The organism is Oceaniovalibus guishaninsula JLT2003 (genome assembly GCF_000299575.1).
Classification (GTDB): domain Bacteria; phylum Pseudomonadota; class Alphaproteobacteria; order Rhodobacterales; family Rhodobacteraceae; genus Palleronia; species Palleronia guishaninsula.
Map to the genome: position 1 here is coordinate 164,572 of NZ_AMGO01000036.1, position 54,856 is coordinate 219,427.

Here is a 54,856-nt window from a genome sequence, read left to right on the forward strand (position 1 = left end):
ACTTCTCCTCGATCTTCCATTCGATGGGCAGGCCGTGGCAATCCCAGCCGGGAATATAGCGCGCGTCGCGGCCCATCATCTGCTGGGACCGCACCACCATGTCCTTGAGGATCTTGTTGAGCGCGTGGCCGATATGCAGGTGCCCGTTGGCGTAGGGCGGGCCGTCATGCAGCGTGAAGGGGGTGCGCCCCGTCTTGTCGCGCAGGCGGTCGTAGATGCCGATGCGGTTCCAGCGGTCCAGCCATTCGGGTTCGCGCCTGGGCAGGCCGGCGCGCATGGGAAAGCCGGTTTGCGGCAGGTTCAGCGTGTCGCGGTAATCGGGGGCGGTGTGGTCAGGCGTGTCGGCGCACATCGGGGCGGTCCTGCGATGGGTTCGGTCGGGGCAAGGCGGTGCGCGGTCGCGGCACCTGGATCCGGCGCGGTCAGGGCGCCGGGGCGGTAATTCGGGCGATGGCGGCGGGCCGTATCGTCATGTCCCGGCGTATAGGACGCGCACGGCGCAGGGTAAAGGCAAGCGAAAGGGGCCCGCGGCGATGCCGGGGCCCCTGTCGGTGACTTGCGATGGCGCCCGGCGGCCGGGCGCCGCGAATCAGGCGCGCGCGCGGCGGCGCAGGACGCCGAAGACCGCGATGCCGCCCATCAGCAGCGGCAGACCGGCCGGCAGCGGCACGGCGGGAACCGGCGGCAGTTCTTCCGGCGGCGTCGCGACGAACAGGCTGAACGTGCCCGAGCTGGACGTGTTCTGCTGCGCGCCCGCGATGGTCAGGCGATAGCTGGAGGGGCTGGGATCGAACCCGCCGCCGGTGACGGTGCCGAGGCCGAAGATTTCATAGGCCACGTTGTCGAGCGTGGAAACTTCGGTCGAGTCGATCTCGAACGTGAAGGCGCCGAAGGTGAAGGTCGTGCCGTCGTTCAGCGTGTTCGGCGCGGCAGCCGTCTGCAACGAGAACGAGGACGTGCCCATCATGATGCCGGCATAGTCGTCGGTGCCGGTCGAGAAGGACGGCGCGCCGATCGTGATGGTGTCGCCGATGTTGAACCGGGTGCCGTCATCGACCGTGTAGAGGCCAGCGGCGCTGAGCTGGCCGATCGTCGTGGCGGCCGAAGCGATCCCGGTGGTCGCCAGCAGCGCAACAGCCGCGATCTTGAGGTTCTGCAACATGTTCAAACTATCCCTTTTTTTCCGTTTAGCCAAACGAGACGCCCAGCCTGTTGGTGATGATCTACACGACGCCTGTCGACCGATCAACCGCTAACGAATGATTTTCCAAAAAGTTTCAAAGCTTTGCGTTGACAATACCTTAGCAGGGCGCTTATTGTCTTCAGGGCGTTGCAGCGGCCTTGCCTTCCGGCTCCTCTGCGGGGCCGGTATCGACCTCGATCCGCGACGACCCCAGGAAGTTCCCGAGCGTCTGCCAGCCTTCGACGTTGTCGCAGATGACCTTGACGATGACGAGGAACGGCACCGCCATCAGCGCGCCGGCGATGCCCCACATCCAGCCCCAGAAGACAACGGTGATGAAGACCGACACCGTGTTCATCTCCAGCCGCCGGCCGAGGATGGTGGGCGTGACGATCTGCCCCTCGACCGCGGTCGCGGTCAGATAGAGCGCGGGCGCCAGCGCCGCCTGCGACAATTGGTCGAAGCTGAGGATGGCATAGGCGCCCACCAGCAGGGTGCCCGCGACGGCGCCGAGAAACGGCAGGAAGTTCAGGATGAAGGCGACGAAGCCCCAGATATAGCCGTTGGGCAGGCCGATCAGCGTCATCAGCGTTCCGATGACGATGCCGAGGCCCGCATTGATGGCGGTGATCGTCAGCAGATAGCGCGAGATCGCCTTTTCCACACCGTAGACGATGCGCAGCGCGCGCTTCTTCTCGCTCATCTTCGGGAACGTCTCGACCAGCTTGACATAGAACATCTCGCCCGAGGCCAGAAGGAACAGCGCCAGCACCAGCGCCACGGCGACGGTGGTGCCGATGCTGGCGGCGTTGCTGACGGCCGAGCTGAGGATGCCGGGCTGCTGGATGGCGACCTTCTGGACGCCACCACCCGTCTGCTCGGCGATCTCGCCCACCTCCTCGGACGCTTCGCGGACCTTTTCGACCGACCGGAAGATGCCCTCGAGCTTTTGCCGCAGAACGTCGCCCATTTCGGGGGCCTCGGCGATCCAGTTGCTGACCGGGCCGCTCATGGCGTAGCCGCCGAAGGCCAGCGCGGTGGCCAGCGACACGATGAGGCCCGCGGCGGTCAGCGGGGCGGGGATGCCGATGCGGCCCGCGCCGCGCACCACGGGGCTGAGCGTCAGCGCAAGCATGGTGCCGAGGATGATGGGAAGAAGAACGTCCTTGGCGAAGAAGCATGTGATGACGAGGCCCAGAAGCAGCGTCGCCACCAGCAGGCGACGGACGCGCCGCACCTCGCGCGCGATGTCGGCGGCGGGCCGAAGCTGGGGGGTGCCGGTCGCCGCTTCGCCTGCCTCAGCCTTCATGTCCCGTATGCCCCCAGGCGGCCCCCGGCGACCGCGATCTGCCGTAACGCGGCAGCGGCGCGGCGGTTCCGGTCGGGGTGCCGTCAGGTCAGGCCCAGCACGTCGGTCATCGCGTAGTGGCCGGGCGCGCGGCCTGCGGTCCAATGCGCGGCCCGGAGCGCGCCGCGCGCGAACAGCGCGCGGTCGGTGGCGACGTGGCGCAGGGTCAGAACCTCGCCCGGACCGGCGAAGATCACGTCGTGTTCGCCGACGATGTCGCCGCCGCGAACGCTGGCGAAGCCGATATGGCCGGGGGCGCGCGCGCCGGTGATGCCGTCGCGGCCCCGGTCGGAATGGCCGGCCAGATCGACGCCGCGCCCGTCGGCGGCCGCCTGCCCCAGCATCAGCGCGGTGCCCGAGGGCGCATCGACCTTGCGGCGGTGATGCGCCTCGACCACCTCGATGTCGTAATCGTCGCCCAGGGTGGCCGCGACCCGGCGCACCAGCGCCGTCAGCAGGTTGACCCCGAGGCTCATGTTGCCGGCGCGCACGACGGGGATGCGCCGGGCGGCGGCGTCGATGACGGCGATGTCGTCGTCCGACAGACCGGTGGTGCCGACGATATGCGCCGCGCCGGCCTGCGCCGCGGCGGCGGAAAGGGTCAGCGTGGCGGCGGGGGCGGTGAAGTCGATGACGGCATCGGCGTCGCGCAGGGCGGCGGCCAGATCGTCGGTCACGGGAATGCCCCGAGGCGCGCCGCCCAGCGCCGCGCCCAGATCGCGGCCGATCCAGTCATGGCCTTCGCGTTCGGTGGCCGCGACGATGCGCGCGGACGGATCGTCCGACGCGGCGGCGACCAGCATCCGGCCCATTCGCCCCGAAACGCCGGCGATGACGAGTTTCATGGCCCCTCCTGCCCCTTGCCGGACGCTGCTAGCGCCCCGGCCCGGCTCACGCAACGGTGCGGTTGCGTCGGGCGGGCCTGCGGCCTATCCCGTCGCCATGGCAAGATCGCGCTTTTCCGAAGGGTCCGGCCCGTCGCAGCGGCAGTTGCGCGTGGGCGAACTGATCCGCCGCACGCTGTCGGACGTGCTGAACCGGGGCGACATTCACGACCCCGAACTGAACGCGCTGTCGATCACCGTCAGCGAGGTGCGCGCGTCGCCCGACCTGAAGATCGCCACGGCCTATGTGCTGCCGCTGGGCGGCGGCCACCGGACCGAGGCCATCGCCGCGCTGAAGCGGAACAAGCACGAATTGCGGCGCGCGGTCTCCAGGGAGATGACGCTGAAATACGCGCCCGACCTGCGGTTCCTGATCGACGACACGTTCGACCGGATGGACCGCACGCGCGAATTGTTCGCCCGCGACGAGGTGCGGCGCGACTTGAATACCGGCGACGCGGAGGAATGATGCGCGGGCTGCTTGCGCTTGTGCTGGGCGCTTGGGTCGCGCTGCCCGCCGCCGCCGATCCTTGCGAGAGCGTCGCGTTCGACGGGGCGGATTTCACGGTGTGCCGCATCGACGTCGCGCGGGACGATCTGCGGCTGTTCCGGGCGGATGCGGACGGCAACCCCTATGGCAGCTTCCGCGCCCTGGACCGGGCGCTGGCGCAGCGCGGCGAAAGGCTGGGCGTGGCGATGAACGGGGGGATGTATCACCCCGACCGCGCGCCGGTGGGGCTGTATGTCGAGGATCACGTCGAGGGGGCGGGCATCGTCACCCGCGAGGGGCCGGGCAATTTCGGGCTGCTGCCCAACGGCGTCTTCTGCGTGCAGCAGGGCCGCGCGGCGGTGATCGAAAGCCGCGCCTTCGCCGCCGATCCGCCTGACTGCGCCTATGCGACGCAATCGGGACCGATGCTGGTGCTGGGGGGCGCGCTGCATCCCCGGTTCCTGGAGGACGGCACGTCGCTTTACCGTCGCAACGGGGTGGGGGTCAGCGCGGATGGCAGCACGGTCTATCTGGCGATCTCGGACGAGCCGGTGAATTTCCACCATTTCGCGCGGCTGTTCCGCGACGCGCTGGACGTGCCCGACGCGCTGTTTCTGGACGGCAATATCTCGCGCCTCTATTCGCGGGGGGACGGGCGGCATGACGGCGGCTGGCCGATGGGGCCGATCCTGGGCACGGTCGAGCCGCTGGACGGCGCGGGCTGATGGGGCGGCGCAAGGGGCGCGATCTGTCGGGCTGGCTGATCGTGGACAAGCCCGCGGGGCCGACATCGACCGACGTGGTGAACAAGGTGCGCTGGGCGCTGGAGGCGCGCAAGGCGGGCCATGCGGGCACGCTGGACCCGGCGGCGACGGGGCTGCTGGCGGTGGCCCTGGGCGAGGCGACGAAGGTGATCCCTTACGTCACCGATGCGCTGAAATGCTATGAGTTCACGGTGCGCTGGGGGGCGGCGACCGATACCGACGACGCCGAGGGCGCGGTGATCGAGACATCCGGGCGACGGCCCGACGCGCCGGGGATCGCCGCCGCGCTGCCGGCGCTGACGGGCGACATCCGGCAGGTGCCGCCGCAATATTCCGCCGTCAGGATCGCGGGCGAGCGGGCCTATGACATGGCGCGCGAGGGGCGCGCGGCCGACATCGCGGCGCGCGATCTGCATGTGGCCGAACTGGCGCTTCTGGGCTGCGACGGGCCGGATCTGGCGCGGCTGCGGATGGTCTGCGGCAAAGGCGGCTATGTGCGGGCCATCGCGCGCGATCTGGGGCGGATGATGGGATGCCTCGGCCATGTGCAAAGCCTGCGGCGGGTCTGGTCGGGGCCGTTCGACCTGGACCGCGCGGTGACGCTGGATACGGTGCAGGCCGAGGCGCGGACGGACGCGCTGGACGCGCGGCTGCTGCCGGTCGAGGCGGGGCTGGCGAAGCTGGGGCGCGTCACCGTCACCGCGCCGGCCGCCGAGCGGCTGCGCAACGGCAACCCCGCCGAGGTGCTGACCAGCGAGGTCGATTACGGCGACACGGCCTGGGCGTCGGCGCAGGGCCGCGCCGTCGCCATCGGCGCCTATCGCGCGGGCGTGCTGCACCCCGCCCGCGTGCTGCTGCACCGATGATCGAGCGGCACGCGCTGAAGGGCGACGCGGAAAGCCGCGCGGTCTATTCCCCCTGCGAGCGGTATCGCTATGAGCTGACGCGGGTCTGGGACGCGGATGGTGGGCGGGTGCTGTTCGTGATGCTGAACCCCTCGACCGCGACCGAAGCGCAGAACGATCCGTCGGTCGAACGGTGCGAAAGGCGGGCGCGGGCGCTGGGCTTCGGCGCGTTCCGGGTCTGCAACATATTCGCCTGGCGCGACACCGATCCGCGCGCTTTGCGCCGCACGCCCGATCCGGTCGGCCCTGGTAACGACGCGGCCATCGTCGCGGGGTGCGGCTGGGCGGATGCGGCGATCTGCGCCTGGGGCACGCATGGCGCCTATCTGGATCGCGGTCGGGACGTGCTGGCGCTGATGCGGGGCACCGGCCAGCCGCTGTCGCATCTGGGACTGACGCAAGGCGGTCATCCGCGCCACCCGCTTTACATCCCCTACGCCCAGCAGCCCGAGCCGTGGGTCTGACGGTTCCGGCGGGGGCTTTTCATCGTCCGCACGATCCCCTATAGGCGCGCATCCGGCCCGGTGCCGGAAAACGGGCCTGCGCTGGACGACATCCCGGCCTGCGCCGTCATCGCAACCCTGACCACAAGGAGATCCCCGATGTCGATCACCGCCGAAGAAAAGACCCGTTTGATGAAGGAATTCGCCACCAAGGAAGGCGATACCGGATCCCCCGAGGTGCAGGTCGCGATCCTGACCAGCCGCATCTCGACCCTGACCGAGCACTTCAAGACGCACAAGAAGGACAACCATTCGCGCCGCGGCCTGCTGAAGCTGGTGGCGCTGCGCCGCAAGCTGCTGGACTACACCAAGGCCCGCGACGAGGCGCGCTATCAGGATCTGATCAAGCGGCTGGGCATCCGGCGCTGAACCGACGGCACCCTGCGACCGCATGACGCCCGCCATCGCGCGGGCGTTTTCGTGCCGGCCTTCCCACATGGACACAAACCGTGTAAGGCGCGGCAATCTGCGACGTGACGCTTCGCCCCGGCGTCGTGCGATAGGACCAGGGGCCGGCGGCAATGGGGCCGCCATGAAACGGGACTGCCGGACCGCCGGACAGATCCCAGATGGGATACGACAATGTTCAACGAAACCAGGAAATCGATCCAGTGGGGCGAGGAAACGCTGACGCTGGAAACGGGCAAGGTCGCCCGCCAGGCCGATGGCAGCGTCATCGCCACCCTGGGCGAGACCAGCGTGATGGCCAACGTCACCTTCGCCAAGACGCAGAAGCCGGGGCAGGACTTCTTCCCGCTGACCGTGCATTACAACGAGAAATACTATGCCGCGGGCAAGGTGCCGGGCGGCTTTTTCAAGCGCGAGGCGCGTCCGACCGAGAAGGAGACGCTGACCTCGCGGCTGATCGACCGGCCGATCCGTCCGTTGTTCGTGCCCGGCTTCAAGAACGAGGTTCTGGTCATCTGCACGGTGCTGAGCCACGATCTGGTCAACGATCCCGACATCGTGGCGATGATCGCCGCGTCGGCGGCGCTGACGCTGTCGGGCGCGCCGTTCATGGGACCGATCGCCGGCTGCCGCGTGGGTTACGAGGGCGGCGAATACGTCCTGAATCCCGACCTGGAGGACATGCACAACCTCAAGACCAAGCCCGAGCAGCGGCTGGACCTTGTGGTCGCGGGCACCAAGGACGCGGTGATGATGGTCGAATCGGAAGCCTATGAGCTGTCCGAGGCCGAGATGCTGGGCGCGGTGAACTTCGCGCACCAGCAGATTCAGCCGGTGATCGACCTGATCATCGACCTGGCCGAGGAAGCCGCGAAAGAACCGTTCGATTTCGAGCCGGCCGATTATTCCGCGCTTTACGACGCGGTGAAGCAGGCGGGCGAGCAGAAGATGCGCGCGGCCTTCGCCATCACCGACAAGCAGGAGCGCACGACCGCCATTTCCGACGCGCGCCAGGCCATTATCGACGGCCTGACGGACGAGCAGAAGGCGGACGAGAACCTGGGTTCGGCGCTGAAGAAGCTGGAATCGTCGGTTCTGCGCGGCGATGTGGTGAAGTCGGGCAAGCGCATCGACGGACGCCGCACCGACGAGGTGCGTCCGATCGTGGCCGAGACCGGGCTGCTGCCGCGCACGCACGGATCGGCCCTGTTCACGCGCGGCGAGACGCAGGCGTTGGCCGTGACCACGCTGGGCACCGGCGACGACGAGCAGATGATCGACGCGTTGCAGGGCACCTACAAGTCCAACTTCCTGCTGCACTACAACTTCCCCCCCTATTCGGTGGGCGAGGTCGGACGCTTCGGCCCTCCGGGCCGGCGCGAGATCGGGCACGGCAAGCTGGCCTGGCGGGCCTTGCAGGCGGTGCTGCCGGCGGCGACGGATTTCCCCTATACGATCCGCGTCGTGTCCGAGATCACGGAATCGAACGGATCGTCGTCGATGGCGTCGGTCTGCGGCGGATCGCTGTCGATGATGGATGCGGGCGTGCCGCTGAAGGCCCCCGTGGCCGGCGTCGCGATGGGCCTGATCCTTGAGGATGACGGCGAATACGCCATCCTGACGGACATCCTGGGCGACGAGGATCATCTGGGCGACATGGACTTCAAGGTGGCTGGCACCGAGAAGGGCATCACGTCGCTGCAAATGGACATCAAGGTGGCGGGCATCACGTCCGAGATCATGGAAAAGGCGCTGGATCAGGCCAAGGCCGGGCGTCTGCACATCCTGGGCGAGATGAACAAGGCGCTGTCCGAAGCCGGATCGTTCAGCCAGCACGCGCCCAAGATCGAAACGATGCAGATCCCCACCGACAAGATCCGCGAAGTCATCGGATCGGGCGGCAAGGTCATCCGCGAGATCGTCGAGACATCGGGCGCCAAGGTGGACATCAACGACGACGGGGTCATCAAGATCGCTTCGTCCTCGGCCGATGCGATCCAGCGGGCCCATGACATGATCCATTCCATCGTGGCCGAGCCGGAGGCCGGCAAGGTCTATAAGGGCACGGTGGTGAAGATCGTCGATTTCGGCGCCTTCGTGAACTTCTTCGGCAAGCGCGACGGTCTGGTCCATGTCAGCCAGATCGACGAGAAGCGCCTGAACCATCCGTCGGATGCGCTGAAGGAAGGCCAAGAAGTCTGGGTCAAGCTGCTGGGCTTCGACGATCGCGGCAAGGTGCGGCTGGCCATGAAGATGGTCGATCAGGAGACCGGACAGGAAAAGACCGCCGAGGAAGCGGCCGAATAAGGCCCCTGCCCTTCGGCGCGAATGACGAACCCCGGCAGCGATGCCGGGGTTTTTTCGTATGCGCGGTCAGGGGACGAAGTCGCCCAGCCAGTTGCCATGCGCCCAGCCAAGCCGGTTGCCCGGACCGAAGCTGATCGCGTACCAGGCGCCGCGCTTGTCGTAGATGCCGACGCGGTCGCCGTTATGGACCGCGCCGATCTGGGGATAGTCGGATCCCGGCCCGGTCCTGACGGCCAGAAACCCGTCGCCCTGCGGGTCCAGACCCATCACCCGCGCCACGCCGAAACACGCGGCTTCGGCATCGGGCGGGCAGTAGGTATCGAAGGGAACGGCAGGCTGCTGGGCGGCGGCGGCCCCCGGCAGGGCCAGAAATGCGATGGGGACGATGCGCGACAGGAACGGGTGCATGGGAAACCTCGCTTGGTAGGAATGTGCCCCACGATACGACGGTTCCCTAGCGTCAACAACATCGCGATGCGGGCGGCAAATGGGTTTGGCGCAGGCGTCTTTATCGGGCAGGATGGGACAGGTTCATTCGGGGGGAGCGAACGTGCGGAACTTCATCACGGTGCTGGCGGTCGCGGGGACGGTCGCGGGACAGGCGGGGGCGGCGACGCTGGCCGATGTCTATTCCAGCTATTTCGCCTTTGGCGACAGCCTCAGCGACAACGGCAATCTGGGGGTTGCGCCCGCGCCGCCCTATTACCTGAACCCCGAAAAGGGCCGCAGCGAGTTTTCCAACGACAAGGTGTTCGCCGACGTTCTGGATGACGGGTTCGTCGTGGGATCGACGACGCAGAATTACGCCTTCGGCGGCGCGCGGGCGACGGGCGCATCGGCGGTGCCCGGAGTTTCGGGGCAGATCGGCCTCTTTTCGCTGGATATTGGGGGGTTCGACGCGCCGGGCGCCCCTTTCCCCGGCACGCCGTCGCCGGGCGCGCGGCCGCTGGCATCGGTCTGGTTCGGCGGCAACGACGTGATCGCCGCGACCCAAAGCCTGGCGGCGGGCGCGGATTTCGATGCCGCCCAGGCGTCTGTCGAGGCGGCGGCGGGCATTGTGGTGGTGGGCGTGGCCGAGTTGTGGAGCATCGGGTTCACCGACATCGCGGTTCTCAACGTGCCGGATCTGGGGGCGGTGCCGCTGTTCAACGCGACGCCGCTGGCCCCGCAGGCGACGCGGCTTGCGCGGGCCTTCAACGCGGCGCTGGGGACGGGGCTGGACGCGTTCGGCCTGCCGGGCGCGACCGTGACGCAGATCGACGTCTTCTCGATCCTGGACGGGGTGCGGACGGGGGCGGACACGCTGGGTCTGTCGCTGGACAACGTCACGGATGCGTGTCTGACGCCGCTATCGGTTTGCGACCCCGACCGCTATCTGTTCTGGGACGCGGTGCACCCGACGGGGATCGTCCACGCGACGCTGGCGGGCGCGGTCGAGGATCGGCTGCTGGCGGATGTGACGCCCGTTCCGCTGCCGGCGGGATTGCCGCTGCTGGGCGGCACGCTGGCATTGCTGGCCGGGCTGGGGGCTGCGCGCGGACGGCGGATGCGATAACGGGCGTGTTACGAAACACATCTGTCTTGCCGGTGTTGGACGACCGACAGGACGGCGAAAGGGGACGGAACATGGACAGACGCGACTTCATCTCGGCGGGTTTTGCCGCCTTCGGCGCGGCGCTGGCCGCGGGAAGCGCCGCGGCGCAGGCCACGGCGGGCGCAGTGCCTTCGGATACGGTGCTGCCCGCGCGGCTTCAGCCCGCTTTGGTGCGGCTGCGCGCGCCGCTTCCGCCGGGCGAGGTGCATGTCTTTCCCAACCATTTCCAGCTTTACTGGACGCTGCCCGATGGGCAGGCATGGCGTTACGGCATCCGCGTGGGCCGGGACCGGCTCTACGAATCGGGCACCTATTATGTCGGCGCCAAGAAGGAATGGCCGTCCTGGACGCCGACGCCCGACATGATCGCGCGCGAACCCGAGCGTTACAAGAAGTGGGAAGACGGGATGCCGGGCGGGCCGAACAACCCGCTGGGCGCGCGCGCGCTTTATCTGTTCGAGCCGGGGCGCGGCGACACCTATCTGCGCATCCACGGCACCGCCGATACCTGGACCATCGGCCGGGCGGTGTCGAACGGCTGCGCCGGGCTGACGAACGAGCATATCAAGCTGCTTTACGCCCAGGTGCCGATGAACGCGCGCGTCGTTCTTTATCCCAAGATGGGGCCCGAGCCGGTTCCGCTGCAAAGCTAGGTCTGCACTTCCTGCATGGCCGATCTTCCGGCGGGTGACATCCCGCCGGAAGCGCCTACATCCCCCACGTCTGGATGGAGGACGCGGAAGATGGACACGTTCCTCGGGCTCGACGCGCTTATGCTGGCGCGGATTCAGTTCGGCTTCACCATCGCGTTCCATTTCATCTTTCCGGCCTTCACCATCGGTCTGGCCAGCTATCTGGCCGTTCTGAACGGCATCTATCTGTGGACCAAGGACAGCCGGTATCTCGATCTGTTCTCTTATTGGGTGAAGATCTTCGCCATCACGTTCGCCATGGGCGTCGTGTCGGGCATCGTGATGTCCTATCAGTTCGGCACCAACTGGTCGGTCTTTTCCGACCGGGCGGGGCCGATCATCGGGCCGCTGATGGCCTATGAGGTTCTGACGGCCTTCTTCCTGGAAGCGGGGTTTCTGGGCATCATGCTGTTCGGGCGCGACCGGGTCGGCCCGGCCCTGCACATGACGGCCTGTCTGATGGTGGCGGCGGGCACGGCCATTTCGGCCACCTGGATCCTGAGCGTGAACAGCTGGATGCACACGCCCGTGGGCTTTGCCATGGGCGATAACGGGCAGTTCCTGCCGCAGGACTGGTGGGCCATCGTGTTCAACCCGTCCTTCCCCTATCGGCTGGCGCACACGCTGATCGCCGCCTATCTGGCCACCGCCTTCATCGTCGGCGGGGTCGGCGCATGGCATCTGCTGCGCCGGCGGGCCGACGCGCACGGGGTGCGCAAGATGTATTCGATGGCGATGTGGATGGCGCTGCTGGTCGCGCCCCTGCAAATCGTCGCGGGGCATGAGCAGGGGTTGAACACGCTGGAATACCAGCCGCCCAAGATCATGGCGATGGAAGGGCATTTCGAAAGCCACGAGAACGGCATTCCGCTAGTGCTGCTGGGCCTGCCCAATCAGGAGGAAGGGCGCGTCGATTACAAGATCGAGATCCCGCGAGTGGGCGGGCTGATACTGGGACAGGGATGGAACGGCAGCATGGCGGGGCTGGACACGGTGCCCGACGCGCTGGAGCCGCCGGTCGCCGTCGTCTTCTGGTCCTTTCGGGTGATGGTGGGTCTGGGCCTGCTGATGCTGGCGGTCGGCCTGTGGTCGGGCTGGGCGCGCTGGCGCGGCACGCTTTACACCGATCGCTGGCTGCACCGCGCATCGGTGCTGATGGCGCCGGCGGGGCTGGTGGCGATCATCGCCGGCTGGATCACAACCGAAGTGGGCCGCCAGCCCTTCACCGTCTACGGCGAGATGATGACGGCCGATTCCGCGTCACCCATCGCCGCGTCGGCCGTCGGCGCGTCGCTGATGGCGTTCATCGTGATCTATTTCGCGGTGTTCGGGGCGGGCATCCTCTATATCCTGCGGCTGATGTGGTATCCCCCGCACCGCCGCGAACCGGATGCCAAGTCCGAACCCGGACCGATCCGAACGGCGGGCAGCACGCCCGCGCAGCAGGTCGAGGAATCCACCTCGCAACCGGCGGAGTAGGGCCATGGATATCAGCTTCGATCTGACGATCGCCTGGGCGCTGCTGCTGGCCTTCGCCGTCTATGTCTATGTGGCGCTGGACGGGTTCGATCTGGGCATCGGCATCCTTTATCCGTTCTTTCCCGAAAAGCGCGACCGCGACCTGCTGATGAATTCGGTCGCCCCCGTCTGGGACGGCAACGAGACATGGCTGGTGCTGGGCGGCGGCGGGTTGTTCGCCGCATTCCCGCTGGCCTATGCGATCATCATGCCGGCGGTCTATCCGCTGATCATCGCCATGCTGCTGGCGCTGATCTTCCGCGGCGTGGCGTTCGAGTTCCGCTTTCGGGCCGAGCATCGCTGGGCGCAGAAACTCTGGGACGGCGCGTTCATCGGCGGATCGGTCCTGGCGGCTTTCGTGCAGGGCGTGATCCTTGGCGCGCTGTTGCAGGGGATCGAGGTGGACGGGCGCGCCTATGGCGGCGGCTGGTGGGACTGGCTGACGCCGTTCACGCAAGTCTGTGGGCTGGCCGTGGTGTGCGGCTATGCGCTGCTGGGGGCGTGCTGGCTGAACATCAAGGTCGAGGGCGCGATCCAGGCGCGTGTGCGGCGGCTGGCGCGGATCGCGGCGCTGCTGACGGTGGGATTCATCGTCGCGGTCAGCCTTTGGACGCCGTTCCTCGACCCGGCCTATTTCGAGCGGTGGCTGGGCTGGCCCGATATCCTGAAGGTCGCGGCGGTGCCGATCGTGGTGGCGGTGCTGATCCTGGCGCTGGGCCGCGCGTTGCTGCGCGAAGGGCGCGACTGGCTGCCGCTGGGTCTGGCGCTGGCGCTGTTCCTGTTGTGCTTCATCGGCCTTGGTGTCAGCATGTGGCCCTATGTCATCCCGCCCTCGGTCACGATCTGGGACGCGGCGAGCCCGTTCAAGTCGCAGCTTTTCATGTTCGTGGGCGCGGTCGTGCTGGTGCCGATCATCCTAGCCTATACCGGCTATGCCTATTGGGTGTTCCGCGGCAAGCTGGACCCCGAGCAAGGCTATCATTGATGCGAACCCTGCGGCGGCTGGCCTGGTTCGTCGCCCTCTGGGTGCTGAGCGTGGCCGCGCTGGGGATCGTCGCCTGGGGCATCCGGCTGATGATCCTGTAAGGGGGCCGCGCGGGGCGGCCCCCGGCCGGGTCAGCCCGGCTGCTTGACGGTGCGAAGATAGGGCAGTTTCTTGTCGAAGCTGCCGAACTTCTCGGTCGCTTCCTCGTCGCTGACGGCACCCGTGACGATCACGTCGCCGCCCTGCACCCAGCCCGCGGGCGTGGCGACCTTATGCTCGGCCGTCAGGCGGATGCTGTCGAGCGCGCGCAGGATCTCGTCGAAGTTGCGGCCCGTCGTCATCGGATAGGTGAGCGACAGCTTGACCTTCTTGTCCGGCCCGATGACGAAGACGGTTCGGACGGTCTGATTGTCCGCAGGGGTGCGGTTGGCGGGATCGCCCGACGCCTCGGCCGGCAGCATGTCGTAAAGCTTGGCCACCTTCATGTCGGGATCGCCGATCATGGGATAGGACACCTCGTTCCCGGTATAGGACGCGATGTCGGACTTCCATTTCATGTGATCCTCGACCGGATCGACGCTGATGCCGATGATCTTGGCGTTCCGCTTGGCGAATTCGTCCATCATTCCGGCCATCATCCCCAGCTCGGTCGTGCAGACCGGGGTAAAATCCTTGGGGTGGCTGAACAGGATGGCATAACCGTCGCCGATCCATTCGTGAAAGCGGATTTCGCCTTCGGTCGTGTCGGCGGTGAAATCGGGGGCGGTGTCGCCCAGTCGCAATGCCATGTCGGCCTCCGTCGTTGGTGATGGGTGTCACATAGGCGATGCGGCCCCTTTACCAAAGCCCCCGCTGTCAGAAGGGCGCCGGCGCGCGAAACCGCATGCCGCGCCCGCCATCGGGATGGCGCAGTTGCAGAACCTCGGAATGCAGCATCAGGCGGGGATGATCGCGCGCCGCCCCCGTCGCATAGAAGGGATCGCCCAAGATCGGGTGGCCCAGCGACAGCATGTGCACGCGCAACTGGTGGGACCGGCCCGTGCGCGGGCTGAGACGCACGCGGCTTTCGGTGTCGGACGCCTTCAGCACGCGCCAGGCGGTCTGCGCGGGCCGTCCATCGGGGTGGATCATCTGGCGGGGGCGGTTTTCCCAATCGACCATGATCGGGGCATCAACCTCGCCCGTCGCGGGGGTCAGGCGGCCGGCGACGCGCGCGACATAGGTTTTCCTGACCTGCCGGTTCTCGAATTGCAGGCCAAGATGGCGCTGGGCATGGGGGGTCAGCGCGAAGACCATGACGCCGCTGGTGTCGCGGTCCAGCCGATGCACCAGCAGCGCGGTCGGATAGGCGGAGAGGATCCGCGTCATCAGGCAATCGGCCAGATGCGCCCCCTTCCCCGGCACCGACAGAAGGCCCGCGGGCTTGGCCACGGCGAGGATCTGGTGATCCTCGTGCAGGACATCCAGCGGGGTGTCGGGGGGCGCATAGGCCCCGGCATCCGCCATGGCGGTCATCGGTGCGCGAAGGTCATGTGCAGGATCGCGCCCAGCGCCTCGGCATCGGCTTGGGTGAAGGCGGCGGGGCGGTCGCTGTCGATGTCGAGCACGGCGATCAGCGTCCCCGCCGCGTCGCGGACCGGCAGCACGATTTCCGACCGGGTGGAGGCCGCGCAGGCGATATGGCCCGGAAAGGCGTCCACATCGTCCACGATCTGCACCTCGCCCGTGCGGGCGGCCGCCCCGCAGACCCCGCGCGAGAACGGGATCGTCAGGCAGCCATGCCCGCCCTGATACGGTCCGATCTTCAGCAGCTCCGGCCCGACCACGCGATAGAACCCCGTCCAGTCGAAGCGCGGGTCGGAATGGTGCAGTTCGCAGGCCAGCGTCGCCATCAGCGCGATGGCGTCGGTTTCGCCTTCGGTCAGGCTGGCGATGCGGGCGGCAGTGGCGGGCCAGTGGGATTGGGTCACGGACGTTCCAGAGCGATGGCCGTGCCTTCGCCCCCGCCGATGCAGATGGCCGCGATGCCGCGCCGGACGTCGCGCGCCTCCATCGCGTTCAGCAGCGTAGCGATGATGCGCGCGCCCGACGCGCCGATGGGATGGCCCAGCGCGCAGGCCCCGCCATTGACGTTCATGCGGTCGTGGGAAACGCCCATTTCGTGCATGAAGGCCATCGGAACGACGGCGAAAGCCTCGTTCACCTCCCACAGATCGACATCGGCGACCGTCCAGCCCAGCCGGTCCAGCAACTTCTGCGCGGCGGGAACGGGGGCGGTGGTGAACCAGCCCGGCGCCTGCGCGTGGCTGGCATGGCCGCGGATATAGGCGCGGACCTTGCCCGACGCGCCATCGGCCGCCGCGATCACCAGCGCCGCCGCCCCGTCCGAGATGCTGGAGGCGTTGGCCGCCGTGACCGTCCCGCCGTCGCGGAAGGCGGGCTTGAGCGCGGGGATGCGGTCGGCGCGGGCAAGGGCGGGCTGCTCGTCGTGCGCGACCTCGGTGCTGCCCTTGCGGCCCGTCACCGTCACCGCCGCGATTTCGGCGTTGAAGGCGCCCGACGACTGCGCGGCCAGCGCGCGTTCCAGCGACGCCACGGCATAGTCGTCCTGCGCCTGGCGGGTGAACTGGAAGCGTTCGGCGCAATCCTCGGCGAAGGTGCCCATCAGGCGGCCCTTGTCATAGGCATCCTCCAGCCCGTCGAGGAACATCGAATCAACCACGCGGCCATGGCCCAGTCGCGCGCCGCCGCGCATCTTTTCAAGCAGATACGGGGCGTTGGTCATGCTTTCCATGCCGCCCGCGACGATGCAGCGCGCATCGCCCAGCGCGATGCGGTCATGCGCCATCATCACCGCCTGCATCCCCGAGCCGCACATCTTGTTCAGCGTCAATGCCGGCACGCTGTCGTCCAGACCGCCGGCAAAGGCCGCCTGCCGCGCGGGCGCCTGGCCCAGACCGGCGGGCAGGACGCAGCCCATCAGAACCTCGTCCACGTTCGGATCGTCGGCATCGGCCAGGGCGGCGGCGATGGCGCGTCCCCCCAATTCGGGCGCCGAGGCGGCGGCAAGCGCGCCCTGCAACGCCCCCATCGGGGTGCGGCGGGCGGAAAGAATGGCGATATCGGTCATGACTGGCCTTTCGAGCGCGGATCTTAAGGCTTCGGTAGCGTTTTGCCGCCTAAGGTGGCGAAAGACGAACGGAAGGACAAGACGATGCAGCTTGCCACGAGGGAAGAAGGCGGCGTTCGGATCATCACGGTTCTGGCGGACCGGGTGGATGCGGCCATCGCCGTGCAGTTCAAGGATGCCGTGCGCGACGCCGCGGCCGACCATGCCGGGCGCGTCATCCTGGACATGGGACAGGTGGAGTTTCTGGACAGCAGCGGCCTGGGCGCGGTGATCGGCGCGCGCAAGCATCTGGCGGCCGGGGCGGTGCTGGAACTGGCGGCGCTGACGCCGGCGGTGCTGAAGGTGTTCCGCCTGACCCGGATGGACACGATCTTTGTCATCCATGACGGCCCGGCGGAAGGCTGGGTTCGTGCCGATGCGGAGGCTGTCCGTGCATCCTGACCGCGACCGGGGGACCGAACGCATGGCAACCGCGCGCCGGACCGACCGCACGACCGTCACGGCGGGGCATCGCGAATTGCGGGTGATCTTCCCCAGCGACAGCCTGTCGGTGCGCGATGCCCTGGCCTCGACCCTGCGCGGCCTGCGGCATCTGGAGCTGAGCGACGACGAAGCGTCCACCGTGGAACTGGTGCTGGCCGAGGTTCTGAACAATATCGTCGAACATGCCTATTCGGGCCGGTCGGAACGCATGATCGAATTGCAGGTCCGCCACGATGCCGACGGGCTGAGCTGCGCGACCTTCGACGACGGCGATCCGCTGCCCGGATTGCAGGTGCCGCCCGGTCCGACCCCGCGCCCCGATGCCCCGACCGACCTGTTGCAGGAAGGCGGATTCGGCTGGTTCCTGATCCGCGAACTGTCCAGCGACCTGTCCTATCACCGCGAGGAGGGGCGCAACCATCTTTCGTTCCGGCTGGACGTGGCGCGGCAGATCCGGACGATGTGACGGGACGGCGGCGCTTGCCTTGGGGCGCAATCCGGGCAAGCGTCGCAATCCAAGCGTTATGTCAGGCGGAGCGTCTCCATGCCGATCACACCCGTCAGCGACCTTGTGGCGCGCGCCAAGGAGCGGATTGTCACCCTGCCCGTGGACGAGGTGCGCCGCCGCCACGAGGCGGGCAGCATCCTGCTGGTTGATATCCGCGATGTCCGCGAACTGGCGCGGACGGGCCGCATTCCGGGCGCGATCCATGCGCCCCGCGGGATGCTTGAATTCTGGGTCGACCCGGCCAGCCCCTATCACCGGCCGGATTTCGATACCGACCGGACGATCGTGCTGTTCTGCGCCGCGGCCCAGCGTTCGGCCCTGGCCGTGCTGACCTTGCAGGAGATGGGCGTCGCCGACATCGCCGAGATGGAAGGCGGGTTCGCCGGATGGCAGGCGGCGGGCGGCGCGGTGGAACAGCCGGACGGATCGCGCTGACGGCGAACCGTCAGTTGAGGCTGAACTGAAGCGGATAGGCGCCGTTCTCGAAATCGCCGAACATGTCGGGCAGATCGGGATGCCCGACCGGCATCCCCGATTCGTCGGGCACCAGGTTCTGTTCGGACACATAGGCGACATAGAAGCTGTCGTCGTTCTCGGCCAGAAGGTGATAGAAGGGCTGGTCGCGACGCGGGCGGCTGTCTTCGGGGATGGCGGCATACCATTCCTCGGTGTTGGAAAAGGTCGCATCGACATCGAAGATCACGCCGCGAAACGGGTGCTTGCGATGGCGGACGATCTGCCCGAGATGAAAGCGCGCGTGCTGTTTCAGCATCCCATCCTCCTGTCGGGCAGTGCTTAGACGGTCGGGCGGCCTTTTGTCCATGCGGCGGCGCGCCTGCCCTCGGGACAGGGCCGAACGGGGGATTTTCGTTTCACCGCAGGCCCGTTTTCGCTAGGATAGGGCAAAACGACAAAAACAATCGAGCAGCAGTATGAACAAGACACTTCGGGCCCTGATTCTGTTGGTGTTCGTCGCCGGCTGCGGCAGCAGCGACCATACGGCGCCCAGGAATCTCGACAATGCGTGCGACATCGTTTCGCAAAGACCCGCATACCTGAAGGCGATGAAACGGGCGGAACGGCGCTGGGGCATCCCGGTGCCGGTGCAGATGGCGACGATCCATCAGGAATCGAAATTCATCGGCAATGCCCGGACGCCCTATCGGTTCGCGCTGGGGGTGATTCCCATGGGGCGGCAATCGTCCGCCTACGGCTATAGCCAGGCGCTGGACGGGACATGGGACGAATATGTGCGCGCCACCGGCAATCGCCGCGCCAAGCGCGACCGGATCGAGGACGCGACCGATTTCATGGGGTGGTACATGAACGCCACCGCGCGCAGCCTGAACATCCCCCATTCGGACGCGACGAACCAGTATCTCGCCTATCACGAGGGCCGCAGCGGCTATGCCCGCGGCAGCCACAACGGCAAGGCGTGGTTGATCACCGTATCGCAGAACGTGGGCGCGCGCGCCGTGCTTTACGACGCGCAGTTGCGGGCCTGCCGCAAACGCTGAGGCGTCAGCCCCGGCGGCGCGCAACCTCGGTCGGGATCGAGAAATAGCGCGACGGGAAGCTGCCGCCGGCCTCAAGCCCGCCCAGAACGACCGTCGTGCGGCTGCCCGACCCGTCGGTGATGACCCACTGGCGCAGCTCGACCGGATTGCCGGTGAAGACCAGCTCGATCGTGCCGTATTCGGGGTTGGCGGGGTCCTGCGCGGTGACGATCGTCTTGACCCCGTCCTGCCGGTGGCCGACCACCATGCCGCGCCGCGCCAGATCGACGTTGCGTTCGAGGATGATAGACAGCGGCGTGCGCGACAGCGGGTATTGTTCGGGCGTCACGCTGTTGGACTTGCCGTCGAAGATCGCGACCTGTCCGCCGCCCGCCATGACCAGCGTCCGTTCGGGCGGATTGTAGACGAACCGCACCCGGCCCGGACGCTGGATGTAGATCGTCCCGGTCGAGATCGTGCCGTCGTCGTTGATCTGGGTGAAGTCCGACCGGGCGCTTTGCAGGGCGTTGAGATAGCGCGACAGATCGGCCAGCGGGATCGGCGCGGCGCGCGCCGGACCGGCAACGAGCGTCGCGGCAAGGCCCGTGGCGACAAGGGTTCGGCGGGTCAGCATGGCGGTCCTTTCGGCGTGGTCTGCATCCCCGATATAGGGCCTTGCGCCCGGCGGTGCCATCGTTCGCCGATGACAGGCCGGTGAGGCGCGCGGCGGTGGAACTTCGCCCCGGTCCGCCGATTGACAGGGCGCAGACCAAAAGGAGAGTAACCATGCCCGAAGTTTTCGTTTCCGGCCTCGACGATCAGTCCCGCCACAAGATGATCGACCTGTTGAATGCGCGGCTGTCCGACATGATCGCGCTGACGCTGGCGGTGAAGCAGGCTCACTGGAACCTGAAGGGGGCGGGATTCATCGGTGTGCATGAATTGCTGGACGATGTCGCCGACCGCCTGCGCGACAGTTCCGACCTGATCGCCGAACGCGCGGTGATCCTGGGCGGTTTCGCCAAGGGCACGGCCGAGGTCGTGGCCGAAAAGTCCGACATGGACGCCTATCCGGTCGAGCTGTCCGATCTTCAGGATCACGTCGCCGCGCTGAAGGAACGGTTCATGTCCGTGGGCGAGGCGCTGCGCGAGGCAATCGAGGAATCCGACGATGCAGACGACGAAGACACGTCCGACCTGTTCACCGAGGTCAGCCGTCAGGTGGACAAGGACGCCTGGTTCATCGGTGCGAACGAACGGGTCTGAGGACGCTACCGCAACAGCATCCACAGGCCGAAGCCGACTGCCCCCGCGGTGGCGGCAAAACCCACCAGCATCAACAGCCCGTCGCGGGCCGTGATGGCCAGACCGATGGCGGCGATGGCCGCCGTCGGCGCGGTACTGGCGAACGGCACGATTTCCAGCGGCGGAACGGTGAGGCACAGCAGCAGGCAGGCCCCCGCCGCCAGCCGCTGCATGCCCGGCCCCGTCAACCGCGTCAGCCGGTGCGAGAAGTGGCGATCCATCCATGCGCCGATCGGGCGCAGCTTGTCGGCCGCCGTCCTCAGCTTGCCGCCCTCGACGGAGCGTCGTTCGATCACGCCCGGCAGCCAGACGTGATCGCGCCCGACGATCATCTGAATGGCGACAAGCGCGATGATGGCGGCCAGAAAGGTCGGCACGCCCGGAATGCCGCCGATGGGCGAGATTTCGATCAGCGCGGGCGTGAACAGCAGCGGGCCGAAGCCCCGGCTGCCGATCGCCCCCAGCACGTCGCCGATGGAGGCCCTGTCGCTGTCGTCGCCCAGTTCCTGCAACCGGTCGAGGATATCCTCGACCGCCGTCACGTCATCGCTCATCGCCGCGTCCCCTGCCGTCGCTCCATGTGGATTCAGTCGCGGCAGGGCGCATGGTTCCAGGGTTACTGCGGTTCGGGCACCAGAATGTCGCGCTTGCCGACATGGTTGGCGGCGCTGACGATGCCCGCATCCTCCATCTGCTCGACCAGACGGGCGGCCTTGTTATAGCCGATGGCCAGCTTGCGCTGGATATAGCTGGTCGAGCATTTGCGGTCCTTGATGGCGATGGCGACGGCCTGATCGTAAAGCGCATCGTCGCCGCCTTCGCCGCCAAGGCCCAGAACGGCATCGATGTCGCTTTCCTTGTCCTCGTCGGGGCCTTCGACCACGCCGGACAGATAATCGGGCGGACCGTAGGATTTCAGGTGATTGACGATCTCCTCGACTTCCTCGTCGGAACAGAAGGGGCCGTGGACGCGGGTGATTTTGGACCCGCCCGCCATGTAAAGCATGTCGCCCATCCCCAGAAGCTGTTCGGCCCCCTGTTCGCCCAGGATGGTGCGGCTGTCGATCTTGGACGTGACCGAAAAGCTGATCCGGGTGGGGAAGTTGGCCTTGATCGTGCCGGTGATGACATCGACCGAAGGCCGCTGCGTCGCCATGATGAGGTGGATGCCGCTGGCCCGCGCCATCTGTGCCAGGCGCTGGATGCAGGCCTCGATCTCCTTGCCGGCGACCATCATCAGGTCGGCCATCTCGTCCACGACGACGACGATGAAGGGCAGCAGTTCCGGCGTGATCTCCTCGGTCTCGAAGACGGGATCGCCGGTTTCGTCGTCAAATCCGGTCTGCACGGTGCGCGAGAACAGTTCGCCCCGGCCAAGCGCGTCGCGCACCCGGCCGTTATAACCCTCGATGTTGCGCACGCCCATCTTCGACATCTTGCGATAGCGATCCTCCATCTCGCCCACCACCCATTTCAGGGCAACGACGGCCTTTTTCGGGTCGGTGACGACAGGGGACAGAAGATGCGGGATGCCGTCATAGACGCTGAGTTCCAGCATCTTGGGGTCGATCATGATCAGCCGGCATTCCTGCGGCGACAGGCGATAGAGCAACGACAGGATCATCGTGTTGATCGCCACCGACTTGCCCGATCCGGTCGTGCCCGCGATCAGCAGATGCGGCATCCGCGCCAGGTTGGCGACCACCGGATCGCCGCCGATATCCTTGCCCAGCGCCAGCGGCAGGGCGTGCTTGCCGTCGCCATATTCGCGCGCCGACAGGATTTCGCGCAGAACGCACATCTCGCGGTGTTCGTTCGGAAGTTCGATCCCGATGACGCTGCGGCCGGGCACGGTCGAGACGCGCGCCGACAGCGCCGACATGCTACGGGCGATGTCGTCGGCCAGGCCGATCACGCGGCTGGCCTTGAGGCCGGGCGCCGGTTCCAGTTCGTACATCGTGACGACCGGGCCGGGGCGGACGCTGACGATTTCGCCCTTCACCCCGTAATCGTCCAGCACGCTTTCAAGCTGGCGGGCATTCTCCTCCAGCGCGTCGGCATCCAGAACCTGCCGCCGGACGGTGTCGGGGCTTGTCAGCAGCTCCAGCGGCGGCGGGGTGTAGTCCCCGGACGGCGCGGCGGATGCGGAGCGGGGCGGTGTCGCGGCGGCTGGCGGTTTCGGCGCGGGACGTGCGGCCGGGGCCGCATCTCGGCGCGAGTTGAACGAGGGCGGGCGCACCGGACCGGGCTCGACAAGCTCGGGCTCGGGCATGGGACGGGACGCATCGTCGTCGTCCTCCTGCGGGATGCGGACGCGGCTGGCGACCAGCGGCGGTTCGTCCCGGCGCGGATTGGGGACGATCGACGGCTGGCGCATCCGCGGCGCGCGCGCCGGCGGCGCCGGTTCTTCCGGCGCGGTTTCGGGAAGGGCGTCGGCGGCCGGTTCGGCGTTGCGGCGGATGGACGGAAGGGGAGCGGACAGGCGCTGCCAGATCGTCGGGCGCGTGTCGTCCCCGTCCGGTTCGACGACATCGAAATCCGGCTCGGCCCGGCGGCGCGCGCGGGCTTCGGCCAGATCGCCGGCGGCGCGCACGGAACGGTTCGCGCCCTTGGCCAGGCCCCGCCCCCCGACCGAGGCTGTTCGCATCAGCGCGTCATAGACCGTGACCGTGCCGCGCAGCAGCCAGCCGCCGATGGCGCGCAATTCGGCCAGCGAAAAGCCCAGCACGAACAGCAGCATCGCCAGCGTCGCCAACGCGACCACCAGCGCGGCCAGTTTGAGCCCCGTCGCGCCATCGACCGACAGCAGACCCAGCATCGCACCCAGAGCGGTGTCGCCGAACAGTCCGCCCAGCCCGAAGCTTTGACCCCAATCCGGGCCGGGCGCATGGGTCGAGGCGTAGATCGACATAAGCGCCACGGCGATGGGGCCAAACACGGCGCGCGCCATGGCGCGGTCGGCGCCGCGATGGGTGACGAAGCGCACGCCCCAGACCGTGAACAGCAGCGCCAGCCCCCAGGCCCCCTGCCCCACCACCATGTAAAGCGGGGCTGCGATCGACGCCCCCGTCCGGCCCAGAAGGTTCCGCGCGGGTTCGGACGTGGCGCTGAGCCAGCTTGGATCGTCGGCGGCGTAGCTGCCCAGCATCAGCGCGACGGCGACGCCCAGACCGATCAGCACCAGCCCCAGCAGTTCCTTACCGCGCCGTTCCAGCGCGGCCTGCGTGTTGCTGTCAAAGAGCGGATCGCGCCCCCGCGTCTGGTAAGCCATGCCGTTCCCCGATCCTTAATTGTAAAGACAATTGCGCAGCCGGGTCAGGCCGCGCTCGGTCTCGTCCTCGTCCGTGACGAGGGCCACCCTGATATAGCCTGCGCCCGGATTGCCGCCCCCGGCCTCGCGCGAAAGATAGGCACCGGGCAGAACCCGCACCCCTGTCTCACGCCACAGGCGCAGCGCCGCGGCCTCGCCATCCTCGACCGGCAGCCACAGGAAGAACCCGCCTTCGGGCGCGCCGCAGCCGGGAATGCCGGCGAAGATGCGGTCGGCCATGGCGAATTTTGCGGCATAGCGCGCGCGGCTCGCCTCGACATGCGCCTCGTCGCGCCAGCAGGCTTCGGCCACGGCCTGAAGCGGCAGGGGAATGGGCGCGCCGGCATAGGCGCGAAGCTGTTTCATCGCGGCGATGGTGCGCGGCCCGCCGGCGGCGAACCCGACGCGCAGGCCGGGCAGGTTCGACCGCTTGCTGAGGGAATGAAAGACGGTGACGCGTTCGGGATCGGCGCCCATGTCGCGCGCGACCTGCAACGCGCCGGGCGGCGGGGCATCGCGCCAGATCTCGGAATAGCATTCGTCGGCCAGAATGCGGAAATCGTGCCGTTCGGCCAGTTCGATCAGATCGCGCCAGTATTCCGCCGACGCGACCGCGCCCTGCGGGTTGGCGGGCGAGCAGATATAGGCCGCGACGCAGGCATCCAGCACGTCGCGCGGCAAAGCGGCGTAATCGGGCAGGAACCCCGTCCCGGCGGTCGCCGGAACGTAGACAGGGTACGCGGCGACGGCGAGCGCCGCGACGGCATAGACCTGATAGAACGGATTGGGCGTCAGGACGACCGGCGGCGGGCCGCCGCCCGCCTCGGGGCACAGGGCGATGGCGGCGTTGAACAGCCCCTCGCGCGTGCCGTTGAGGGGCAGGATCGCGGTGGCCGGATCGACCGTCACGCCATAGCGGCGGTGCAGCCAGCCGGCGATGGCGTCGCGCAGCCCGTCGGTGCCGTCATTGGGGGGATAGACGCCGAAGCCCGGCAGGTTGGCGGCAAGGACGTCGCCGATGAAGGGCGGCGGATCGTGGCGCGGTTCGCCGATGGTCATGTGGATGACCTCGCCGCCCGGCGCATGCGCGTCCAGAAGCGCCCGCAGACGCGGAAACGCATAGGGCGGCAGGTTCGAGAACCGAACGGGATACTGCATGACGTGCCTCGGCTGGGGTCTGACGCCCCGTTTGGGCCAACCTAGCCTGTCAAGGCGTCCGGGGTCCAGTAAAAGGCCACGTAATCCGGGCGCTGGACCGCGTTGTTGCAATCAGGACAGGGCGATTTCGGCGGCGCGGCCGAGGCGCAGAAGCCGCCTTTCGCTGCGGGGCGGCGTCTGGATCAGCAGACCGGCCGACGGCACGCCTGTCGGAAGGGTCAGGCCGGGCAGCCCCATCAGATTGCCGATCCGGGTATTGCGCAGCGTCAGCAGGTTGCGGTCGGCGAAATAATCCACGTCGCGTTCCAGACGCGCGCGGTCGGGCGGCAGGATCGGACTGGTCGGCAGGATCACCGCATCGAAACCGCCCGTCGCCGCCAGATAGCCGCGCCGCAGATCGTCCAGCAACCGCCACGCGGCGACGTAATCGGGCGCCGAGACGCTGCGCCCGCCGCGAAAGCGTTCGCGCACGGGGGCGAACATGAGATCCGGCTGCGCCTCGATCCGATCGGCCCAGACGCCATAGGCTTCGGCGGCAAAAACGGTCGCGGCCAACGGCAACGCGCGTTCGACCGCATCGACCCCGCCGCGTTCCACAGTGGCGCCGGCGGCGCGCAGACATTCCACCGCCCGTTCGAACCCGCAGGCAACCGGCGCCGCGAGATCGGTCATCGCGGTTCCATCCAGCCATAGCAGCCGCGCGCCTTGCAGGGTCGCGCCGGTCAGGTCGGGGGCGGGCCAGCCACCCATCGCCGCCCAGACCAGCGCCGCATCCTCGACATTGCGAGCGAGCGGCCCCAGCGTGTCGAAACGCGGGCAAAGCGGCACCACGCCGCCCATCGGCAGGGTGCCGGCGGTGGTCTTCAGCCCGACCAGATCGTTCCAGGCGGCGGGCACGCGGACCGATCCGCCGGTATCGCTGCCGATGCCGCAGGGCGCCAGACCGAACGCGACCGACGCGGCGGCCCCCGACGACGACCCGCCCGAGACCGCATCTTCGTCGTGGATGCAAGGCGGCGAGGCGGTGACGGGGTTCAGGCCGAGGCCGGAGAATGCCAGCTCGGTCATGTGGGTCTTGCCGAGGCAGACCATCCCCGCCGCCGATGCGTTGCGAAGGACATCGGCGTCGCGCGTGGGAACCCGGCCCTTCAACAGCGCGCTGCCAGCCTCGGTCGCGGTGCCGGCGGTATCGAACAGATCCTTCCAGCCGACCGGCACCCCGTCGAGCAGGGAAAGGCGCGTGCCTGCCCTGGCCCGCCCATGCGCGGCTTTGGCCCCGGCGCAGGCGCGGGCCGGGGTCAGGCGCGCCCAGACGCGGGGGGAGAGCGGATGCGCGTCGATGGCGGCAAGAAACGCCCCTGTCAGATCCACCGGGTCGATCCGCCCGGCGGCGATGCCGCGACCCAGATCCGCCGCAGACGCCTTCAGCCATTCGTCCATGCCCGCCCCCCCCTGTCGCCGCGCGGACCTTAGCCATGGCGTGTCGCATGGACAATCCGGCGCACGGCCCCATAAACACGGTCATGGATACCGATATCATCATCGCGGGCGGCGGGCTGAACGGCGCGGCCCTGGCGCTGGCCTGCGTTCAGGGGGGGCTGTCGGTCACGCTGGTCGATCCCGCGCCTTCGGAAACGCGGGCCGCGCCGGATTTCGACGGCCGCAGCTATGCCCTGTCGCTCGGGTCGCGCAACCTGCTGTCGGCGCTGGGGCTTTGGGACGACCTGAAGGACGACGCGCAGCCGATCCTTCGGATCAAGGTCAGCGACGGACATGCGGGCTTCGGCCCATCGCCGATGGTGCTGCATTTCGATCATGCCGAGATCGAAGACGGTCCAATGGGCCACATGGTCGAGGATCGTCACCTGCGGCCCGCCCTGCTGGCGGCACTGGACGGGGCGGGCGTGATGCATCTGGCCGGCCGTTCGGTCGCGGCGCAAACGCCCGGCGATCATCGGGTGACGGTGACGCTGGACGACGGCACGACGATCGACGCGCATGTGCTGGTCGGGTGCGACGGGCGCGCATCGGCCGTGGCCCGGCGCGCGGGCATCGCGCGCTATGGACGCGACTATCGCCAATGCGGCCTGGTCGCCGCCCTGGGGCACGAACGGCCGCATGACGGCATCGCGCATCAGTTCTTCATGCCCGAAGGGCCGCTGGCGATCCTGCCGCTGAAAGGGAACCGCTGTTCGATCGTCTGGACCGAGACGGCCGAGAATGCCCGCCGCATCGCGGCGCTGGACGACGACGCCTGGCTGAATATCCTGCGGCCGCGTTTCGGCGATTTTCTGGGCGACATCCACCTTGCCGGGGGGCGGTTCACCTATCCGCTGGTGCTGAGCGTCGCGCAATCCTTCGTCGCGCCGCGCATCGCGCTGGTCGGCGACGCCGCCCATGCCGTCCATCCCATCGCCGGACAGGGGCTGAATGCGGGTCTCAAGGATGTGGCGACGCTGGCCGAGGTGCTGACCGACGCGCGCCGCCGGGGCGAGGATTTCGGCCGTCCCGAGGTTCTGGCCCGCTATGAACGGTGGCGCCGGTTCGACGTGACCGCGCTGGCGCTGGCGACGGACGGCTTCAACCGGCTGTTTTCGAACGACAACCCGCTGCTGCGGCTGGGCCGCGATCTTGGGCTGGGCGCGGTCAACGCGCTGGCGCCGCTTCGGCGCGGATTGCTGCGCGAGGCGGCGGGCCTGACGGGGGACCGCCCGCGCCTGTTGCGGGGCCTGCCGCTGAACGGTCAGACCGCCAGGCGGTAGCCGCCGCTTTCGGTGACAAGAAGGCGCGCGTTCGACGGATCGGGCTCGATCTTCTGGCGCAGGCGATAGATGTGGGTTTCCAGCGTGTGCGTCGTGACGCCGGCATTGTATCCCCAGACCTCGTGCAGCAAAATGTCGCGGGCGACGACCCCCTCTTTCGCGCGGTAGAGATATTTGAGGATGTTCGTTTCCTTCTCGGTCAGGCGGATCTTGCGTTCGGATTCGTCGATCAGCATCTTTAGCGCCGGGCGGAAGGCATACGGCCCAAGCTGGAACACCGCGTCTTCGGATTGTTCGTGCTGGCGCAGTTGCGCGCGGATGCGGGCCAGAAGGACCGGAAACTTGAACGGCTTGGTGATGTAATCGTTCGCCCCGGCATCGAGACCCAGGATCGTATCGGCATCGCTGTCATGCCCGGTCAGCATGATCACCGGGCATTTGACGCCCTGCTTGCGCATCAGGCGGCACAATTCGCGTCCGTCCGTATCGGGCAGGCCGACATCGAGGATCACCAGGTCGTAATGCTGGGCCTTGACCTTTTCCATCGCATGCGCGCCGCTATCGGCCTCGAACACGTCGAAATCCTCGGTCACGATCAACTGTTCGCTGAGCGCTTCGCGCAGATCCTCGTCGTCATCGACAAGAAGGATTTTCTTCAGGTTCGCCATGATGTTCCTCCGTCCGCTTCACAAGGAGTTGTGATCGCAACGCGCGGACGGCAAGTTTGGACGCCGATCTTTCACATGGACGTGTGAAGACGGCGGGATTTGTTTCACATTCCGACGCCACGAGGCTATCGCAGCACGATGAAGACCCCCCCGACACTACGCCTGACCCCGGCCGAACGGCTGGCGCGCGCGCGATCCGACATGCGCATGGGCGTGCCCGTAGTGCTGAGGGGGCCGGGCGGCGCGGCGCTGGTCAGCGGTGCCGAGGTGCTGTCGAAGGACAGGCTGGCGCATCTGGCCGCGGGCGGCGATGCGGTGCTGGCGATCACGCATCGGCGGGCCGGCACGCTGCATGTGCCGGTCTATGACGGCGATCTAGCACGGCTGCCCCTGCCGCGCGACGTGACGCCCGCCGATCTGACCGCCATCGCGGATCCCGCGGGCGACCTCGACACCCCGCTGAAGGGGCCGTTCCGGCCGGTGCGGGGCGGCGATGCCGCGCTGGCGCGGGCGGGCCTGGTGCTGGCGAAATCGGCGCGTCTGCTGCCGGCGGTGGTGCTGGTGCCGGTCGCCGAGCCGCCCGGCGATCTGACCCGTCTGGACGCCGATGCGCTGACCGACGACGTGGCGACGCTGCGCGCTGTCGTGTCGGCGCAACTGCCCACATCCGCCAGCCGCGACACGCGCCTGCACGTCTTCCGCCCCGACGATGGCGGCGACGAGCATTACGCGGTCGAGATCGGGCGCCCCGACCGCGACGGTGCGCCATTGGTGCGGCTGCATTCGGCGTGCTTCACGGGCGACGTGCTGCATTCGCTGAAATGCGATTGCGGCCCGCAACTGAACGGCGCCCTGGCGCAGATGGCCGGCGAAGGCGCGGGGGATCCTGCTGTATCTGAATCAGGAAGGCCGGGGGATCGGGCTGGCGAACAAGCTGCGCGCCTATGCCTTGCAGGATCAGGGATTCGACACGGTCGAGGCGAACCATCGCCTGGGATTCGAGGATGACGAGCGCGATTTTCGCATCGGTGCGGGGATCCTGCGGCGGATGGGCGTCGGCGCGGTGCGGCTGATGACGAACAATCCGCGCAAGGTTGCCATGCTGCAAGCGTCGGGCATCGACGTGGCGGGCCGTGTGCCGCTTTGGGTCGGACGCAATCCGCTGAACGACGCCTATCTGCGGACCAAGGCGCAGAAGTCCGGCCATCTGACCTGACGCGCGCGCGGCGTGGCTAGCCCGGCCGCCGCTCGCCGAAAATGGCCGAGCCGACGCGCACATGGGTCGCGCCCAGTTCGACCGCCAGTTCGAAGTCGCCGCTCATCCCCATCGACAGGTTCGGCAGACCGTTGCGGCGGGCGATGTCGGCCAGCATGAGGAAATGCGGGGCCGGATCCGCGCCATCGGGCGGGATGCACATGGCGCCGATCACCGGCAGATCCAGCGCGCGGGCGGTGGCGACGAAGGCGTCGGCATCGCGCGGCAGAACGCCCGCTTTCTGCGGCTCGGCGCCGGTATTCACCTGCACGAACAGATCGGGACAGGCGCCGCGTTCCTGCGCCAGCCGGGCCAGCGCATTGGCGAGACGCGGCCGGTCGAGCGTCTGGATGGTGCCGAAAAGATCGACCGCGGCGCGGGCCTTGTTGGTTTGCAAGGGACCGATCAGGTGCAGGTCGACGGCGCCGAAACGGGCCGTCCAGTCGGGCCACTTGCCGGCCGCTTCCTGCACGCGGTTTTCGCCGAAACTGCGATGGCCGGAGGTCAGCACGGCCTCGACCCGGTCGGGGGGCTGGACCTTGCTGACGGCGATCAGCGTGACGGATGCCTCGGACCGCCCGGCGCGGGCGCAGGCGGCGGCAAGGGCGGTCTGGACAGAGGTAAGCGACATGGCCCTATCCAGCACGGGGACGCGCAAAAGAAAAGGGCCGGCGCATGGCCAGCCCCTTCCGTTTCGTCCGATCCGAAGGGATCAGAAGGACATCGCGATACCGAACGAGTAGGTATCGAAGTCGAAGTCGTCGTCGCGGCCGTCGTCGAAGTCTTCGTCGACCTTGTTGTGGCCATAGCCGGCCTGCAGCTCGGCACCGCCGCCCAGATCGTAGTTCACGACCAGACCCCAGCCCGACAGATCGCCGTTGTTGGTGTCGAACTTGCCATAGTTGGCGGCAACCAGGAAGGAACCGAACTCGTAACCGACAGCCAGACCGTAGTGCTTGTCCAGATCGCCGACCACCGCGACGATGTCGCCGTCGTCGACGTCGTCATTGTCTTCGACGATGACGAGGGTCGAGTCGTTGTAGGTCGAGTAGTTCAGGATCGCCTGAAGGCCGTTATCCATCTTCATGTCGAGGCTGAGGCCGACGACTTCACCGGTGATGTCGTCGGTGTCGTCGAACTTGTCGTCGCCGTCGGTATCAACGGGGAAGGTGTTGCCCGAACGCTGATAGCCGAGACCGGCGCCGAAGGACACGTTGGCGAACTGGCCGGTGTAGCGCACGCCGATGCCGAGGATCGTGTCGTTGTCGATCTCGTCCGTGCGGTCGATCACGCCGTCGAAATCGTCATCGAAGTCGATTTCGTCGTTGTCGTCGTCGATCTCGGCCGAGATCGCGACGGCGAAATCGCCGAACGAATAGTCGTAGCGCGCGACCTGACCATCATAGTCACCGTCGAAACCCGAGTTGCCGTTGTAACCCAGATGCTCGTGGTTGTCGCCCAGCGAACCGCCGATGATCGCTTCGGTCATCACGAAGTCCAGTGCGCCGTCGGTGTCGCCCATCGTCAGCGTGCCGTAAGTGCCCGACACGAAGATGGTCGCGCCGCCGTCGTCGGCATCGTTGCGGGTGGCGCCGGATTCGCCCAGGCCGTCATCCGCGTTGTTGTCGCCGATCTGCTCGTCCAGGTCGACCGACGCGCCGAAGGTCAGGCCGGCATCGGTTTCGCCCGACATCGAGAAGGTGACGTCGATATCGGTGTGGAACTGGGCGTCGATGTCCGTCCCGCCGAAGATCCCCATTTCCGCCGTACCCGACAGATCCACATCCGCCATGGCGAAGGTCGTCGAAGCGACGAGCGCCGTGGTCGCAAGAAGAAATTTGTTCATGCTTTCCCTCATGATCTTTCATTCCGACCCCAGAAGGACAAGCTCCTTGGGTACGAGACCGGAGTGCGCCTTTCACGATATCGTTTCAAGCGCGGCAGCGGCCGGGCGGATCGAGGGTGCGGTAATTGGTGCAACAGCGCCACAGTGGTTCCGGCACGAGAAAGGCCGCCACGGTTTCCCGAAGCGGCCTCACACCGGATATCCGATGTGTCGGTCCGGGCGGATCAGCCGTCGCCGCGGGCGATCGCCTCGATCTTCTGGCACTTGTTCGATCCGTCGTCGGACGACGCGGTAATGGTGATGCCCGCGACCTGCGCCATGGTCAGCGTGTCGATCATATTTCCGTCGATGTCGCAGGCGCGCAGCGCACGGAAGACCTTGCCGGTCACCATCGTCACATCGGGGTCTTCCATCTGCTGCGCGAAGGCAGCGGGGGCGGCAACCCCGGCAAGCATGGCGGCAGTGGCGGCGGCGGTAATCATACGCTTCATCTTTGTTCCCTTTTTGACAGTATTCCGCCCGCGGGCGGTTCTTTGCACGTAGGCCATTCGGATGTAACGCTGCGAAAATCGGTCTGTAAAGTCATAGATCGTTGGCAATGTCTGACAGCACGGACAATTTCGCGACCCCCGGATGGCGTCTCGGTCATGTAAACGCGCGGGATAGCCGTTCGTTCCGCTGACGTTGGGTCAGAAGGCGCCGATTTGGTTTCTTGCCCGGTCGCGGTGCCTGCGATAGGTGTCGGCGGCACGATGGTTCAGGGATAGTCCACATGATGCGCGCCACGCCCCTTGTCACCGCAGCGTTCGTAGGCGCGTCCCTGCTGCTGTCGGGATGCGGCCGGACGACCGATGGCACCGTCAGCGAATCGACCCTGCGCCAGCGCGAGAACACGCCGCTGGCCGCCCAGCGCAACCGTTCGACGATCTGGGATCTGTTCGCCAACAACAACGACCCGAACATCACGGTCGAGGTGAACAAGTATATCTGGACCGCCACGCAGCAGATTCTGGATTTCATGCCGATCGAGGCGGTCGATCCGTTTTCCGGCGTCATCGTCTATGGCTACGGCCGTCCGCCCGGCGGTGGCGCGGCCTATCGCGCGACGGTCTATGTCACCGATCCGGCACTGGACGCGCGATCGCTGAACGTGGCGCTGGCGACGCAATCCGGCCCGGCGACGCCCGACACGGTGCGCGCGATCGAGGACGCGATCCTTACCCGCGCGCGGCAATTGCGCGTGGCCGACAGCCGGCGCTAAGCGTTTCGACCCACCGCATCTGCGCCGGAAGGCAGACCTTCGCCAGATCGTGACGCGCCCGGACGGCGGTGCGCGCCGCCGCGCCCAGCCTGTCGCGCAGCGCGGCGTCGCGGCACAGCGTGTCGATCCGGTCCACCAACCCCGCGCCGTCGAAAAAGCCGCATAAAAGGCCGGTCCGGCCGTTCTCGATTACTTCGGCGACGGGGACGGTGTCGCTGGCGACGATGGCGCAGCCCGCGCTCATCGCCTCGATCAGCGACCAGCTCAGGACGAAGGGATAGGTCAGATAGACGTGCACGCGGCTGATCTGCAAAAGCCGCGTGAAATCGGCGCGCCCCAGGCGTCCGACGAAATGAAGGCGCGCAAGGTCCGCCGGCGACAGCCTGCTATCCAGTTCGGCCAGCATCGTCTGCCGCCATGTGCCCCCGCCGGGGGGCGGCATGCCATAGCTGATCCCGTCGCCGCCCACGACGATCACCTGCGCGGCGGGACGGCGTTGCAGCAGGTCGGGCAGCGCCCGCATGAACACGTGAAAGCCGCGATAGGGTTCGAGGTTGCGGTTGACGAAGGTGATCACCTCGTCGTCGCGCGTCCAGCTTCGGCCGTTCAGCGTCAGCCGCGCGGCGGGATCGGGGCGGATGGCGTCGGTGTCGATCCCGTCGAAGGCGACGGTGATTCGCGCCCGGTCGGCGGGCGGATAGGTATCGGCCTGCCACCCCGTCGGGCTGAGGGCGGCATCCGCCATGTCCAGTTGCAGCCGCTGCGGCAGGTTCTTCAGCCGGATCCGCTGCGCCGCGCCGAATTCCTGCGGACCGCCAAACTCGGGGTCGAAGCCGACATCGGCGCCGGTCGCGCGATACCAGTATTCGCAATAAAGGCCGATCCGCGCCTGCGGCCAGACATCGCGCAGGAACAGCGCCTCGCCCCAGCCGGGATGCGCGATAACCGCGTCGGGGGAATAGCCGCGCGATTTCAGCGCCAGCATGGCGCGCATGGCGGCCGTTCCCCGTTCGACCGCGGCGTTCATCGTGGTAAGCCACGGATGCAGATGCGCCGCCTGCGGCCAGTCATGGCGATAGGGCAGCACGCGGATGCCGCGCCAGGTCTGCGGCTTGCCGGCGCGCCCCGTCAGGGCCGTGACCCGGTGCCCGGCCTGCGCCAGCGCGGGCGCCAGATGGGCGAATTGCGCGGGAAAGTTCTGATGCAGGAAAAGCAGGTCCATGACGCCCCCGGAACGGATCGCGTCCCGTCATGGACGACGAACGGGGCCGTTTTGTGGCGGGGCTGGACCCGTGCCGCCGCCCTCCCTATCAAGGCGCAGCCCGCGGCGGGCACGGATGGACGGGGGACGAAGGCATGTCGGGCTATGAGGCGGGCAAGGCGGAACCGAAATGGCAGCGCGCCTGGGCGGATGCGGGCGTGTTCACCGCGCGCCGCGATCCCGACCGGCCGAAATACTATGTGCTCGAGATGTTTCCCTATCCCAGCGGCAACCTGCATATCGGCCATGTCCGCAACTATGCCATGGGCGACGTGATCGCGCGCTACAAGATCGCCACCAGACATGCCGTGCTGCACCCGATGGGATGGGACGCCTTCGGTCTGCCCGCCGAGAACGCGGCGCAGGAACGGCGCGTGCATCCGGGGGAATGGACCTATGCCAACATCGCCAACATGAAGGCGCAGTTCGCCCGCCTCGGGCTGTCGCTGGACTGGAGCCGCGAATTCGCCACCTGCGATCCCGACTATTACGGCAAGCAGCAGGCGCTTTTCCTCGACATGCTGGACAAGGGGCTGGTCTATCGCAAGTCGGCCATGGTCAACTGGGATCCGGTGGACATGACCGTGCTGGCCAACGAACAGGTCGAGGACGGGCGCGGCTGGCGGTCCGGCGCCGTGGTCGAACGGCGCGAACTGACGCAGTGGTTCTTCCGCATCACCGAATATGCCGAGGATCTGCTGAATGCGCTGGACGGGCTGGACGACTGGCCGGCCAAGGTCAAGACGATGCAGGCCAACTGGATCGGGCGGTCGCGCGGGCTGCAATTCGCCTTTTCGCTCATTGATGGGCCGGACGGGCACGACCGGATCGAGGTCTATACCACCCGCCCCGACACGATGATGGGCGCCAGCTTCGTCGCGATCTCGCCCGATCATCCGCTGGCGCGGCGGCTGGAACGGGACGATCCCGCGCTTGCCGCCTTCAACGCCGAATGCCGCGCGACCGGCACCGCCGAGGAGGATCTGGAGCGGGCCGAAAAGCGCGGCCACGACACCGGCCTGCGCGTCCGGCACCCGCTGGATACTGCGTGGGAACTGCCGGTCTATGTCGCCAACTTCATCCTGATGGATTACGGCACCGGCGCCATCTTCGGCTGCCCCGCCCATGACCAGCGCGACCTGGACTTCGCGCGGAAATACGGGCTGCCGGTGATTTCGACCTTCGAGGCCGGGACAGGGGGGCAGACCCTGCCCGAGGACGGCGGCGAGGCGTTCGTGCCGCCCAAGACCGAAGCGGTCCGCTATGTCCGCGGCTTCGCGGGCGAGGCGGAACAGACCGGCGAGGCCGCCATCGACGCCGCCATCGCGTTCTGCGAGGCGAACGGCATCGGCCAGGGCGTCACCCGTTACCGCCTGCGCGACTGGGGCCTGTCGCGGCAGCGGTATTGGGGCTGTCCCATCCCGGTCGTTCATTGCCAAACCTGCGGCGTGGTGCCCGAGCGGAAGGAGAACCTGCCGATCCGCCTGCCCGACGATGTGGATTTCGACACCCCCGGCAACCCGCTGGACCGGCATCCGGCATGGCGCGACGTGCCGTGCCCGAAATGCGGCGGCGCCGCCCGGCGCGAGACCGACACGATGGACACCTTCGTGGATTCGTCGTGGTATTACGCGCGCTTCACCTCGCCCGGCGCGGCGACGCCGACCGACGCGGCCGAGGTGGATTACTGGATGAACGTCGATCAGTATATCGGCGGGGTCGAGCATGCGATCCTGCACCTGCTCTATTCGCGCTTCTTCGCCCGCGCCATGCACGCCACCGGCCATCTGCCGCAAAAGGCCATCGAGCCGTTCGACGCGCTGTTCACGCAAGGCATGGTGACGCACGAGATCTATCAGACGCGCGACGGCAACCGGGTGATCTATCACCTGCCCGCCGATGTGGACCCGACCGCCAAGATCCTGCGCGAGACGGGCCAGCCGGTCGAAATCGTCCCCTCGGCCAAGATGTCGAAATCCAAGAAGAACGTCGTCGATCCGAACGAGATCATCGACCGTTACGGCGCCGATACCGCGCGGTGGTTCGTGCTGTCCGACAGCCCGCCCGAGCGCGACGTGGAATGGACGGCCAGCGGGGCCGAGGCGGCGTCGAAGTTCCTGGCGCGCGTCTGGCGGCTGGCAGAACAGGCGGCGGACGCCCCCGAGCACGGCAGCGGCGACGATGCCCTGCGGCGCGAGACGCATCGCGCCATCCACGACGTGACGATGGGGATCGAGAGTTTCGGCTTCAACACCTCGGTCGCGCGGCTTTATGCCTTTGCCAACACGCAGGCCAAAAGCCAGGCGGGCCGCGCGGCGCGGATCGAGGCGGCGCGCATCATGGCGCAGCTCATGGCCCCCATGACCCCCCATTTGGCCGAGGAGATCTGGGCCCGTCTGGGCGGCGACGGCCTTTGCGTGACCGCACCCTGGCCGAAGGCCGATCCGGCGATGCTGGTCGATGACGACGTGACGCTGCCGATCCAGATCAACGGCAAGCGCCGGGCCGAGATCACCGTGCCCCGCGACATGGACCGGGGCCTGATCGAGGCGCTGGTGCTGGATCAGCCCGCCGTGCTGAAGGCACTGGACGGCGGCGCGCCGAAGAAGCTGATCGTCGTGCCGGGGCGCATCGTCAATGTGGTCGTCTGATCGCCGCGCGATCCTGCTGGGCCTGCTGGCCCTGCCCGCCTGCGGCTTCACCCCCGTCTATGGCCCCGGCGGCGTGGCCGAAGGGCTGCGCGGGCAGATCGCCGTTGCGCCGCCGCGGGACGAGCCGGGCTATGCGTTCGTTCGGCAGCTCGAGGATCGACTGGGCCGTCCGGCGGATGCGCGCTATGATCTGACGTCCGACATACGGCTGGACCGCCAGGGGCTGGGCATCACGACGGATCAGGAAACCACGCGCTTCCAGATCGACGGTGAGGCGACCTATCGGCTGGCGGATCGCGCGACGGGGGCCATCGTCGCCAGCGGCGAGGTCAGCAATTTCACCGCCTATTCCGCCCCGGTCGTGGCGCCGGGCCGCGCGTCCATCGCGGGAAACACCGTCTCGGTGCAGGTGGCCGAGGCGGATGCGGTCGAACGGTTGATGACGATTCTGGCCGATCAGCTTGTCGCGCGGCTGCTGGCCACGGCGGCGGACTGGCGGCGGTGAAGCTGACGGGCCGCGATGCCGCCGGCTGGATCGCCGGACCGCGCGAAACGGCGGCGGGAACGCTGCTTTACGGGACGGACGCCATGCGCGTCGCGCTGAAGCGGCAGGATCTGGTCGCAGCACTGATCGGTCCGCAGGGCGACGCCGAAATGCGGCTGACCCGGATGCCGGCGCAATCGCTCAAGGACGATCCGGCGGCGCTCGACGATGCGATGCGCGCTCAGGGCTTCTTTCCCGGCCGCCGTTGCGTTCTGGTCGAGGATGCGACGAACGCCCACGTGCCGCCGATCCTCGCCGCATTGAAGGGATGGCAACCGGGCGATGCCCATATCGTCGTGACGGCGGGCGATCTCAAGCCGGCATCGGCCCTGCGCAAGGGGTTCGAGGCGCACCCGGCCGCGGCGGCGATCGGGATTTATGCCGACAAGCTGGATCGGGCGGGCATAGCGGCGGAACTCGACCGCGCGGGGCTGCGCGACCCAGCCCCGGACGGTGTAGCGGCGCTGACGCAATGGGCCGCGCGGACCGATCCGGGGGATTTTCGGCAGATGGTCGAAAAACTGGCAATCTTCAAACTGGACGATCCCGCGCCGTTATCGGAAGCGGATGTCGCCGCCTGCGCGCCCGTCTCGACCGTCGCGGCGCTGGACCAGATCGTCGCGCTGGTGGCCGATGGCCGCACGGCGGAAATCGGGCCGGTGATGCAGCGGCTGGAAAGCCAGGGGGTCGCGGCCGTCGCGCTGTGCATCGCGCTGTCGCGCCATTTCCGCATGCTGCATGCGCTGGCCTGCGATCCGGGCGGTCCGGGGTCCGGCATCGGACGCCTGCGGCCGCCGGTCTTCGGGCCGCGCCGCGACGCGCTGTTGCGGCAGGCGCGCGACTGGGGCCGCATCCGGCTGGAACGCGCGCTGCGCGAACTGGTGGAAACGGATCTGACGCTGCGGTCGTCGTCGCGCGCGCCGGCGATGGCGGTGATGGAACGCGCGATGCTGCGGCTGTCGCTGATGCCTTGCCCCGACAGCCGCACGCGCGACCGCGCGGGCTAGCAGGGAACGCTTCGCTTTGCCTGCCGTTCGCAATGGACGCAGACAGCGGGAGGCGGGCACATGACGGACAAATCGGCCATCGTTCTGGGCGGCAGCGCCGGGGTGGGCCATGCGGTGGTGGTGGCGCTGCTGAACCGGGGCTACCGGGTGGGGGTGGTCGCGCGGGGGCAGACGCGGCTCGACACCATGCAGGCCGAATACGGCGAAAGGATCGCCACGGCGGCGGCGGATGTCAGCCAGGCGGACGTTCTGGAAGCCGCCGTCGAAAAGCTGGTCGTCTCGCTCGGCCGGCCCGCGATCTGGGTCAATTGCGCCATGCTGACCAGCTTTTCGCCTTTCGACAAGGTGGACGCGGACGAGTTCGACCGCATCGTCGGCACCACCCTGATCGGGCAGGTCAACGGCACGCGGCTGGCCCTGCGACACATGGATCGCGGCAATATCGTGAATATTGGATCGGGCCTGGGATATCGCAGCATTCCGATGCAGGCAGCCTATTGCGCGGCCAAGCACGGGGTGAACGGATTCACGCAAGCGGTGCGGTCGGAGCTGATCCGCAACGGGCGGCCCATCACCATCTCGCTGGTGCAGCTTCCGGCAGTGAACACGCCGCAATTCGACTGGGCGCTGAACCGCCTGCCGCACATGCCGCAGCCCGCCCCGCCCATCTTTCAGCCCGAAGTTCCGGCGCGCGGTGTTCTGAAGGCCATCGACACCAATGCGCGCGAGATCCTGGTCGGCCTTCCGACGCTCAAGCTGCTGTTCGGAAACTTCATGCTGCCGAACTGGCTTGATCACATGCTGGCGCGACAGGGCGCGGACATGCAGATGACCGACCGGCCCGATCCCGGCGACCGCCCCGACAACCTGCGCGCCCCGGCCGAGCATCCGGCCGCGTCGCATGGCCGCTTCGACGACCGGGCCAAGCCGGACGGGCTGATCGTGGACGGCGACGTGGCGCGCAAGGCGGTGTTCTTCGGCGTGCCCCTGCTGGCGTTCCTGCTAGGCCTGCTGCTGGGTTGACGGCCGCCGCGCCGGACTGGGAAGCGGCGGCGCGCCGGGTCACGCCCCCAGGATCTTGCCGCCGTTGGGATGCAGGGTCTGGCCGGTGAAGAAGTTGCCGTCGCTGGAAGCCAGAAACAGATAGGACGTGGCCACTTCCCAAGGCTGCGCCGCGCGGCCCAGGGGGCTGCTCGACCCGAAATCCTCGACCTGCTCGGGCGGCATGGAGCCGGGGATGAACGGCGTCCAGACCGGACCGGGTGCCACCGCGTTCACGCGGATGCCCTTGTCCGCAAGGTTCATCGCCATCGACCGGGTGAAGGCCAGCGTCGCGCCGCGCGTGGTCGAATAGGTGATCAGCGAATCGTTGCCCTTGAAGGCATTGACGCTGGTGGTGTTCACGATGCAGGCGCCGTCCTTCAGATGCGGCAAAGCGGCCTGCGTGCAGAACATGACGCCCAGTACGTTGCTGTCGATGATGCGCCGCAGCTCGTCTTCGGGGAATTGCGCGAAATCCTCGTCGATCAATTGCTGCGCGGCGTTGTTCACAAGGATGTCCAGCTTGCCGAATGCCTCGACCGTCCTAGCGACGGCGTTGTCAGCATTAGCCTTTTTGCCCAGATCTCCGGAGATCAGCACCGCTTCGGATCCTTCCGCCTCGACCAGACGCTTCGTTTCTTCGGCGTCGCGGTCTTCCTTCAGATAGGCGATGGCGACCTTCGCGCCCTCGCGCGCGAACAGCACCGAAACGGCGCGGCCGATGCCGCTGTCGCCGCCGGTGATCAGGGCCACCTTGCCCTTCAGCTTGCCGATGCCGGGATGGCGCGGCATGTAGTCGGGCGCCGGATCCATCCGCCATTCGTCGGCCGGCATGCTGTCTTGCGACTGGGCGGGAATCTTCTGTCCTTCGCTCATCGGGATCCTCCTTCAGATACTCATCGTGCCGACCGAACCGCCATCGACGCGCCACGCGCTGCCGGTGGTGAAGCTGGCGCGATCCGAACACAGCATGGCGATGACCGATGCGACCTCGTCCACCTTGCCGCGACGGCCCAACCGCAGAAACGGGCGCTCTTCCTTGAGGAAGGACTCGATCGCCTTGTCCTTGCTGACGCCCAGCTTGTCGGCACGCTTGTCCATCATGCCGTCGGTCATCGGCGTTTCGATGAAGGCGGGCGAAACGGCGTTCACCAGCACGCCCTTCGACGATACCGATTGGCTGAGCCCCTTGACGAAGTTCAGCAGCGCGGCCTTGGCGGTGTTATAGACGGCTTCGTCGACATAGGGCTGCACCGCGTTCTCGGACGTGACGCAGACGACGCGGCCCCAGCCCTTGTCGATCATCGCGGGAACCAGCGCGCGGGTCATCCGCACGGCGGTCATAAAATCCACGTTCCAGCACTCGTACCAATCGTCGTCCGTCATCTCCAGCGGGTCGCCCTTGGCGCCCGTGGTGCCGGCGGTGTGCACCAGAATATCGACCCCGCCGTTCTTTCTGGCGAAGTCGGCCAGCTTGGCGACATCGTCGCTGTCGGTCAGGTTCGCGGCCATGTACGCGGCGCCGCCCGGCACTTCGCTTGCGGCCTGCGCCACCTTGTCGGCATCCATGTCGGTCATCAGGACCGTCACGCCCTCCTCGGCCAGTATTTTGGCCGTCGCCAGGCCCATCCCGCCGCTGGCCCCCGTGACAAGCGCGGTCTTGCCGCCGATTTGCAGATCCATCGAAACACCCCTTCAAGTTTCCGCGCCTCAACAAGGGGAAAGCGGGTTCCGTTCCCGCGCGGACCGTGCGCCGTCGCGCACTCGCCGGGTCAGGCGCGGGACCGCAGCGCGGCGTCCAGCGCCGAGACGAAGCGCGCCTTGTCGGCCTTGGAAAACGGGCGCCCGCCGCCCTGCCGGAAGGGATCGGCGGCGCGCAGATCGGCCATCAGATCGCGCGTCGCCAGGACGTTGCCGATATTCGCCTGCGTCAATGCGCCGCCGTCGGGCCGCAGCACCCGCGCGCCGGCGGCCACGCATTTCGCGGCCAGCGGAATGTCGGTCGTCACCACCACATCGCCCGGCCCGGCGCGGTCGGCGATCCACTTGTCGGCCTCGTCCGGGCCGTCCGGCACGAAGACGACCTCGACCAACGGATTGCGCGACGGACGCAGGCCGCCGTTGCAGACCAGCGCCATGCGCGTTCCGGTGCGGGTGGCGACCGCCTCGGCCTCGGCCTTGACCGGGCAGGCATCGGCATCGACGTAGATCATCGCCCGTCTTTCGATGCGGCGGTCAGAGGCCCAGCGCCTCGGCATGGAAATCCAGATGATCGCCGATGAAGGTCTGCACGAAGAAATACGAATGATCGTATCCCTTCTGCATGCGGAACGCCCCCGGCTGCCGGCGGGCGGCCATCGCCTGCGCCAGCGTCTCGGGGCGCAGCAGGTCGGCGAACTGGTCCGCCGTCCCGGTATCGCACAGCACCGGCCCGTCGAAGCCGCGATCGGCCATCAGCAGACTGGCATCGTGCGCCGCATGGTCGCCGTCGCCCAGATAGGCCGCGAACTGCTTGCGGCCCCAATCGCTGGCGCTGGGGTTGCAGATGGGCGAAAAGGCCGAAACGGACGCGAACCGCCCCGGCGACCCCATCGCCAGCGTCAACGCGCCATGCCCGCCCATCGAATGCCCGGTGATCGCCTGACGGTCCATGTCCACCGGGAAGTCCCCCAGAAGGCCCGGCAATTCATCCGCGACATAGCTGCGCATCTTGTAGTGGGATGCCCAGGGCGCTTCGGTCGCGTCGACGTAGAAACCCGCGCCCTTCCCCATGTCGAAGGCGTCGTCGTCCGCGACATCCTCGCCGCGCGGCGACGTGTCGGGAAAGACCAGCGCCATCCCCAGATGCGCCGCATGGGCCTGCGCGCCCGCCTTGGTCATCGCGTTCTCGTGCGTGCAGGTCAGGCCCGACAGATACCACAGCACCGGAACGGGCCCGTCCTGCGCCTGCGGGGGCAGATAAAGTCCGAACGTCATGTCGCAGGCGCAGACCCGCGACCCATGGCGCAGGACAAGTTGCGATCCGCCGAAGCAGGCGTTTTCAGACAGTGGTTCCATGGCGACATTCCTTTTTCCGCGACGCTAGCCCAACCGGCCCAGCAAGGCCATTGCCCCGGTGAACGTCATCACCGACAGCACGGTCGAGACCAGGATCGAGGTCGAGGCGCGCATCGGCGCGACGCCGTAAGCCTGCGCGATGATATAGACATTGCCCGCGACCGGCAGCGCGGCCGCCGCGGTCATCACCCCGGCCGCATAGGGATCCACCCCGAAGACCAGCAGCGCGCTGACGGCGACCGCCGCCGGATGCAGCACCAGCTTGCAGGTCGAAAGCCACAGCGCGACCGACAGCCGTTCCGCCGACTTGCCCGCCAGCGACGCGCCGATGGCGAACAGCGCGCCCGGCGTCGCCGCCGCCCCCAGGATCGCCACGAACGACGCGGCGGGCACGGGCATCGTCCAGCCCGTCGCCGCCCAGGCCAGCCCCGCGACAACGGACACGATCATCGGGTTGCGGACCAGTCCCAGACCGACCGCGCCCAATGTCCGCAGCCGCACCCGGCCCTCGCGCGCGGCGGTGATTAGGATGACGATCAGACTGCCGAAGACGATCAGATCGACGGCCAGAACCTGCACCACCGGGCCGATGGCATCGGTTCCCAGCAAAAGCACCAGCATCGGAATGCCCAGAAAGCCGACATTGCCGATGACCGCGCATTGCGCCTCGACCGCGGCCTCCAGCACGCCGCGCCGCCGGACCAGCGCCACGATTGTCGCCAGCGCATAGACCAGTGCCGACGGGACCAGATAGGCCAGCAGGAACCGCGCGTCGATCACTTGCGCCAGATCGAGTTCGGACGAGAACCGGAACAGCATCGCCGACAGCGCGAAATAGAACACGAACTTGGTCAGCGCGGCGGTCGCGGCGGCGTCGAACATGCCCCGCCGCCCCGCCAGCCAGCCAAGGCCGATCAGCGCGAAGAAGGGCAGCGTCTGCTGAAGAACGGCAATCATGCCCTGCGATTAGCCGAACCGGCGCAGGCAGGCCACCGCGAACGCGCTTGACTTCGGCGGCCCTGCGCCCGATATGCAGGCCAAGACGCCGTTCCCTGCCGCGTGAGCAGACGGCCTGACGCCAGCGCGCGCCAGGCTCCATGGACCGGCGCAAGGTTTCCCAGATCACGCGGGGAGGCGCGCGGCACGGCGCAGGGGCAATTCGGCTTCTCGTCAGCGACCGTGCATCCCGTCTTGCGCCCGGCCTCGTGCCGGATGCGCTGCTATTCCAAAGGACATCCTTCATGGATTTCGATATGCTGGGCCTTGCGCCCAAACTGGTGGAGCGCCTGCGCGCCCAAGGCATCACCGACCCGACGCCGATCCAGAAACAGGCCATTCCGCATGCCATGAACGGCCGCGACGTGATGGGGCTGGCGCAGACCGGCACCGGCAAGACAGCGGCCTTCGGCCTGCCGCTGATCCACGCCCTGACCGGCGAGGGGACCAAGCCCGCCCCCAAGACGGCGCGCGGCCTCATCCTGGCACCGACGCGCGAACTGGCCAACCAGATTGCCGAGAATCTGCGCGATTATGCCGGCGGCACGCATCTGTCCGTCGCCATCGTCGTCGGGGGCGTCAGCATCAACCGCCAGATCGGCCGGCTGGAACGCGGCGTCGATCTGCTGGTGGCGACGCCCGGCCGTCTGATCGACCTGCTGGACCGGCGCGCCGTGCGTCTGGACGAAACCCGGTTTCTGGTGCTGGACGAGGCGGACCAGATGCTCGACATGGGGTTCATCCACGCGCTGCGCCGGATCGCGCCGCTGCTGGCCAAGGAACGGCAGACGATGCTGTTCTCGGCCACCATGCCCAAGCTGATGAACGAAATCGCCAACAGCTATCTGATGAACCCCATCCGCATCGAGGTGGCGCGCCCCGGCCAGGCCGCCGACAAGGTCGAGCAGGAGGTGCATTTCGTCTCGAAGGACGGCAAGACCGACCTGCTGCGCGAGATGCTGAACAAGCATCCCGGCGACCGCGCGCTGGTCTTCGCGCGCACCAAGCACGGTGCCGAGAAGCTGATGAAGCAGCTCGACCGTGACGGCTACAAGGCCGCGTCGATCCACGGCAACAAAAGCCAGGGCCAGCGCGACCGCGCCATCGCTGGCTTTAAGGAAGGCAGCATTCTGGTGCTGGTCGCCACCGATGTCGCCGCGCGCGGCATCGACATTCCGGGGGTCGAATACGTCTATAACTACGACCTGCCCAACGTGGCCGAGAATTACGTCCACCGCATCGGACGGACGGCGCGCGCGGGCCGGTCGGGCCAGGCCATCGCCTTCGCCGCCCCGGACGAGATGGGCTATCTATGGGACATCGAGAAGGTGCTGAAAACCAAGGTGACGGTCGCGTCGGGCGCGCCCTGGACACCCGTGGCCCCCGAACCGCAGGGCCGCGGGGGTGGTCGCGGCCGTCCCGGCGGCAAGCCGCAGGGCAAGCCCGCCGTCAAGGCCGGGATGAAGACCGGGGCCGCCAAGCCCGCGCGCAGACGGCGCAGCGGCGGCGGCGGTGGGAACCGGCGCGCGGCCTGATCGTCGATCCGTCGCCGCCGAGTTTTCACCGCGCACCGAACCTGCTAGTCCGGCGCGACAAGGACAGGGGGCGATCATGGGCAGGCTTGTCGACGGCATCTGGCGCGACGAATGGTACGACACCGACAGTCAGGGCGGCGCGTTCCAGCGCGACACCGCCCGATACCGCAACTGGATCACCGCCGACGGCAGCGCCGGGCCGTCGGGCGAAGGCGGCTTCAAGGCCGAGGCCGGGCGCTATCATCTCTATGTCTCCTATGCCTGCCCCTGGGCCAACCGGGCGCTGTTCTTCCGCAACCTGAAATCGCTGAGGCCGCTGATCGAGGTGTCGGCCGTCCATCCCGACATGCTGGCCGAAGGGTGGGAGTTTCGCACCGATTTCGATGGCGCGACGGGGGACAGGGTTTTCGGCCTGCCCTTCGCGCGCGACCTCTATCTGCGGGCCAACCCCAGGGCATCGGGGCGGGTGACGGTGCCGATCCTGTGGGACTTGGAACGCAACACCATCGTCAGCAACGAAAGCGCCGAGATCATTCGCATGTTCGATTCGGCGTTCGACGGGCTGACCGGCAACGACGACAGATACTGGCCAGAAGATCTGCGCGACGCCATCGAGCCGGTGAACGAGCGGATCTACAACACGGTCAATAACGGCGTCTACAAGGCCGGCTTCGCCACGACCCAAAGCGCCTATGAAGCAGCGGTGCATCCGCTGTTCGACACGCTCGATTGGCTGGAGGATCGGCTGGCGACGCGCCGCTATCTGATGGGCGACCGCATCACCGAGGCCGATTGGCGGCTGTTTTCCACCCTGGTGCGGTTCGATCTGGTCTATCACCAGCATTTCAAGTGCAACCGGCGCCGGATCGTCGATTACCCGAACCTCTGGGCCTATACGCGCGAACTGTATCAGTGGCGCTGCCCCGACGGATCGACGATCGCCGACACGATCCATTTCGACCACATCGTGCGCCACTACCATTACAGTCATCCGACGATCAATCCGCACCGGATCATCCCCATCAACCCGGTGATCGACTGGACCGAGCCGCATGGGCGCGATGCCCGCTTCGACCGCTGACGGCACGATGACCACCTGGATCACGATCTGCGAGACCTGCCGTCTGAATGGCTGGGTTCCCGGCGACATCTCGACCACGGACGGAGAGCGGCTGGCCGCGCTGGTCGAGGCGGCGGCGCAGGGCACGGACGTTCGCACGCGGCGGCATCCCTGTCTGATGGGCTGTTCGCAAGGCTGCAACGTGGCGATCCAGGCCGAGGGCAAGATGGCATATACTTTGGGCCGCCTCGATCCCGATTCCGCCACGGCGGCGGCGATCGTCGCCTATGCCCGCCATCATGCGACCAGCGACAGCGGCGTGGTTCCGTGGCGGGACTGGCCCGAAAGGATCAAGGCGCACTTCGTCACCCGCCACCCGCCCCTGCCGCGATGACGCGCGATCACGGCGGCGGGATCGACGCCGCAACCGCGCGCTGGGGCGGCGCACGGGCGGATTGGCTGGACCTGTCCACGGGCATCAACCCGATCCCCTATCCCCTGCCCCCCCTCCCGCCCGAATGCTGGACGGCGCTGCCGGACCGTGCCGCGCAGGCCGCCCTGATCGAGGCCGCGCGCCGCTTCTGGACGGTGCCCGAAGGCGCGGGGATCCTTGCCGCGCCGGGGGCGTCGGCCCTGATCGCGCGGATACCCCTGACAGCGGCGGGCAAACGCGTGACCATCCCCGGCCCGACCTATAACGAACATGCCGCATCCTTCCGCGCGGCGGGCTGGCAGGTGGCCGAAAGCGGGCTATCGGATGCCGCCGTGATCGTGCATCCCAACAACCCCGACGGACGCTTCCACGAACGCCCGCCCGATGCCCCGCTGACGGTGATCGACGAAAGTTTCTGCGACATCGCACCGGACAGATCGCATGTCGCTCAGGCAACCCGCCCCGGTGTTCTGGTGCTGAAAAGCTTCGGCAAGTTCTGGGGGCTGGCCGGGCTGCGGCTGGGCTTTGCCATCGGCGATCCGGCCCTTCTGGACCGGCTGGCCGATGCGCTGGGTCCGTGGGCGGTCTCGGGGGCGGCGCTGCATGTCGGGACGCTGGCGCTGGGCGACCGGCAATGGGCCGAAGACACGCGCCGCAGGCTTGCCGACGATGCCCGGCGGCTGGACGCGCTGGTGGTCGCGGCGGGGGCGCAGGTCGCCGGGGGCACGCCGCTGTTCCGGCTATACCGCACCGAAGACGCCGCAGACTGGAAGGACCGTCTGGCGCGGCACCAGATCCTTGGGCGGACGTTCCCCTATTCGCGGACATGGCTGCGGCTGGGCCTGCCGTCGCCCGAAGGGTTCGACCGTCTGGCGCGCGCGCTGACGTGACGCTGGTTCTGGCCCTGCTGCTGGATGCCGCATTGGGCGAACCGCGCTGGCTGTGGTCGCGCCTGCCGCATCCCGCCATCCTGATGGGCCGGGCGGTGGGCTGGGCCGATGCACGGTTCAACAGGGGCGCGGATCCGCGCGCGGCGGGGGTGCTGGCGCTGGCCGGCCTGATCGCGGTGGCATGGGCCATCGGCGCGGCCATTGCGTCGCTGGGGCCTGTCGCGACGGTGCCGGTCGCCGCGATCCTGCTGGCGCAGCGCAGCCTGGCGCAACATGTCGCCGCCGTCGCAGAGGCCCTGCGCCGGTCGCTGCCCGAGGGGCGAAAGGTCGTGGCGATGATCGTCGGACGCGACACGCAGGCGATGGACCCGCCCGCCATCGCCCGCGCGGCCATCGAATCCGCCGCCGAGAATCTGGGCGACGGCGTGGTCGCGCCGGCCTTCTGGTTCGCGATCCTCGGTCTGCCGGGGCTGATCGTCTACAAGCTGGTCAACACCGCCGACAGCATGATCGGCCATCGCACGCCCCGCCACGAACGGTTCGGCTGGGCGGCGGCACGGCTGGACGACGCGCTGAACTGGGTGCCCGCGCGCCTGACCGCGTTGCTGATCGCGGGCGCGGGCGGCGCCTGGCGCGGCTGGGCGCGGATCCGCATCGACGCGCCGCTGCATCGGTCGCCCAATGCGGGCTGGCCCGAGGCGGCAATGGCGGTGGCCCTGGGCGTGGCGCTGTCCGGTCCCCGGTCCTATGACGGGCGGATGCGGGATTTTCCCTTCGTCAACGCGCCCGGCCGCCGCGATATCGGTCCGGCGGAAATCGACGCGGCCGTCACGTTGCTGTGGAAGGCATGGGCCGTCCTGCTGGGCCTTGCCGCGGTGCTGGCGCTGACGGTGGGCTGAGCGGTCAGGCCACCAGCGTCTCGGCCCGGCGCAGATCGACGCTGACCAACTGGCTGACGCCCTGTTCGCCCATCGTGACGCCGAACAGCCGGTCCATCCGCGCCATCGTCACCGCATGGTGAGTAATCACTAGAAACCGGGTGGCGGTGCGCCGCGTCATCTCGTCCAGAAAATCGCAGAACCGCGTGACATTCGCATCGTCGAGCGGCGCGTCCACCTCGTCCAGCACGCAGATGGGCGCGGGATTGGCCAGAAAGACCGCGAAGATCAGCGCCATCGCGCAAAGCGTCTGTTCGCCCCCAGACAGCAGCGACAACGCGCTCAGCCGCTTGCCGGGCGGCTGGCACAGGATTTCCAGCCCCGCATCCAGCGGATCGTCGCTTTCGACCAGGTCAAGCCGCGCCTCGCCGCCGCCGAACAGCGTCTTGAACAGCATCCCGAAATTCGCATTCACCTGCTCGAACGCGGTCAAGAGACGCTCGCGGCCGTCGCGGTTCAGGCCGGCGATGCCAGTGCGCAGCGCCGCGATGGCCTGTTCCAGATCGGCCTTCTCGGCGGCGATACGGTCGTGTTCGGCGCTCGCCTCGCGCGCATCCTCGGCGGCGCGCAGGTTGACCGCGCCCAGCCCGTCGCGCTTGCGCCGCAGGCGCGCGACCTCGCCTTCCAGCGAACCGACATCCTGCGCCGCACCCTCGGCGGCCAATTCCAGTGCCAGATCGCGAGGCGACACGTCCAGCTCGTCGCCGATGCGCGCCTCGACCTGCGCCAAGGCAGCCTGCGCCGCGCCCTGCCGGCCTTCGGCGCGCGCGCAATCCTCGCGCGCGGCACCCGCGGCGCGTTCGGCGGCGCGCTCCGTCTCGGCCGCGCGGGCGGCCTCGGTCTGGGCACGCGCCATTGCCTCGTCGGCCAGTGCCCTGCGCCGCCCGGCCTGCGACAGATCGGCCTCCAGCGCGCGACGCTCCTCCTCCAGCCGGGCGGGCGCCCTCTCGGCCTCGGCCCGATCGGACAGGGCGCGGTCGCGGCGTTCGGCAAGATCAGCCAGACGGGCGCCGGCGCTTTGCAGCCGCTCGCGCCAGGTCGCCGCATCCCGCGATAGTCTCTCCAACCGCGCCGTGCGGGCATCCGCCGCAGACCTTTCGGCATCGCGGGCCGACCGGCACGACAGGACATGCCGGCGGGCTTCGGCGACCTCGGCGCGCGCATCCTCTGTCGCGGCCTGCGCCGCCTGCGGATCGTCCAGCGCGTCGAGGGCCTGACGGGCCTTCTGCGCATCGGAACGCGCCGCGGCCTCCTCCTCGGCCAGCCGCTCGGCGGTGCGGCGCGCGTCTTCGGCACGGTTTGACGCCAGTTCCGCCGCCGCCGCGGCGCGGTTCATCGCCCGTTCGGCGTCGTTCAGGGCGGTTTGCGCCGTCCGCCGGTGGGTTCGCGCATCCTTTTCGGTGGCCGCAGCGGCGGCATGTTCCAAGGCATCGCGCGCCTGCGCGGCACGCGCCGCCGCCGCCATCGCCTCGGCCTCGGCCAGATCGCGGCCGAGCGCGGCCAGCCGGTTTCGCTGCTCCAGCCTTCGCGCGGTCGCACCAGAAGCAGCACCCGCCGCAGCACTGAACCCGTCCCATCGCCATACTGCGCCCTGCATGCTGACCAGCCGCTGGCCGGGCCGCAGTTCTGCCTGCGCCCGCTCGGCCATGTCCGGCGCGACGATGCCGACCTGCGAAAGCCGCAGGCGCAAGGCCGGGGGGGCCGTCACATGCGCCGCCAGCGGCTCCGCCCCGGTCGGCAGCGCCGACAGCGTGCCCATATCGTCGCGGGCCACCCAGCCCGGCGCGCTTGTGGTCAGCGGTGCGGCCAGATCGTCGCCGAATGCGGCGGCAAGGGCCGCCTCGAAACCCGGCGCCACCTCGACATCGTCGAGGGCCTGCCGGGCTTGCGGGGCGTCTTGCCGCAGCAGGCGTTCCAGCGTCGCGGTTTCCGCCCGCAGGGTCGCGGCGGCGCCCTCGGCTTGGGCGGCATCGACACCGCTGGCCGTGTCCCGCGTCCGGGCTTCCGCCAAGGCCCTCTCGGCCCCGGCCAGCGCACGATCCGCCCCGGCCGCATCATCGCGGGCCTTCGCGGCGGCCTCGGTCGCTGCTTCAGCCGCCGTGCAGGTCTGCGCCGCAACCTGTCGCGCCTTCGTCAGATCGTTCGCGGCCCGGTCCTTCGCCGCCGCCAGCCGGGTCAGCGTATCTTGCACCGACGCCAATCGACGGCCCGCGGCATCGTGATGCGCGCCAAGCCGCGCGGCGGTGTCGACCTTGCCGGCAAGACGCGCCTCTAGCCCGGCCAGCGATTCCTCGGCCTGGGCGGCGGCGCTGTCGGCGGCGGCGATCCTTTCGGCCTGCCCGCGTGCGGCTTGCCGCAACTCCGCCGCTTCGGCGTCCAGCGCGGCGACGGTCGTGTCGGCGTCGCGGTTCAGCGCATCCTCTCGCGCGGCGTCCCGGTCGATCTGCGCGACGCGCGCCCGAAGGCCGCCGATCCTGTCCCGCGCGCGCGCCGACCGTTCGCCCAACGATCCGCTTTGCGCCTGAAGCCGCTGAACCAGGGCGCCGGCAATCGCGGCCTCGTCGCGCAGGGGCGGCAGCACCCGATCGGCCTCGGCGCGCGCAGCAGCGGCATCCTGCGCCACACGCCCGGCCCGAGCCGCCTCGATCCGCGCCGCGCGCAACGCCTCGGCCGCTTCGGTCTGCGCGGCGACGGCCTGGATCCAGCGGGCGAGGGCCAGCCGCTTCTCGGCCGCGCGCAGCGCCTCGGCAATGGCGCGATAGCGGTCGGCCTGCCGCACCTGCGCCGCCAGTTGCGCCAGACGCCCCGCCAGTTGCGCAATGACGTCGTCGAGACGGGCAAGGTTCGCCTCGGCCGCGCGCAGCTTCGCCTCGGCCTCGTGTCGGCGCTGATAAAGTCCCGCGATCCCGGCCGCATCCTCGAGTATGCGGCGGCGGGCGGTCGGCTTGGCGGCGATCAACTCGCTGATCTGCCCCTGCCGGACCAGCGCCGGCGACTGCGCCCCGCTGGCGGCGTCGGCGAACAGCATCTGCACATCGCGCGCGCGGACCTCGCGGCCGCCGATGCGATAGGCCGACCCCGCATCGCGGGTGATGCGGCGCACCACCTCGATCGCGTCGGCATCGTTGAAGGCAGCGGGCGCGAGGCGGTCGGTATTGTCGATATGCAGGGAAACTTCGGCGAAATTGCGGCCCGTGCGGCTGGCGGCACCCGCAAAGATCACATCCTCCATCCCGCCGCCGCGCATCGCGGTCGGCCGATGTTCGCCCATGACCCAGCGCAGCGCTTCCAGAAGGTTCGACTTGCCGCAGCCATTGGGACCGACAACGCCGGTCAGACCGTCGCGGATCACCAGATCGGTAGGGTCCACGAACGACTTGAACCCGTTGAGGCGCAGCCTTGTGAACCGCATGTCAGATTGTCCCCATTTGCGGGAATCTTCCATGCCGGCCGCGTCAAGTCAACGAAGCCGCCCGGTTTCACCGGATGGCGGGGCGTCCCCTACTCATCGTAGTCGTGGCGTTCCTTGGCATGCCCTTCGGGGCCGCGGATGTTCTTGCCGCCGCGTTCGTCGATGGCGAAATCGTCCTGGCCCGTCGATGGCTTGTCCAGCGTGCCTTCCGGCGTCTCGGGCCTGGGGCCCTTGCGTTTCGGCCCGAAGGGGTTGTCCTGACCGCCCTTGGCGTTGCGTTCGTGATGGCGGGGTGCGTTCCTGCCGCCCTTGGCCGCGCCGCTTTTCTTGTAATCCATGACGTTTCCCTGTCGCTGATCGCCTGCGATATGGCCCTTGCCCCGGACCGCGGCAAGGGCGCCGGTCAGGCGACGCGCACCACCTCGACCGTCATCGCGACATAGAACAGCACCGTGGCGACCAACACGAAGACATGCCAGATCGTCGTATGGAACGGCAGGCGGTCCCAAAGGAAAAACGCGACGCCGAGCGTATAGATCAGCCCCCCCGCCACCACCAGTCGCCAGGCCGCGGGCGACAGCGCATCCAGCACGCTGGCCCCGGCAAAGACGCCGATCCACCCCATCCCCAGATAGATGGACAGCCCAAGCCACCGCAGACGGTCCGGCGCCCAGACCTTCAGCGACGTGCCGCCCAGCGCCGCCCCCCACAGCCCGGCCAGCAGGGGCAGACCGGCGGCGCCGGTCAGGGCGACCAGTGGCGTGAACGTCCCCGCGATCTTGAGGTAGATCGCCGAATGATCCAGCCGCCGGAACAAAGCCGTCCATCGCCCCCCGTGGGTGATGTTGTAAAGCGCCGAACAGACCAGCATCGCCAGAAGGCAGGCGCCATAGACGGCGATGCCGGTGATCGACGCCCAGTCGCCCCGCAAGAGCACGGCCAGCACCACCAGGACCGGCACGCCGCTCAACGCCAGAACAACGCCGATATAATGCACCACGGCGTCCGAGAACCGCTCGGCCGGCGAATAGGTCGTTCTGGGGTCGAGCTTCCACATGGAAGGCAGTATAGGCGCGGATTGTGACCGAACAATGAAGCCGCACGGTCACGTGACGCCAATGGCGCCGTCAGCGCGCCGTCTGCATCCCCGTCAGCGACAGCGTCGGCGACAGCACGTCGGGATCGAGCCGCAATTCGATCACCGCAACCGTGCCCGACCTCCGCGCGCGGTCGAATGCGGCGGCAAGATCGGCGTTGTCCTCGACGATTTCGCCGTGGCCGCCATAGGCGCGGGCCAGGGCGGCGAAGTCGGGGTTGGCAAGGTCGGTGCCGCTGACCCTGCCGGGATAGGCGCGTTCCTGGTGAACGCGGATCGTGCCGTAGCGGCCGTTGTTGCAGACGATGACCACAGGCGCGGCGCCATGCTGAACGGCCGTCGACATCTCGTTCAGGGTCATCTGGAAGCACCCGTCGCCCGCCAGGCACACCACCGCGCAGCCCGGATGCCGAAGCGATGCGGCGATGGCGGCAGGAAAGCCATAGCCCATGCTGCCGCTGGTCGGCGCCAGTTGCGTGCCGTATCGCTTGAACCGGAAATAGCGGTGCAGCCAGGCGGCATAGTTTCCCGCGCCGTTGGTGACGATGGCATCTTCAGGCAGGTTCGCGGACAGCCAGGTCACGACATCCTCCATCCGCACCCGGCCGGATGTGGGGCGGGGATCCTGCCACGCCTCGTAATCGGCGCGGGCGACGGGGGCGGCAGCGGGGGGGGCCGCGCGTCGGCCCAAAGCCACGGCAACCTCGGCCGCGCGCGCGACGATGCCCAGATCGGCACGGAACACCTTGCCGATCTCGTCCGGGTCGGGATGGATGTGGACGATCGGCGGGGGCGCCGCCGGGTCGATATGGCGATAGCCGCCGCTGGCGATGTCGCCCAGACGCGCACCCAGAACCAGCAGGCAGTCGGACGCGGCAAGGGTGGCACCCAGCGCCGGGTTCATCCCCACCCCCAGATCGCCGGCATAGCAGGGCGATCGGTTGTCGATATGCCCCTGCCGGCGAAAGCTGACCGCCACGGGCAGACCCCGCCCTTCGGCAAAGGCGCGGATGCCCTCCGCCGCCTCCTGCGACCAGTCGCTGCCGCCGAGCACAACCAGCGGCCGCCGCGCCGCGTCCAGCCGCGCTTCGATGGCCGACAGCATGGCGTCGGTCACACCGCCCGATACCGGGGCCGTCGCGGCAAGATCGGGGGTGTCCGCCTGGGCCGACAGCATGTCTTCGGGCAAAGCCAGAACCACCGGGCCGGGGCGGCCGGACGTGGCGATATGGAACGCCCGCATGACGTATTCGGGCAGCCGTTCGGTCTGGTCCACCTCGGCCGCCCATTTGACCAACGGACCGAACATCGCGCGATAATCGACCTCCTGAAACGCCTCGCGGTCGCGATGGGCGCGCGCGATCTGCCCGACGAAACAGACCAGCGGCGTGCTGTCCTGCCGCGCCACATGCAGGCCGGACGACGCGTTGCAGGCGCCCGGCCCGCGCGTCACCATGACGACGCCCGGCCGCCCGGTCAGCTTGCCGTCCGCCTCGGCCATCATCGCGGCACCGCCCTCGTGACGGCAGACGACATTGCGGATGCCGCTGCCATGCAGGCCGTCCAGCGCCGCGAGGAAGCTTTCGCCCGGAACGGAAAAGACCCGATCGACCCCCTGCGCCTTCAGTGCCGCCACAAGGATTTCGCCGCCATGCCGCATCGCAACTCTCCGTCTTCTGTCGGGCGCATTAGGCTGACGGATGCCCGCCTTCGCAAGCTTTCAGATTGTCCGTCACGCGAAAGCCGGCGGGAATGGCGTCGCGCCCGTCCAGCATCAGATCGGCCATCGCCTCGGCCACGCGCGGGGCCATGCCGAAGCCGATCTTGAAGCCGCCATTGGCGATGTAATGCCCCGGACGCCCCGGCCATGGCCCCAGCATCGGCGCGCGGCTGCGGGCACGCGGACGCAGCCCGGCCCAGCGCGCGACGATCCCGGCCCCGGCCAGCCCCGGAACGGCAAGGCGCGCCCGTGCGACGATATCGTCGAGCCGCGCATCGGTGCCCGCGGGATCGGCGAAGTCGCGCTCGGTCGTCGATCCGACGGCCACCGTTCCATCGTCATGGGCGATGACATGCAGACCGTCGGCGAAGATGTGCGGCATACCCCGCGCATCGTGACGCAGCAGCGCCGCCTGCCCCTTGACCGCGCGGCCCACCTCCTGCCCCAGCACC

At 68.2% G+C, this 54,856-nt stretch carries 57 protein-coding genes and 1 pseudogene (2 of these 58 running past the window's edge); 28 read left to right on the top strand and 30 right to left on the bottom strand.

The genetic code is table 11. From position 1 onward, the window contains the following. The 4 genes from ileS to dapB form a co-directional block, all read right to left on the bottom strand. Positions 1-352 carry the beginning of an isoleucine--tRNA ligase gene (gene ileS, locus OCGS_RS08900; protein ID WP_007426912.1) on the bottom strand. Its footprint begins 2,609 nt before the window's first position, so only the first 352 of its 2,961 coding nucleotides appear in the window; the start codon lies at positions 350-352; its stop codon lies off the left edge, out of view. A 237-nt stretch (positions 353-589) separates the two neighbouring features. Continuing rightward, a complete protein-coding gene (locus OCGS_RS08905; RefSeq protein ID WP_007426913.1) occupies positions 590-1,162 on the bottom strand; it encodes a VPLPA-CTERM sorting domain-containing protein in 573 nt (190 codons plus the stop codon). 160 nt (positions 1,163-1,322) lie between these two features. Next, positions 1,323-2,492 (bottom strand): AI-2E family transporter, encoded by a 1,170-nt coding sequence (locus OCGS_RS08910; protein ID WP_007426914.1) that lies wholly within the window; start codon positions 2,490-2,492, stop codon positions 1,323-1,325. A gap of 83 nt (positions 2,493-2,575) precedes the next feature. Further along, positions 2,576-3,376 carry a 4-hydroxy-tetrahydrodipicolinate reductase gene (gene dapB / locus OCGS_RS08915; protein WP_007426915.1) on the bottom strand — a complete coding sequence of 267 codons (801 nt, stop codon included), beginning with the start codon at positions 3,374-3,376 and terminating at the stop codon, positions 2,576-2,578. A gap of 97 nt (positions 3,377-3,473) precedes the next feature. Here dapB and rbfA point away from each other — a divergent pair, with 97 nt between their 5' ends. The 6 genes from rbfA (at position 3,474) to pnp (ending at position 8,792) form a co-directional block, all read left to right on the top strand. After that, positions 3,474-3,884, top strand: coding sequence for a 30S ribosome-binding factor RbfA (rbfA, locus tag OCGS_RS08920; RefSeq protein ID WP_007426916.1), 411 nt, complete (start codon positions 3,474-3,476; stop codon positions 3,882-3,884). After that, entirely contained in the window at positions 3,881-4,630 is a 750-nt protein-coding gene (locus OCGS_RS08925) for a phosphodiester glycosidase family protein (protein WP_193372858.1), read from the top strand. The genes rbfA and OCGS_RS08925 overlap by 4 nt, the downstream gene beginning before the upstream one ends. Further along, positions 4,630-5,535 carry a tRNA pseudouridine(55) synthase TruB gene (gene truB / locus OCGS_RS08930; RefSeq protein WP_007426918.1) on the top strand — a complete coding sequence of 302 codons (906 nt, stop codon included), beginning with the start codon at positions 4,630-4,632 and terminating at the stop codon, positions 5,533-5,535. The genes OCGS_RS08925 and truB overlap by 1 nt, the downstream gene beginning before the upstream one ends. Beyond that, positions 5,532-6,038 carry a DUF1643 domain-containing protein gene (locus OCGS_RS08935; RefSeq protein WP_007426919.1) on the top strand — a complete coding sequence of 169 codons (507 nt, stop codon included), beginning with the start codon at positions 5,532-5,534 and terminating at the stop codon, positions 6,036-6,038. The genes truB and OCGS_RS08935 overlap by 4 nt, the downstream gene beginning before the upstream one ends. A gap of 138 nt (positions 6,039-6,176) precedes the next feature. Further along, complete coding sequence (gene rpsO, locus OCGS_RS08940; RefSeq protein ID WP_007426920.1) at positions 6,177-6,446, top strand: 30S ribosomal protein S15; 270 nt, start codon at positions 6,177-6,179, stop codon at positions 6,444-6,446. Between the two features lie 213 nt (positions 6,447-6,659). After that, positions 6,660-8,792, top strand: coding sequence for a polyribonucleotide nucleotidyltransferase (gene pnp, locus OCGS_RS08945; protein ID WP_007426921.1), 2,133 nt, complete (start codon positions 6,660-6,662; stop codon positions 8,790-8,792). A gap of 66 nt (positions 8,793-8,858) precedes the next feature. On the opposite strand, the gene OCGS_RS14570 is transcribed toward pnp, so the two are convergent. Continuing rightward, positions 8,859-9,200, bottom strand: coding sequence for an SH3 domain-containing protein (locus tag OCGS_RS14570; protein ID WP_007426922.1), 342 nt, complete (start codon positions 9,198-9,200; stop codon positions 8,859-8,861). Positions 9,201-9,342: 142 nt separating this feature from the next. Between OCGS_RS14570 and OCGS_RS08960 the strand changes: the two genes are divergently transcribed. From OCGS_RS08960 to OCGS_RS15090, 5 genes are all read left to right on the top strand, one after another. After that, positions 9,343-10,347: an SGNH/GDSL hydrolase family protein gene (locus tag OCGS_RS08960; protein WP_007426923.1), complete on the top strand. Its 1,005-nt coding sequence runs from the start codon at positions 9,343-9,345 to the stop codon at positions 10,345-10,347. Positions 10,348-10,418: 71 nt separating this feature from the next. Then, complete coding sequence (locus tag OCGS_RS08965; RefSeq protein ID WP_007426924.1) at positions 10,419-11,039, top strand: L,D-transpeptidase; 621 nt, start codon at positions 10,419-10,421, stop codon at positions 11,037-11,039. Between the two features lie 90 nt (positions 11,040-11,129). Beyond that, positions 11,130-12,557 carry a cytochrome ubiquinol oxidase subunit I gene (locus OCGS_RS08970; RefSeq protein WP_007426925.1) on the top strand — a complete coding sequence of 476 codons (1,428 nt, stop codon included), beginning with the start codon at positions 11,130-11,132 and terminating at the stop codon, positions 12,555-12,557. 4 nt (positions 12,558-12,561) lie between these two features. Further along, a complete protein-coding gene (gene cydB, locus OCGS_RS08975; RefSeq protein ID WP_007426926.1) occupies positions 12,562-13,581 on the top strand; it encodes a cytochrome d ubiquinol oxidase subunit II in 1,020 nt (339 codons plus the stop codon). Next, complete coding sequence (locus tag OCGS_RS15090; protein WP_156801017.1) at positions 13,581-13,682, top strand: DUF2474 family protein; 102 nt, start codon at positions 13,581-13,583, stop codon at positions 13,680-13,682. The genes cydB and OCGS_RS15090 overlap by 1 nt, the downstream gene beginning before the upstream one ends. Before the next feature lie 30 nt (positions 13,683-13,712). Here OCGS_RS15090 and OCGS_RS08980 read toward each other — a convergent pair whose 3' ends face one another. The 4 genes from OCGS_RS08980 to OCGS_RS08995 all read right to left on the bottom strand — a co-directional run bounded on the left by OCGS_RS08980 (position 13,713) and on the right by OCGS_RS08995 (position 16,711). Then, positions 13,713-14,369, bottom strand: coding sequence for a peroxiredoxin (locus tag OCGS_RS08980; RefSeq protein ID WP_007426927.1), 657 nt, complete (start codon positions 14,367-14,369; stop codon positions 13,713-13,715). A 67-nt stretch (positions 14,370-14,436) separates the two neighbouring features. After that, a complete protein-coding gene (locus tag OCGS_RS08985) occupies positions 14,437-15,096 on the bottom strand; it encodes an RluA family pseudouridine synthase (protein WP_007426928.1) in 660 nt (219 codons plus the stop codon). Continuing rightward, entirely contained in the window at positions 15,093-15,551 is a 459-nt protein-coding gene (locus tag OCGS_RS08990) for a GAF domain-containing protein (RefSeq protein ID WP_007426929.1), read from the bottom strand. Before OCGS_RS08990 ends, OCGS_RS08985 begins: the two co-directional genes overlap by 4 nt. Next, positions 15,548-16,711, bottom strand: a complete 1,164-nt coding sequence (locus tag OCGS_RS08995) for a thiolase family protein (RefSeq protein ID WP_007426930.1) — start codon at positions 16,709-16,711, stop codon at positions 15,548-15,550. The genes OCGS_RS08990 and OCGS_RS08995 overlap by 4 nt, the downstream gene beginning before the upstream one ends. An 84-nt stretch (positions 16,712-16,795) precedes the next feature. Between OCGS_RS08995 and OCGS_RS09000 the strand changes: the two genes are divergently transcribed. The 3 genes from OCGS_RS09000 (at position 16,796) to OCGS_RS09010 (ending at position 18,137) form a co-directional block, all read left to right on the top strand. Next, positions 16,796-17,152 carry an STAS domain-containing protein gene (locus tag OCGS_RS09000; RefSeq protein WP_007426931.1) on the top strand — a complete coding sequence of 119 codons (357 nt, stop codon included), beginning with the start codon at positions 16,796-16,798 and terminating at the stop codon, positions 17,150-17,152. A gap of 22 nt (positions 17,153-17,174) precedes the next feature. Further along, complete coding sequence (locus tag OCGS_RS09005) at positions 17,175-17,660, top strand: ATP-binding protein (protein WP_007426932.1); 486 nt, start codon at positions 17,175-17,177, stop codon at positions 17,658-17,660. Positions 17,661-17,738: 78 nt separating this feature from the next. Continuing rightward, positions 17,739-18,137 carry a rhodanese-like domain-containing protein gene (locus OCGS_RS09010; RefSeq protein ID WP_007426933.1) on the top strand — a complete coding sequence of 133 codons (399 nt, stop codon included), beginning with the start codon at positions 17,739-17,741 and terminating at the stop codon, positions 18,135-18,137. 10 nt (positions 18,138-18,147) lie between these two features. Here the strand turns inward: OCGS_RS09010 and hspQ are convergent, their stop codons facing one another. Further along, positions 18,148-18,474, bottom strand: coding sequence for a heat shock protein HspQ (hspQ, locus tag OCGS_RS09015; protein WP_007426934.1), 327 nt, complete (start codon positions 18,472-18,474; stop codon positions 18,148-18,150). A 160-nt stretch (positions 18,475-18,634) separates the two neighbouring features. Here hspQ and OCGS_RS09020 point away from each other — a divergent pair, with 160 nt between their 5' ends. Then, positions 18,635-19,219 carry a transglycosylase SLT domain-containing protein gene (locus OCGS_RS09020; RefSeq protein WP_040610822.1) on the top strand — a complete coding sequence of 195 codons (585 nt, stop codon included), beginning with the start codon at positions 18,635-18,637 and terminating at the stop codon, positions 19,217-19,219. 4 nt (positions 19,220-19,223) lie between these two features. On the opposite strand, the gene OCGS_RS09025 is transcribed toward OCGS_RS09020, so the two are convergent. Further along, entirely contained in the window at positions 19,224-19,832 is a 609-nt protein-coding gene (locus OCGS_RS09025) for a LolA family protein (protein WP_007426936.1), read from the bottom strand. Positions 19,833-19,984: 152 nt separating this feature from the next. Here OCGS_RS09025 and dps point away from each other — a divergent pair, with 152 nt between their 5' ends. Continuing rightward, positions 19,985-20,464, top strand: a complete 480-nt coding sequence (gene dps / locus OCGS_RS09030; RefSeq protein ID WP_007426937.1) for a DNA starvation/stationary phase protection protein Dps — start codon at positions 19,985-19,987, stop codon at positions 20,462-20,464. A 5-nt stretch (positions 20,465-20,469) separates the two neighbouring features. Here the strand turns inward: dps and OCGS_RS09035 are convergent, their stop codons facing one another. The 4 genes from OCGS_RS09035 to OCGS_RS09050 form a co-directional block, all read right to left on the bottom strand. Further along, positions 20,470-21,057 (bottom strand): exopolysaccharide biosynthesis protein, encoded by a 588-nt coding sequence (locus tag OCGS_RS09035; RefSeq protein ID WP_007426938.1) that lies wholly within the window; start codon positions 21,055-21,057, stop codon positions 20,470-20,472. A 62-nt stretch (positions 21,058-21,119) separates the two neighbouring features. Then, the gene (locus OCGS_RS09040) at positions 21,120-23,774 is read right to left on the bottom strand and encodes a DNA translocase FtsK (RefSeq protein WP_007426939.1); all 2,655 of its coding nucleotides are present in this window, start codon (positions 23,772-23,774) and stop codon (positions 21,120-21,122) included. A 15-nt stretch (positions 23,775-23,789) separates the two neighbouring features. Continuing rightward, positions 23,790-24,971, bottom strand: coding sequence for an aminotransferase class I/II-fold pyridoxal phosphate-dependent enzyme (locus OCGS_RS09045; RefSeq protein ID WP_007426940.1), 1,182 nt, complete (start codon positions 24,969-24,971; stop codon positions 23,790-23,792). Positions 24,972-25,082: 111 nt separating this feature from the next. Next, on the bottom strand, positions 25,083-26,411 hold the full coding sequence (locus OCGS_RS09050) for an amidase (protein WP_007426941.1): 1,329 nt from the start codon (positions 26,409-26,411) through the stop codon (positions 25,083-25,085). Between the two features lie 47 nt (positions 26,412-26,458). Between OCGS_RS09050 and OCGS_RS09055 the strand changes: the two genes are divergently transcribed. Continuing rightward, a complete protein-coding gene (locus tag OCGS_RS09055) occupies positions 26,459-27,733 on the top strand; it encodes an FAD-dependent monooxygenase (protein WP_007426942.1) in 1,275 nt (424 codons plus the stop codon). Here OCGS_RS09055 and OCGS_RS09060 read toward each other — a convergent pair. Continuing rightward, entirely contained in the window at positions 27,715-28,401 is a 687-nt protein-coding gene (locus tag OCGS_RS09060) for a response regulator transcription factor (RefSeq protein WP_007426943.1), read from the bottom strand. The two genes, OCGS_RS09055 and OCGS_RS09060, sit on opposite strands and share 19 nt — an antisense overlap. Before the next feature lie 138 nt (positions 28,402-28,539). On the opposite strand from OCGS_RS09060, the pseudogene ribA reads away from it, so the two are divergent. Beyond that, positions 28,540-29,617: pseudogene (gene ribA / locus OCGS_RS09065) on the top strand (GTP cyclohydrolase II). A gap of 16 nt (positions 29,618-29,633) precedes the next feature. Here ribA and OCGS_RS09070 read toward each other — a convergent pair. From OCGS_RS09070 to OCGS_RS09080, 3 genes are all read right to left on the bottom strand, one after another. Then, positions 29,634-30,287, bottom strand: coding sequence for a YggS family pyridoxal phosphate-dependent enzyme (locus OCGS_RS09070; RefSeq protein ID WP_007426946.1), 654 nt, complete (start codon positions 30,285-30,287; stop codon positions 29,634-29,636). Between the two features lie 81 nt (positions 30,288-30,368). Further along, a complete protein-coding gene (locus OCGS_RS09075) occupies positions 30,369-31,502 on the bottom strand; it encodes a porin (protein ID WP_007426947.1) in 1,134 nt (377 codons plus the stop codon). A gap of 224 nt (positions 31,503-31,726) precedes the next feature. Further along, positions 31,727-31,993, bottom strand: coding sequence for a hypothetical protein (locus OCGS_RS09080; protein ID WP_156801018.1), 267 nt, complete (start codon positions 31,991-31,993; stop codon positions 31,727-31,729). A gap of 281 nt (positions 31,994-32,274) precedes the next feature. Between OCGS_RS09080 and OCGS_RS09085 the strand changes: the two genes are divergently transcribed. Next, positions 32,275-32,763, top strand: a complete 489-nt coding sequence (locus OCGS_RS09085; RefSeq protein WP_007426949.1) for a DUF3576 domain-containing protein — start codon at positions 32,275-32,277, stop codon at positions 32,761-32,763. Here OCGS_RS09085 and OCGS_RS09090 read toward each other — a convergent pair. After that, the gene (locus OCGS_RS09090) at positions 32,720-33,985 is read right to left on the bottom strand and encodes a glycosyltransferase (protein WP_007426950.1); all 1,266 of its coding nucleotides are present in this window, start codon (positions 33,983-33,985) and stop codon (positions 32,720-32,722) included. The two genes, OCGS_RS09085 and OCGS_RS09090, sit on opposite strands and share 44 nt — an antisense overlap. A 134-nt stretch (positions 33,986-34,119) precedes the next feature. On the opposite strand from OCGS_RS09090, the gene leuS reads away from it, so the two are divergent. The 4 genes from leuS to OCGS_RS09110 are packed head-to-tail and all read left to right on the top strand — an operon-like array spanning position 34,120 to position 39,249. Beyond that, positions 34,120-36,675 (top strand): leucine--tRNA ligase, encoded by a 2,556-nt coding sequence (gene leuS, locus OCGS_RS09095; RefSeq protein WP_040610853.1) that lies wholly within the window; start codon positions 34,120-34,122, stop codon positions 36,673-36,675. Beyond that, positions 36,662-37,180, top strand: a complete 519-nt coding sequence (gene lptE / locus OCGS_RS09100; RefSeq protein ID WP_007426952.1) for an LPS assembly lipoprotein LptE — start codon at positions 36,662-36,664, stop codon at positions 37,178-37,180. Before leuS ends, lptE begins: the two co-directional genes overlap by 14 nt. Next, positions 37,177-38,226, top strand: coding sequence for a DNA polymerase III subunit delta (locus OCGS_RS09105; RefSeq protein ID WP_007426953.1), 1,050 nt, complete (start codon positions 37,177-37,179; stop codon positions 38,224-38,226). Before lptE ends, OCGS_RS09105 begins: the two co-directional genes overlap by 4 nt. A 60-nt stretch (positions 38,227-38,286) precedes the next feature. Next, the gene (locus OCGS_RS09110) at positions 38,287-39,249 is read left to right on the top strand and encodes an SDR family oxidoreductase (RefSeq protein ID WP_007426954.1); all 963 of its coding nucleotides are present in this window, start codon (positions 38,287-38,289) and stop codon (positions 39,247-39,249) included. Between the two features lie 39 nt (positions 39,250-39,288). On the opposite strand, the gene OCGS_RS09115 is transcribed toward OCGS_RS09110, so the two are convergent. The 5 genes from OCGS_RS09115 to OCGS_RS09135 form a co-directional block, all read right to left on the bottom strand. Continuing rightward, on the bottom strand, positions 39,289-40,143 hold the full coding sequence (locus OCGS_RS09115) for an SDR family oxidoreductase (protein WP_007426955.1): 855 nt from the start codon (positions 40,141-40,143) through the stop codon (positions 39,289-39,291). Between the two features lie 12 nt (positions 40,144-40,155). Then, on the bottom strand, positions 40,156-40,950 hold the full coding sequence (locus tag OCGS_RS09120; RefSeq protein ID WP_007426956.1) for an SDR family NAD(P)-dependent oxidoreductase: 795 nt from the start codon (positions 40,948-40,950) through the stop codon (positions 40,156-40,158). A gap of 89 nt (positions 40,951-41,039) precedes the next feature. After that, positions 41,040-41,480 carry a YaiI/YqxD family protein gene (locus tag OCGS_RS09125; protein WP_007426957.1) on the bottom strand — a complete coding sequence of 147 codons (441 nt, stop codon included), beginning with the start codon at positions 41,478-41,480 and terminating at the stop codon, positions 41,040-41,042. 22 nt (positions 41,481-41,502) lie between these two features. Next, positions 41,503-42,324, bottom strand: a complete 822-nt coding sequence (gene fghA, locus OCGS_RS09130; protein ID WP_007426958.1) for an S-formylglutathione hydrolase — start codon at positions 42,322-42,324, stop codon at positions 41,503-41,505. 24 nt (positions 42,325-42,348) lie between these two features. Continuing rightward, on the bottom strand, positions 42,349-43,281 hold the full coding sequence (locus OCGS_RS09135) for an AEC family transporter (RefSeq protein ID WP_007426959.1): 933 nt from the start codon (positions 43,279-43,281) through the stop codon (positions 42,349-42,351). Positions 43,282-43,565: 284 nt separating this feature from the next. Between OCGS_RS09135 and OCGS_RS09140 the strand changes: the two genes are divergently transcribed. From OCGS_RS09140 to cbiB, 5 genes are all read left to right on the top strand, one after another. Further along, positions 43,566-44,855: a DEAD/DEAH box helicase gene (locus OCGS_RS09140; RefSeq protein WP_007426960.1), complete on the top strand. Its 1,290-nt coding sequence runs from the start codon at positions 43,566-43,568 to the stop codon at positions 44,853-44,855. 76 nt (positions 44,856-44,931) lie between these two features. Beyond that, a complete protein-coding gene (locus tag OCGS_RS09145) occupies positions 44,932-45,936 on the top strand; it encodes a glutathione S-transferase family protein (protein ID WP_040610823.1) in 1,005 nt (334 codons plus the stop codon). 7 nt (positions 45,937-45,943) lie between these two features. Beyond that, positions 45,944-46,309 (top strand): DUF1636 family protein, encoded by a 366-nt coding sequence (locus OCGS_RS09150; RefSeq protein WP_040610854.1) that lies wholly within the window; start codon positions 45,944-45,946, stop codon positions 46,307-46,309. Continuing rightward, entirely contained in the window at positions 46,306-47,238 is a 933-nt protein-coding gene (locus OCGS_RS09155) for an aminotransferase class I/II-fold pyridoxal phosphate-dependent enzyme (protein ID WP_007426963.1), read from the top strand. Before OCGS_RS09150 ends, OCGS_RS09155 begins: the two co-directional genes overlap by 4 nt. Beyond that, positions 47,235-48,137 (top strand): adenosylcobinamide-phosphate synthase CbiB, encoded by a 903-nt coding sequence (gene cbiB / locus OCGS_RS09160; protein ID WP_007426964.1) that lies wholly within the window; start codon positions 47,235-47,237, stop codon positions 48,135-48,137. Before OCGS_RS09155 ends, cbiB begins: the two co-directional genes overlap by 4 nt. A gap of 4 nt (positions 48,138-48,141) precedes the next feature. On the opposite strand, the gene smc is transcribed toward cbiB, so the two are convergent. The 5 genes from smc to OCGS_RS09185 all read right to left on the bottom strand — a co-directional run. Beyond that, complete coding sequence (gene smc / locus OCGS_RS09165) at positions 48,142-51,588, bottom strand: chromosome segregation protein SMC (protein ID WP_007426965.1); 3,447 nt, start codon at positions 51,586-51,588, stop codon at positions 48,142-48,144. Positions 51,589-51,677: 89 nt separating this feature from the next. Then, positions 51,678-51,926 (bottom strand): hypothetical protein, encoded by a 249-nt coding sequence (locus OCGS_RS14575; protein ID WP_007426966.1) that lies wholly within the window; start codon positions 51,924-51,926, stop codon positions 51,678-51,680. 65 nt (positions 51,927-51,991) lie between these two features. After that, entirely contained in the window at positions 51,992-52,645 is a 654-nt protein-coding gene (gene trhA / locus OCGS_RS09175) for a PAQR family membrane homeostasis protein TrhA (protein WP_007426967.1), read from the bottom strand. Positions 52,646-52,715: 70 nt separating this feature from the next. Beyond that, positions 52,716-54,344: a thiamine pyrophosphate-binding protein gene (locus OCGS_RS09180; RefSeq protein ID WP_007426968.1), complete on the bottom strand. Its 1,629-nt coding sequence runs from the start codon at positions 54,342-54,344 to the stop codon at positions 52,716-52,718. Positions 54,345-54,372: 28 nt separating this feature from the next. Beyond that, positions 54,373-54,856, bottom strand: partial view of an NAD(P)/FAD-dependent oxidoreductase gene (locus OCGS_RS09185; RefSeq protein WP_007426969.1) — the 3' portion only. The gene runs 572 nt beyond the window's last position; only the last 484 of its 1,056 coding nucleotides appear in the window; its start codon lies off the right edge, out of view; its stop codon occupies positions 54,373-54,375.

Coding starts and splice junctions, on each gene's coding strand:
- OCGS_RS09060 (WP_007426943.1), bottom strand. CDS start 28,401: ATGGCGAACCTGAAGAAAATCCTTCTTGTCGATGACGACGAGGATCTG.
- OCGS_RS08970 (WP_007426925.1), top strand. CDS start 11,130: ATGGACACGTTCCTCGGGCTCGACGCGCTTATGCTGGCGCGGATTCAG.
- OCGS_RS09145 (WP_040610823.1), top strand. CDS start 44,932: ATGGGCAGGCTTGTCGACGGCATCTGGCGCGACGAATGGTACGACACC.
- OCGS_RS09150 (WP_040610854.1), top strand. CDS start 45,944: ATGACCACCTGGATCACGATCTGCGAGACCTGCCGTCTGAATGGCTGG.
- OCGS_RS09115 (WP_007426955.1), bottom strand. CDS start 40,143: ATGAGCGAAGGACAGAAGATTCCCGCCCAGTCGCAAGACAGCATGCCG.
- OCGS_RS09155 (WP_007426963.1), top strand. CDS start 46,306: ATGACGCGCGATCACGGCGGCGGGATCGACGCCGCAACCGCGCGCTGG.
- smc (WP_007426965.1), bottom strand. CDS start 51,588: ATGCGGTTCACAAGGCTGCGCCTCAACGGGTTCAAGTCGTTCGTGGAC.
- pnp (WP_007426921.1), top strand. CDS start 6,660: ATGTTCAACGAAACCAGGAAATCGATCCAGTGGGGCGAGGAAACGCTG.
- OCGS_RS09085 (WP_007426949.1), top strand. CDS start 32,275: ATGATGCGCGCCACGCCCCTTGTCACCGCAGCGTTCGTAGGCGCGTCC.
- rpsO (WP_007426920.1), top strand. CDS start 6,177: ATGTCGATCACCGCCGAAGAAAAGACCCGTTTGATGAAGGAATTCGCC.
- OCGS_RS09045 (WP_007426940.1), bottom strand. CDS start 24,971: ATGCAGTATCCCGTTCGGTTCTCGAACCTGCCGCCCTATGCGTTTCCG.
- OCGS_RS09010 (WP_007426933.1), top strand. CDS start 17,739: ATGCCGATCACACCCGTCAGCGACCTTGTGGCGCGCGCCAAGGAGCGG.
- dps (WP_007426937.1), top strand. CDS start 19,985: ATGCCCGAAGTTTTCGTTTCCGGCCTCGACGATCAGTCCCGCCACAAG.
- trhA (WP_007426967.1), bottom strand. CDS start 52,645: ATGTGGAAGCTCGACCCCAGAACGACCTATTCGCCGGCCGAGCGGTTC.
- fghA (WP_007426958.1), bottom strand. CDS start 42,324: ATGGAACCACTGTCTGAAAACGCCTGCTTCGGCGGATCGCAACTTGTC.
- OCGS_RS09025 (WP_007426936.1), bottom strand. CDS start 19,832: ATGCTGACCCGCCGAACCCTTGTCGCCACGGGCCTTGCCGCGACGCTC.
- dapB (WP_007426915.1), bottom strand. CDS start 3,376: ATGAAACTCGTCATCGCCGGCGTTTCGGGGCGAATGGGCCGGATGCTG.
- OCGS_RS09050 (WP_007426941.1), bottom strand. CDS start 26,411: ATGGACGAATGGCTGAAGGCGTCTGCGGCGGATCTGGGTCGCGGCATC.
- cydB (WP_007426926.1), top strand. CDS start 12,562: ATGGATATCAGCTTCGATCTGACGATCGCCTGGGCGCTGCTGCTGGCC.
- OCGS_RS09070 (WP_007426946.1), bottom strand. CDS start 30,287: ATGTCGCTTACCTCTGTCCAGACCGCCCTTGCCGCCGCCTGCGCCCGC.
- hspQ (WP_007426934.1), bottom strand. CDS start 18,474: ATGCTGAAACAGCACGCGCGCTTTCATCTCGGGCAGATCGTCCGCCAT.
- OCGS_RS09020 (WP_040610822.1), top strand. CDS start 18,635: ATGAACAAGACACTTCGGGCCCTGATTCTGTTGGTGTTCGTCGCCGGC.
- OCGS_RS14570 (WP_007426922.1), bottom strand. CDS start 9,200: ATGCACCCGTTCCTGTCGCGCATCGTCCCCATCGCATTTCTGGCCCTG.
- OCGS_RS08985 (WP_007426928.1), bottom strand. CDS start 15,096: ATGACCGCCATGGCGGATGCCGGGGCCTATGCGCCCCCCGACACCCCG.
- truB (WP_007426918.1), top strand. CDS start 4,630: ATGGGGCGGCGCAAGGGGCGCGATCTGTCGGGCTGGCTGATCGTGGAC.
- OCGS_RS09035 (WP_007426938.1), bottom strand. CDS start 21,057: ATGAGCGATGACGTGACGGCGGTCGAGGATATCCTCGACCGGTTGCAG.
- rbfA (WP_007426916.1), top strand. CDS start 3,474: ATGGCAAGATCGCGCTTTTCCGAAGGGTCCGGCCCGTCGCAGCGGCAG.
- OCGS_RS09090 (WP_007426950.1), bottom strand. CDS start 33,985: ATGGACCTGCTTTTCCTGCATCAGAACTTTCCCGCGCAATTCGCCCAT.
- OCGS_RS08935 (WP_007426919.1), top strand. CDS start 5,532: ATGATCGAGCGGCACGCGCTGAAGGGCGACGCGGAAAGCCGCGCGGTC.
- OCGS_RS09135 (WP_007426959.1), bottom strand. CDS start 43,281: ATGATTGCCGTTCTTCAGCAGACGCTGCCCTTCTTCGCGCTGATCGGC.
- OCGS_RS08995 (WP_007426930.1), bottom strand. CDS start 16,711: ATGACCGATATCGCCATTCTTTCCGCCCGCCGCACCCCGATGGGGGCG.
- OCGS_RS09005 (WP_007426932.1), top strand. CDS start 17,175: ATGGCAACCGCGCGCCGGACCGACCGCACGACCGTCACGGCGGGGCAT.
- lptE (WP_007426952.1), top strand. CDS start 36,662: ATGTGGTCGTCTGATCGCCGCGCGATCCTGCTGGGCCTGCTGGCCCTG.
- OCGS_RS09125 (WP_007426957.1), bottom strand. CDS start 41,480: ATGATCTACGTCGATGCCGATGCCTGCCCGGTCAAGGCCGAGGCCGAG.
- OCGS_RS09140 (WP_007426960.1), top strand. CDS start 43,566: ATGGATTTCGATATGCTGGGCCTTGCGCCCAAACTGGTGGAGCGCCTG.
- OCGS_RS09080 (WP_156801018.1), bottom strand. CDS start 31,993: ATGAAGCGTATGATTACCGCCGCCGCCACTGCCGCCATGCTTGCCGGG.
- OCGS_RS08965 (WP_007426924.1), top strand. CDS start 10,419: ATGGACAGACGCGACTTCATCTCGGCGGGTTTTGCCGCCTTCGGCGCG.
- OCGS_RS09055 (WP_007426942.1), top strand. CDS start 26,459: ATGGACAATCCGGCGCACGGCCCCATAAACACGGTCATGGATACCGAT.
- OCGS_RS08980 (WP_007426927.1), bottom strand. CDS start 14,369: ATGGCATTGCGACTGGGCGACACCGCCCCCGATTTCACCGCCGACACG.
- OCGS_RS09040 (WP_007426939.1), bottom strand. CDS start 23,774: ATGGCTTACCAGACGCGGGGGCGCGATCCGCTCTTTGACAGCAACACG.
- OCGS_RS14575 (WP_007426966.1), bottom strand. CDS start 51,926: ATGGATTACAAGAAAAGCGGCGCGGCCAAGGGCGGCAGGAACGCACCC.
- OCGS_RS08905 (WP_007426913.1), bottom strand. CDS start 1,162: ATGTTGCAGAACCTCAAGATCGCGGCTGTTGCGCTGCTGGCGACCACC.
- OCGS_RS09110 (WP_007426954.1), top strand. CDS start 38,287: ATGACGGACAAATCGGCCATCGTTCTGGGCGGCAGCGCCGGGGTGGGC.
- OCGS_RS09075 (WP_007426947.1), bottom strand. CDS start 31,502: ATGAACAAATTTCTTCTTGCGACCACGGCGCTCGTCGCTTCGACGACC.
- OCGS_RS09180 (WP_007426968.1), bottom strand. CDS start 54,344: ATGCGGCATGGCGGCGAAATCCTTGTGGCGGCACTGAAGGCGCAGGGG.
- OCGS_RS08925 (WP_193372858.1), top strand. CDS start 3,881: ATGATGCGCGGGCTGCTTGCGCTTGTGCTGGGCGCTTGGGTCGCGCTG.
- OCGS_RS09000 (WP_007426931.1), top strand. CDS start 16,796: ATGCAGCTTGCCACGAGGGAAGAAGGCGGCGTTCGGATCATCACGGTT.
- leuS (WP_040610853.1), top strand. CDS start 34,120: ATGTCGGGCTATGAGGCGGGCAAGGCGGAACCGAAATGGCAGCGCGCC.
- OCGS_RS09120 (WP_007426956.1), bottom strand. CDS start 40,950: ATGGATCTGCAAATCGGCGGCAAGACCGCGCTTGTCACGGGGGCCAGC.
- OCGS_RS08910 (WP_007426914.1), bottom strand. CDS start 2,492: ATGAAGGCTGAGGCAGGCGAAGCGGCGACCGGCACCCCCCAGCTTCGG.
- OCGS_RS15090 (WP_156801017.1), top strand. CDS start 13,581: ATGCGAACCCTGCGGCGGCTGGCCTGGTTCGTCGCCCTCTGGGTGCTG.